The organism is uncultured Microbulbifer sp. (genome assembly GCF_947489355.1).
GTDB lineage: Bacteria > Pseudomonadota > Gammaproteobacteria > Pseudomonadales > Cellvibrionaceae > Microbulbifer.
Window position 1 is genome coordinate 1 of the sequence record NZ_CANLDD010000010.1, and the last position, 57671, is coordinate 57671.

At 55.3% G+C, this 57671-nt stretch carries 53 protein-coding genes and 1 tRNA gene (1 of these 54 running past the window's edge); 20 read left to right on the forward strand and 34 right to left on the reverse strand.

Annotation, left to right across the window (positions count from 1 at the left end; all coding sequences use genetic code 11):
* Window positions 1–53 precede the first annotated feature (53 nt).
* On the forward strand, window positions 54–824 hold the full coding sequence (locus Q1A48_RS06480) for a hypothetical protein (protein WP_299942601.1): 771 nt from the start codon (window positions 54–56) through the stop codon (window positions 822–824).
* Between the two features lie 530 nt (window positions 825–1354).
* Here the strand turns inward: Q1A48_RS06480 and Q1A48_RS06485 are convergent.
* From Q1A48_RS06485 to rpsU, 6 genes are all read right to left on the reverse strand, one after another.
* Window positions 1355–1431 (reverse strand) — tRNA-Ile (locus Q1A48_RS06485).
* A gap of 346 nt (window positions 1432–1777) precedes the next feature.
* Window positions 1778–2167 carry a diacylglycerol kinase gene (locus Q1A48_RS06490; protein ID WP_299942603.1) on the reverse strand — a complete coding sequence of 130 codons (390 nt, stop codon included), beginning with the start codon at window positions 2165–2167 and terminating at the stop codon, window positions 1778–1780.
* Between the two features lie 91 nt (window positions 2168–2258).
* Window positions 2259–4088 carry an RNA polymerase sigma factor RpoD gene (gene rpoD / locus Q1A48_RS06495; protein ID WP_299942604.1) on the reverse strand — a complete coding sequence of 610 codons (1830 nt, stop codon included), beginning with the start codon at window positions 4086–4088 and terminating at the stop codon, window positions 2259–2261.
* Window positions 4089–4287: 199 nt separating this feature from the next.
* Entirely contained in the window at window positions 4288–6249 is a 1962-nt protein-coding gene (dnaG, locus tag Q1A48_RS06500) for a DNA primase (RefSeq protein ID WP_299942606.1), read from the reverse strand.
* Window positions 6250–6268: 19 nt separating this feature from the next.
* Window positions 6269–6715 (reverse strand): GatB/YqeY domain-containing protein, encoded by a 447-nt coding sequence (locus Q1A48_RS06505; RefSeq protein WP_299942608.1) that lies wholly within the window; start codon window positions 6713–6715, stop codon window positions 6269–6271.
* 198 nt (window positions 6716–6913) lie between these two features.
* Window positions 6914–7129 (reverse strand): 30S ribosomal protein S21, encoded by a 216-nt coding sequence (gene rpsU / locus Q1A48_RS06510; RefSeq protein WP_183461320.1) that lies wholly within the window; start codon window positions 7127–7129, stop codon window positions 6914–6916.
* Window positions 7130–7301: 172 nt separating this feature from the next.
* On the opposite strand from rpsU, the gene tsaD reads away from it, so the two are divergent.
* Genes tsaD through folK form a run of 3 tightly spaced genes read left to right on the forward strand, consistent with a single transcriptional unit; the run spans window position 7302 to window position 9264 of the window.
* Window positions 7302–8336, forward strand: a complete 1035-nt coding sequence (gene tsaD / locus Q1A48_RS06515; protein WP_299942612.1) for a tRNA (adenosine(37)-N6)-threonylcarbamoyltransferase complex transferase subunit TsaD — start codon at window positions 7302–7304, stop codon at window positions 8334–8336.
* Between the two features lie 44 nt (window positions 8337–8380).
* The gene (gene folB, locus Q1A48_RS06520) at window positions 8381–8770 is read left to right on the forward strand and encodes a dihydroneopterin aldolase (protein ID WP_299942614.1); all 390 of its coding nucleotides are present in this window, start codon (window positions 8381–8383) and stop codon (window positions 8768–8770) included.
* Window positions 8771–8772: 2 nt separating this feature from the next.
* A complete protein-coding gene (gene folK, locus Q1A48_RS06525; protein WP_299942616.1) occupies window positions 8773–9264 on the forward strand; it encodes a 2-amino-4-hydroxy-6-hydroxymethyldihydropteridine diphosphokinase in 492 nt (163 codons plus the stop codon).
* 432 nt (window positions 9265–9696) lie between these two features.
* Here the strand turns inward: folK and Q1A48_RS06530 are convergent, their stop codons facing one another.
* From Q1A48_RS06530 to Q1A48_RS06550, 5 genes are all read right to left on the reverse strand, one after another.
* Window positions 9697–10755 (reverse strand): type 1 glutamine amidotransferase domain-containing protein, encoded by a 1059-nt coding sequence (locus Q1A48_RS06530; RefSeq protein ID WP_299942617.1) that lies wholly within the window; start codon window positions 10753–10755, stop codon window positions 9697–9699.
* Window positions 10756–10880: 125 nt separating this feature from the next.
* A complete protein-coding gene (locus Q1A48_RS06535) occupies window positions 10881–12134 on the reverse strand; it encodes a HAMP domain-containing sensor histidine kinase (protein WP_299942619.1) in 1254 nt (417 codons plus the stop codon).
* Window positions 12118–12813: a response regulator transcription factor gene (locus tag Q1A48_RS06540; RefSeq protein ID WP_299942621.1), complete on the reverse strand. Its 696-nt coding sequence runs from the start codon at window positions 12811–12813 to the stop codon at window positions 12118–12120. The genes Q1A48_RS06535 and Q1A48_RS06540 overlap by 17 nt, the downstream gene beginning before the upstream one ends.
* Window positions 12814–12930: 117 nt before the next feature.
* Window positions 12931–13659 (reverse strand): pteridine reductase, encoded by a 729-nt coding sequence (locus Q1A48_RS06545; RefSeq protein WP_299942623.1) that lies wholly within the window; start codon window positions 13657–13659, stop codon window positions 12931–12933.
* The gene (locus Q1A48_RS06550) at window positions 13652–14872 is read right to left on the reverse strand and encodes a multifunctional CCA addition/repair protein (protein WP_299942625.1); all 1221 of its coding nucleotides are present in this window, start codon (window positions 14870–14872) and stop codon (window positions 13652–13654) included. Before Q1A48_RS06550 ends, Q1A48_RS06545 begins: the two co-directional genes overlap by 8 nt.
* Before the next feature lie 508 nt (window positions 14873–15380).
* On the opposite strand from Q1A48_RS06550, the gene Q1A48_RS06555 reads away from it, so the two are divergent.
* Window positions 15381–15953, forward strand: a complete 573-nt coding sequence (locus Q1A48_RS06555; protein ID WP_299942626.1) for a helix-turn-helix domain-containing protein — start codon at window positions 15381–15383, stop codon at window positions 15951–15953.
* Window positions 15954–16036: 83 nt separating this feature from the next.
* Here the strand turns inward: Q1A48_RS06555 and Q1A48_RS06560 are convergent, their stop codons facing one another.
* From Q1A48_RS06560 to Q1A48_RS06570, 3 genes are all read right to left on the reverse strand, one after another.
* On the reverse strand, window positions 16037–17626 hold the full coding sequence (locus tag Q1A48_RS06560; RefSeq protein ID WP_299942627.1) for a SpoVR family protein: 1590 nt from the start codon (window positions 17624–17626) through the stop codon (window positions 16037–16039).
* Window positions 17620–18900, reverse strand: coding sequence for a YeaH/YhbH family protein (locus tag Q1A48_RS06565; RefSeq protein WP_299942628.1), 1281 nt, complete (start codon window positions 18898–18900; stop codon window positions 17620–17622). The genes Q1A48_RS06560 and Q1A48_RS06565 overlap by 7 nt, the downstream gene beginning before the upstream one ends.
* 269 nt (window positions 18901–19169) lie before the next feature.
* Window positions 19170–21092, reverse strand: a complete 1923-nt coding sequence (locus Q1A48_RS06570) for a PrkA family serine protein kinase (protein WP_299942630.1) — start codon at window positions 21090–21092, stop codon at window positions 19170–19172.
* A 448-nt stretch (window positions 21093–21540) separates the two neighbouring features.
* On the opposite strand from Q1A48_RS06570, the gene galE reads away from it, so the two are divergent.
* The 4 genes from galE to Q1A48_RS06590 all read left to right on the forward strand — a co-directional run bounded on the left by galE (window position 21541) and on the right by Q1A48_RS06590 (window position 27393).
* Window positions 21541–22569 carry a UDP-glucose 4-epimerase GalE gene (galE, locus tag Q1A48_RS06575; RefSeq protein WP_299942632.1) on the forward strand — a complete coding sequence of 343 codons (1029 nt, stop codon included), beginning with the start codon at window positions 21541–21543 and terminating at the stop codon, window positions 22567–22569.
* A 279-nt stretch (window positions 22570–22848) separates the two neighbouring features.
* Window positions 22849–24360 (forward strand): CoA-acylating methylmalonate-semialdehyde dehydrogenase, encoded by a 1512-nt coding sequence (locus Q1A48_RS06580; protein ID WP_299942634.1) that lies wholly within the window; start codon window positions 22849–22851, stop codon window positions 24358–24360.
* Window positions 24361–24405: 45 nt separating this feature from the next.
* Complete coding sequence (mmsB, locus tag Q1A48_RS06585) at window positions 24406–25296, forward strand: 3-hydroxyisobutyrate dehydrogenase (protein ID WP_299942636.1); 891 nt, start codon at window positions 24406–24408, stop codon at window positions 25294–25296.
* Between the two features lie 702 nt (window positions 25297–25998).
* Window positions 25999–27393 (forward strand): S8 family peptidase, encoded by a 1395-nt coding sequence (locus tag Q1A48_RS06590; RefSeq protein WP_299942638.1) that lies wholly within the window; start codon window positions 25999–26001, stop codon window positions 27391–27393.
* A gap of 180 nt (window positions 27394–27573) precedes the next feature.
* Here the strand turns inward: Q1A48_RS06590 and Q1A48_RS06595 are convergent, their stop codons facing one another.
* From Q1A48_RS06595 to Q1A48_RS06640, 10 genes are all read right to left on the reverse strand, one after another.
* Complete coding sequence (locus tag Q1A48_RS06595; RefSeq protein WP_299942640.1) at window positions 27574–28653, reverse strand: AI-2E family transporter; 1080 nt, start codon at window positions 28651–28653, stop codon at window positions 27574–27576.
* An 80-nt stretch (window positions 28654–28733) separates the two neighbouring features.
* Window positions 28734–29444, reverse strand: coding sequence for a D-Ala-D-Ala carboxypeptidase family metallohydrolase (locus tag Q1A48_RS06600; protein ID WP_299942642.1), 711 nt, complete (start codon window positions 29442–29444; stop codon window positions 28734–28736).
* A 16-nt stretch (window positions 29445–29460) separates the two neighbouring features.
* Entirely contained in the window at window positions 29461–30219 is a 759-nt protein-coding gene (locus Q1A48_RS06605) for a hypothetical protein (protein ID WP_299942644.1), read from the reverse strand.
* 133 nt (window positions 30220–30352) lie between these two features.
* Complete coding sequence (locus Q1A48_RS06610) at window positions 30353–31900, reverse strand: phosphoenolpyruvate carboxykinase (protein ID WP_299942646.1); 1548 nt, start codon at window positions 31898–31900, stop codon at window positions 30353–30355.
* A gap of 284 nt (window positions 31901–32184) precedes the next feature.
* Window positions 32185–33063, reverse strand: a complete 879-nt coding sequence (gene hslO, locus Q1A48_RS06615) for an Hsp33 family molecular chaperone HslO (protein ID WP_299942648.1) — start codon at window positions 33061–33063, stop codon at window positions 32185–32187.
* Window positions 33064–33187: 124 nt separating this feature from the next.
* Window positions 33188–33658, reverse strand: a complete 471-nt coding sequence (locus Q1A48_RS06620) for a DUF4124 domain-containing protein (protein ID WP_299942650.1) — start codon at window positions 33656–33658, stop codon at window positions 33188–33190.
* 30 nt (window positions 33659–33688) lie between these two features.
* Window positions 33689–35182, reverse strand: a complete 1494-nt coding sequence (locus Q1A48_RS06625; RefSeq protein WP_299942652.1) for a serine protease — start codon at window positions 35180–35182, stop codon at window positions 33689–33691.
* A gap of 85 nt (window positions 35183–35267) precedes the next feature.
* Window positions 35268–35645, reverse strand: a complete 378-nt coding sequence (locus tag Q1A48_RS06630; RefSeq protein ID WP_299942654.1) for a S4 domain-containing protein — start codon at window positions 35643–35645, stop codon at window positions 35268–35270.
* Between the two features lie 20 nt (window positions 35646–35665).
* Entirely contained in the window at window positions 35666–36361 is a 696-nt protein-coding gene (gene yrfG / locus Q1A48_RS06635; RefSeq protein WP_299942656.1) for a GMP/IMP nucleotidase, read from the reverse strand.
* Between the two features lie 82 nt (window positions 36362–36443).
* Window positions 36444–37148 carry a lysoplasmalogenase gene (locus Q1A48_RS06640; protein ID WP_299942658.1) on the reverse strand — a complete coding sequence of 235 codons (705 nt, stop codon included), beginning with the start codon at window positions 37146–37148 and terminating at the stop codon, window positions 36444–36446.
* 162 nt (window positions 37149–37310) lie between these two features.
* On the opposite strand from Q1A48_RS06640, the gene cysK reads away from it, so the two are divergent.
* From cysK to Q1A48_RS06660, 4 genes are all read left to right on the forward strand, one after another.
* Window positions 37311–38228 carry a cysteine synthase A gene (cysK, locus tag Q1A48_RS06645; RefSeq protein ID WP_299942660.1) on the forward strand — a complete coding sequence of 306 codons (918 nt, stop codon included), beginning with the start codon at window positions 37311–37313 and terminating at the stop codon, window positions 38226–38228.
* A gap of 37 nt (window positions 38229–38265) precedes the next feature.
* Window positions 38266–39105 (forward strand): 3'(2'),5'-bisphosphate nucleotidase CysQ, encoded by an 840-nt coding sequence (gene cysQ / locus Q1A48_RS06650; protein ID WP_299942662.1) that lies wholly within the window; start codon window positions 38266–38268, stop codon window positions 39103–39105.
* A gap of 576 nt (window positions 39106–39681) precedes the next feature.
* Complete coding sequence (locus Q1A48_RS06655; protein WP_299942664.1) at window positions 39682–39939, forward strand: type II toxin-antitoxin system HicB family antitoxin; 258 nt, start codon at window positions 39682–39684, stop codon at window positions 39937–39939.
* Between the two features lie 26 nt (window positions 39940–39965).
* The gene (locus Q1A48_RS06660; protein WP_299942666.1) at window positions 39966–40589 is read left to right on the forward strand and encodes an outer membrane beta-barrel protein; all 624 of its coding nucleotides are present in this window, start codon (window positions 39966–39968) and stop codon (window positions 40587–40589) included.
* Window positions 40590–40648: 59 nt separating this feature from the next.
* Here Q1A48_RS06660 and Q1A48_RS06665 read toward each other — a convergent pair whose 3' ends face one another.
* The gene (locus tag Q1A48_RS06665; RefSeq protein ID WP_299942668.1) at window positions 40649–42820 is read right to left on the reverse strand and encodes a TonB-dependent receptor; all 2172 of its coding nucleotides are present in this window, start codon (window positions 42818–42820) and stop codon (window positions 40649–40651) included.
* A 132-nt stretch (window positions 42821–42952) separates the two neighbouring features.
* Here Q1A48_RS06665 and Q1A48_RS06670 point away from each other — a divergent pair, with 132 nt between their 5' ends.
* Entirely contained in the window at window positions 42953–43081 is a 129-nt protein-coding gene (locus Q1A48_RS06670; RefSeq protein ID WP_299942670.1) for a hypothetical protein, read from the forward strand.
* Here Q1A48_RS06670 and Q1A48_RS06675 read toward each other — a convergent pair.
* From Q1A48_RS06675 to Q1A48_RS06715, 9 genes are all read right to left on the reverse strand, one after another.
* Window positions 43059–43481, reverse strand: a complete 423-nt coding sequence (locus Q1A48_RS06675; RefSeq protein ID WP_299942672.1) for a hypothetical protein — start codon at window positions 43479–43481, stop codon at window positions 43059–43061. The genes Q1A48_RS06670 and Q1A48_RS06675 overlap by 23 nt on opposite strands.
* A 208-nt stretch (window positions 43482–43689) precedes the next feature.
* Window positions 43690–44307 carry a 2OG-Fe(II) oxygenase gene (locus Q1A48_RS06680; protein WP_299942674.1) on the reverse strand — a complete coding sequence of 206 codons (618 nt, stop codon included), beginning with the start codon at window positions 44305–44307 and terminating at the stop codon, window positions 43690–43692.
* 112 nt (window positions 44308–44419) lie between these two features.
* On the reverse strand, window positions 44420–45817 hold the full coding sequence (locus tag Q1A48_RS06685) for a DUF58 domain-containing protein (RefSeq protein ID WP_299942676.1): 1398 nt from the start codon (window positions 45815–45817) through the stop codon (window positions 44420–44422).
* Window positions 45814–46818 (reverse strand): MoxR family ATPase, encoded by a 1005-nt coding sequence (locus Q1A48_RS06690; RefSeq protein WP_299942678.1) that lies wholly within the window; start codon window positions 46816–46818, stop codon window positions 45814–45816. The genes Q1A48_RS06685 and Q1A48_RS06690 overlap by 4 nt, the downstream gene beginning before the upstream one ends.
* The gene (locus Q1A48_RS06695) at window positions 46815–48131 is read right to left on the reverse strand and encodes a DUF4350 domain-containing protein (RefSeq protein ID WP_299942680.1); all 1317 of its coding nucleotides are present in this window, start codon (window positions 48129–48131) and stop codon (window positions 46815–46817) included. The genes Q1A48_RS06690 and Q1A48_RS06695 overlap by 4 nt, the downstream gene beginning before the upstream one ends.
* A complete protein-coding gene (locus Q1A48_RS06700; RefSeq protein ID WP_299942682.1) occupies window positions 48121–49704 on the reverse strand; it encodes a hypothetical protein in 1584 nt (527 codons plus the stop codon). Before Q1A48_RS06700 ends, Q1A48_RS06695 begins: the two co-directional genes overlap by 11 nt.
* On the reverse strand, window positions 49694–50665 hold the full coding sequence (locus tag Q1A48_RS06705) for a stage II sporulation protein M (RefSeq protein WP_299942684.1): 972 nt from the start codon (window positions 50663–50665) through the stop codon (window positions 49694–49696). The genes Q1A48_RS06700 and Q1A48_RS06705 overlap by 11 nt, the downstream gene beginning before the upstream one ends.
* 6 nt (window positions 50666–50671) lie before the next feature.
* Complete coding sequence (locus Q1A48_RS06710; RefSeq protein ID WP_299942686.1) at window positions 50672–51355, reverse strand: RDD family protein; 684 nt, start codon at window positions 51353–51355, stop codon at window positions 50672–50674.
* A 27-nt stretch (window positions 51356–51382) separates the two neighbouring features.
* Window positions 51383–52117, reverse strand: a complete 735-nt coding sequence (locus Q1A48_RS06715; protein WP_299942688.1) for a hypothetical protein — start codon at window positions 52115–52117, stop codon at window positions 51383–51385.
* A gap of 410 nt (window positions 52118–52527) precedes the next feature.
* On the opposite strand from Q1A48_RS06715, the gene Q1A48_RS06720 reads away from it, so the two are divergent.
* The 6 genes from Q1A48_RS06720 to Q1A48_RS06745 all read left to right on the forward strand — a co-directional run.
* The gene (locus Q1A48_RS06720; RefSeq protein WP_299942690.1) at window positions 52528–53829 is read left to right on the forward strand and encodes an amidohydrolase; all 1302 of its coding nucleotides are present in this window, start codon (window positions 52528–52530) and stop codon (window positions 53827–53829) included.
* A gap of 363 nt (window positions 53830–54192) precedes the next feature.
* Window positions 54193–54600, forward strand: coding sequence for a GFA family protein (locus Q1A48_RS06725; RefSeq protein ID WP_299942692.1), 408 nt, complete (start codon window positions 54193–54195; stop codon window positions 54598–54600).
* A gap of 36 nt (window positions 54601–54636) precedes the next feature.
* Window positions 54637–55086, forward strand: a complete 450-nt coding sequence (locus Q1A48_RS06730) for a hypothetical protein (RefSeq protein ID WP_299942693.1) — start codon at window positions 54637–54639, stop codon at window positions 55084–55086.
* A 797-nt stretch (window positions 55087–55883) separates the two neighbouring features.
* Window positions 55884–56129, forward strand: coding sequence for a hypothetical protein (locus Q1A48_RS06735; protein WP_299942695.1), 246 nt, complete (start codon window positions 55884–55886; stop codon window positions 56127–56129).
* Window positions 56130–56511: 382 nt separating this feature from the next.
* Window positions 56512–56982, forward strand: a complete 471-nt coding sequence (locus tag Q1A48_RS06740; RefSeq protein WP_299942697.1) for a hypothetical protein — start codon at window positions 56512–56514, stop codon at window positions 56980–56982.
* Window positions 56983–57099: 117 nt separating this feature from the next.
* Window positions 57100–57671, forward strand: the 5' portion of a protein-coding gene (locus Q1A48_RS06745) for a hypothetical protein (RefSeq protein ID WP_299942699.1). It continues 19 nt past the right edge of the window; the window shows 572 of its 591 coding nt (coding positions 1–572); it begins with the start codon at window positions 57100–57102; the stop codon falls past the right edge of the window.

A 57671-nucleotide genomic window follows, 5' to 3' on the forward strand; every position in this document is an offset into this window, starting at 1 on the left:
AAAAAGCGAGAAGTCTACGGGCAACTGGCCGCTTTTTCTAGCTCCATTGAGATATGCACTTACAAGTTGAATCTAGGGATGAAAGAAGTGGACTAAAATTTCTTTTAGTTCAGCGTGGAACATTCGAATTTGGATACGACGAAAAACAAAAAAAATTTGCTAAATATAATTTACCTGACATCTATCACTCGATTGAGACGATGAAGAGCGTTGAGTGTCTATGTGAAGAGTTTTTGGTTTCTGCCTCACCAATTTCCCTAAAGCAAGTTAAGAAATTCAATTTCCAATCGAAAAATAAGATTGCTGTTGAAAATGAAATGCTTGAAGATAATGATGCTTTCCATATGACATATGATGATCTTGAGAACTTTTCGAGTTTTTATAACTACCGAATAGCGAATGAATTCCAAATTGAGTATTTGATGAAATCGTATTCTGCTTTGTTTCCTTGGGGAGATTCTCTTGCAGATATCAAAGTTATTGATGATTGGATGTCATTAGATACTGAAAGCTCCCCTAAAACAGAGAATGGTTTAAGGTGTCTTTTTTTCTTTACCTGGACTTTATCAGAGTTTCAAGCCAGGGGTGAATGTGAAAAAAGAATGTACGATAATGTAAACATCGAAGGAAGCAAGGTTATTAAATCTGGCGGAGCCGAGTTTTGGCCCTGGCAGAATTATGGTCAAGAAAGCGCATTTTGCTTACCCAGCTCACGGGCTCCATCGTCGACCTTAGGGGATGGCCTGGCTGTTGGGCGAGTTACGGCTCACATTTCCGAGTTAAAAAATGATTATTTTCGGACTTTTCGGACTTTTGGGAATTAATATCTTAAATTTAGAATTTATCGCCAGAGGCCACGATATTTCGCTTTCAAACTCGATCAATTTCGGTGGAATTACCTAACCATTCAAAGGGTTGTTCAGAAGGGAACTCAACACATAAAAGGACTCGCATTCCTTGATAGTGGAGGTATTTGATGGTTAGAGAGTACGCGTAAGTCCGGCAAACCCGACTTAACTGTGATGGTTCTGTTGCAAACATGTCTTATAGGGCATTTTATGTGACTTTCAGTGCCATGGTTTTAGGCTTTCTCGTTCTGAAAATGCTCTTCGGGCATAGGTGAGCAGTTTTTGTTTGGTAGGAGGATACTGAGCTAAGAGAGGCGGGGACGTATAAGTTTTAAAGGAGCTGATAGGGGAAGTCTTGGGCCAGAGAAGAGTTAAGAGGTGGTGATATTTTCTACAAGTACAAGCGAGTAATGTGCGGCCAAGTTTGCTTGCCTATGTAAGCATAACCTGGCCAAAGCGGCCACATTATGGTTTCAATACTATATTGGATGCAATGCTAATGAAAATGGTGGGCCTTCCCAGACTTGAACTGGGGACCTACCGATTATGAGTCGGGTGCTCTAACCAACTGAGCTAAAGGCCCATTTTCACTATGATAACCGTTTCCGTATCCGGTCCATGCAGGGCGATGCGGATGCGCATACAACACCGCTTGCACAGATTGTAGCAAACGGCAGGCAAAGTACTCGATTTCCCTTTTTAAATCAATGTCTTTGTTGCAAGGATTTTCCTGTATGCGGGGTTGCTGATGGTATTGTCCGGGGTTTGGTTTTTTGCCTCGCTGAAGGGATGTGTATTTTGGGGTGTGTGCTTGCTAAGAACAGAAAATCTTCGCTTCCTCTTCTTGCTTCCCTGTCCCGACAAGCGTTATGCCGTCGGTACGCCGGTGTTTTCGGGAGGTGGGTGAATAGTGGTATGTGCGTTCTATTTCAGAGCGACAGCTTTGGCAGCAATATGCAGCACCACACCAAAAAGGCCAACAACAGGGTAATGGCGACGGCGGCGGAGCCGGTGTCTTTTGCCATCTTTGCCAGGGGGTGCCGCTCTGGGCCAATGCGATCCACGGTAGCCTCTATGGCGCTGTTGATCAGCTCCAGGGGAAGTACCAGCAGAGTAGCGGCGATCAGAATCGCGCGCTCAGCGGGTGTTTCTCCGGCCCATAGGGCGAAAGGAGCCAGTATGAGAGCTAGGATCACCTCCAGGCGAAAAGCTTCCTCGTTGCGCCAGGCGGCGACCAGGCCCTGCACCGAGTAGTCGGTGGCATCGATCAAGCGCGCAATACCTTTCTTGCCCGGTTTGTTGGCGAACTCTTCTTGCATGGTGCTCTCCAGGAATCCCTAGGCCCCTCGCGGGCAGTTGTGATTGTGCCATAGTAAAAAGCCCGGTCGAAACCGGGCCTTTGACTGGCGCTTACTCGTCGAGGAAGCTGCGAAGGTGTTCTGATCGCGACGGATGTCGTAGCTTGCGCAGTGCCTTGGCCTCGATCTGACGGATACGTTCGCGGGTTACATCAAACTGTTTGCCCACCTCTTCCAGGGTGTGGTCGGTGTTCATGTCGATACCGAAGCGCATACGCAGTACCTTGGCCTCCCGCGCGGTCAGGCCGGAAAGCACGCAGCGGGTGGCGTCGTGCAGACCGGTCTGGGTGGCAGTGTCCACCGGTGAGGACTCGTTCTGGTCTTCGATAAAATCACCCAGATGCGAATCTTCGTCGTCACCGATGGGCGTTTCCATGGAAATGGGTTCCTTGGCGATCTTGAGGACCTTGCGTACCTTGTCCTCCGGCATCTCCATGCGCTCACCCAGTTCTTCCGGTGTGGGTTCGCGGCCCATTTCCTGCAGCATCTGGCGGCTGATGCGATTGAGTTTGTTGATGGTCTCAATCATGTGTACCGGGATACGGATGGTACGCGCCTGGTCTGCGATGGAGCGGGTAATGGCCTGGCGAATCCACCAAGTGGCGTAGGTGGAGAACTTGTAGCCGCGGCGGTATTCGAACTTGTCCACCGCTTTCATCAGGCCGATATTGCCCTCCTGGATCAGGTCCAGAAACTGCAGGCCGCGATTGGTGTACTTCTTGGCGATAGAGATCACCAGGCGGAGATTGGCTTCCACCATTTCCTTCTTGGCGCGGCGCGAGCGGGCCTCGCCGATAGACATGCGGCGGTTGATTTCCTTGATCTGGCCGATTTCAAGGCCGGCGCGTTCCTGGCACTGGGCCAGCTTGCGCTGGGCGCGGGTAATGTCGTCCACTACGTGGCGCAGGGCGTCGGAGTAGTCGCGTTTTTTCTTGATGATTGCGGGAATCCAGCCTTCGTTGATCTCGTTGCCGGGGAATTCCTTCACAAACGTCTTGCGCGGCATACGGGCACGTTTGATGCACAGGTTCATGACGAGGCGTTCCTGCTCACGCACATTGTCGCGAATGTAGCGTACCTCGCCATAGAGGGGGTCGAACTGGCGTGGTGCCAGTTTGAAGTAGCGGAAAACCTCCCCGACAGCTTCGAGGGCCTTGCCGGCTTCCTTGGAGCTGCGACCGTGGGTTTCTATCGCGGCATCGGCGGCTTTTTTTGCCGCGATCAGGGCGTTCATGCGCTCGGCCAGCTCTTCGGGGTCGATGCCGCCAACGTTTTCCTCTTCCTCGTCGGTGCTTTCGCTGCTGTTGCTGGTGATGGCGTCTGCGGCTTGGCCGGCCTGTGCCCCTGGTGGTACTTCTTCGGCGGGATTCAGCCAGCCGGAGATCACGTCCGGGACACGGCGTTCCTCTTTCCCGATCAGGACATATTCGTTAATGATTCGCTCAACGGCGCCGGGCCAGTAGGCGAGGGCGGCCATCAGTTCTCGCAGGCCCTCTTCGATACGCTTGGCAATGGCGATCTCGCCCTCGCGCGTGAGCAGCTCAACAGTGCCCATTTCGCGCATATACATGCGTACCGGATCGGTGGTGCGGCCTACATCGGACTCCACCGCGGCCAGTGCGGCGGCCGCCTCCGCGGCCGCGATCTCATCTGCGGAGCTGTCGCCTTCGGCCATCAACAATTCTTCGGCATCGGGGGCCTTTTCGAAGACCTTGATGCCCATATCGTTGATCATGCCAATAATGTCTTCCACCTGATCGGGATCGGAAATATCTTCCGGCAGATGGTCATTTACCTCGGCATAGGTGAGATAGCCCTGTTCTTTACCGCGGGCGATCAGATCCTTAATGCGGGAGGTCTGCTGCTGGGTTTTGTCGGTCATGCACAACCCTGAATTCTGGGGATGAAAATACGGGACAAAGACGCGGGATTATAGCGTATTTGCATTAGCAATAACCACTCCGGCTGTCAAGTGACAGCGTTGGTGTGTGGCGTGGGTCGCTTGTGGTTCCCAATCCCGTCCGCTGGTGGGGGGTGTGAATATAGTGTTCAGCCTGTAGTTTTCAAGGGCATAGTGCCGATTAATTGTGTTTTCTTCGCCAATTGGCCAACAGTGCCAGTTGCTCTTCCGTGCTCAGCTGGGTGTCACTTTTCAATTGGGCCAGCAGGCCGCGGTTGTGCTGCCTGCTGGCGGACTCCTCCAGGCGCTTCAGGCAGTCGCTGAACTCAAGGTGTGGATCGTACTCCAGGTTGCTGTCGCCTTGGGCCAATTGGTGTATACCGGATACCAGCGGGGACATAGCGAGTTTGGCCAGGATGTCACAGGAGTCAGCTCCGTGGTGGGCGCGCCAGTAGCCGAGTAACTGGTTCAGGTTGTATTCGGGGCGGTCCCTGAGTAGCGTCACCAACTGGGCGAACAGCGCCAGGTCGGGATCGCTGCTCGCGCGAAAGTGCTCCAGATCCTCGATTTGGGCACACAGCCGTGGGTGGTGCAGGAGCAGGGCGATCAACATGCGTTCCGGCGGCAGGCGGTATTGGCCACTGCGGCGCGGGCTGTCCCCTTCCTGTGGGGCGATCTCCTCCAGATAGGGGTTGCTCTCCCGTGGCCAGGGCTCCGGTGCTGTCCGGTGTTGGGTATCCTGGCTGGACTCCTGCGGCGTCTTGGGCGCCTGCCCGGTGGCGGCGTGCTGGGATTGGGCGCTGTGTGCTTTTTCCGTGCGGATCACCTCCTGCAGGGTCTCCCTGTCAAGACCGGTGCGCGAGGCCAGCTGCTGGAACATTAGTTGGCGGTAGACCCCTTCCGGCAGCTGATCCAGCAGGGGTGCGGCCAGCTTGGACAGACGCGCGCGGCCGTCCATGGTCTGCAGGTTGATGTCCTCGCTGAGCAGGTCGAAGAGAAAGTCTTCCAGCGGCAGGGCCTGTGCTTGCATCAATTGCTGGAAGCGTTCCCCCCCCAGTTGGCGTACCAGGGTGTCCGGGTCTTCCCCTTCTGGCAGCAACAGGAAGCGCAGGCTGCGCCCGTCCTGCATCTGCGGCAGGGCGGATTCCAGCGCGCGACGGGCGGCGGCGCGGCCGGCGCGGTCGCCATCAAAGCAAAACAGCAGCTCGGCGGTGTGGCGGAAAGCCAGCTGGATATGCTCCTCGCCACAGGCGGTGCCCAGAGTGGCCACAGCACAGCGGATGTCGAACTGTGCCAGCGCCACCACATCCATATAACCCTCTACCACAATCAGGCGATCTAAATTGCGGTTGGCCTGGCGCGCCTCCCACAGGCCGTAGAGTTCACGGCCCTTGTGAAAGATCGGGGTTTCCGGCGAGTTCAGGTACTTGGGCTTTTCGTCCCCCAGTACCCGCCCGCCAAAGGCGATAGCGCGGCCGCGCTGGTCGCGGATCGGAAAGATAATGCGGTTGCGGAAACGGTCGTAGTGGTGTCGAGCGCCGGGTTTGGTGTTGCCATCGTTGTCCTGGCGGCGAATGGCCAGGCCCGCCAGCTCCAGCTGATCGGCTTTCTGCGGGGAGTCCGCCAGGGTGTTGAGCAAATTGTCCCAGCCCGGTGGCGCCAGGCCGATACCGAAATCGCGGGCAATCTCGCCAGATAAGCCGCGATTGCGCAGGTAGGCCACGGCGTTGCCGGCGGCGGGATGGCTGCGCAGCTGTGCGCAATAGTAGTCGGCGGCCTTTTCCGTGAGCTGGTAGAGGGATTGGCTCTCCCGCTGGCGTTTCTCCTGGCCCGGCGCCGGCTGCTCGCGGGGCACCTCGAGGCCGCGGGTTGCCGCCAGCTTTTCCACCGCCTCGGGGAAGGGGAGGCGGTCGTACTCCATCAAAAAACCAATGGCGTTGCCGTTGGCACCACAGCCAAAACAATAGTAGAACTGCTTGTCCGGGCTCACAGTAAAAGACGGAGTCTTTTCGTCGTGGAAGGGGCAGCAGGCGGCGTAGTTCTTACCGGTTTTGCGCAGTTTGACCCGGCTGTCCACCAGCTCGACGATATCTGCCCGGGCGAGTAGATCGTCGATAAAGGACTGGGGGATCTTGCTGGGCACAGCGCTCTCCGTTTCGGGATCAGCCCAACTGGGCTTTGACCTGTTTGCTTACCGCACCCATATCCGCGCGGCCCTGCACTTGCGGTTTTACCTGGGCGATGACCTTACCCATATCCGCCATGCTGCTGGCGCCAGTATCCTGAACGGCGGAAGTGACGATCTCGTTGATCTCGGCTTCGCTCAATTGTCTGGGCAGAAACTCCTGGATTACCTCGATCTCGGCCTGCTCCACCGCTGCCAGCTCGGTGCGACCGGCCTTCTCAAACTGGGTAATGGAGTCGCGGCGCTGCTTGATCATTTTGTCCAGCAGGGCGAGGATGCGGGCATCGTCCAGGTCGATGCGCTCATCCACTTCTACCCGCTTGATCTCGGCATTGATCAGGCGCAGGGTGGCCAGGCGCTTCTTGTCACGCGCTTTCATTGCGTCTTTGGTGGCCTGGGTCAGGGTGTCCTTGAGAGTGCTCATAGTGCGTGTTCCGGGATTGGAATTAGAGATGCTGGGTGCTAAGGATAGCGCGTCCGTGGCCTGGGGAGAATGCGATTGACAAAATGAAAAACGGCGCGCGAGTATCACTCGCACGCCGTTTGCTGGGGTACCGCTAAGGGGCTTGACCCATTCGGCTGCCCCGTGGCGACAGACTGAATGCTGTCTGCGACTCTTATCTTAGTAGAGGCGTTGGAATTTGCGGTTTTCGCGCTGAAGCTTCTTGGCGTGGCGCTTCACAGCGGCAGCGGCTTTGCGCTTGCGTACTGCCGTTGGTTTCTCGTAGAACTCGCGGCGACGTACTTCAGACAGTACGCCTGCTTTTTCACAGGAGCGCTTGAAGCGACGCAGGGCGATATCGAAAGGTTCGTTGTCTTTGAGTCGTACAGAGGGCATAGAATACCTGTTAAAATTCGTTTCTCTCGGCCATTCCGGCAATACTCCCGCAGTTGCATCCGGTGGCCGGTTCACAGCGAGGGCGCAAATTCTAAACACTCCCCCGCAGGATCGCAACCCCATTTTCCAGTATGATAACGACCCCTCGAAGTAGTCACGGGTATAAGATCAGGTGCGTGTTCTTGGTATAGAAACTTCCTGCGATGAAACTGGCGTCGCTATCTACGATTCAGCCTCCGGCCTGCTCGGCCACGCCCTGTTCAGCCAGGTGGACTTGCACGCTGATTATGGTGGCGTAGTCCCTGAACTGGCGAGTCGCGATCATGTGCGCAAGCTGCTGCCCCTGGTGCGCCAGGTTATGGCAAAGACGAACACCAAACCCTCGGACCTGGACGGCGTGGCCTATACCGCTGGCCCCGGTTTGGTCGGCGCCCTGATGGTGGGGGCCTGTGCCGGCCGTGCCCTGGCCTATGGCTGGGACATACCCGCGGTGGCGGTGCACCATATGGAGGGCCATCTATTGGCCCCGATGTTGGAAGAGAGTCCGCCCGCTTTTCCCTTTGTGGCTCTGCTGGTCTCCGGTGGCCACACCCAGTTGGTAGAAGTGCGCGGTCTCGGTGACTATGAGCTGATGGGGGAGTCTCTGGATGACGCTGCCGGTGAGGCTTTCGACAAGGCGGCCAAGATGCTGGACCTGGATTACCCCGGCGGCCCGCGTCTGGCGGCCCTGGCTGAGAAAGGCGATCCCAGGCGCTTTACTTTCCCCCGCCCTATGACTGATCGACCGGGCCTGGACTTCAGTTTCTCAGGTCTAAAGACTTTTACCCTGACCACCGTGCGCCGGCACGCCCTTGAAGATGGCCTGCCGGACGAGCAGACCTGCGCGGATATCGCCGCGGCCTTTCAGGAAGCGGTGGTGGATACATTGGTGATTAAATGCCACCGTGCGATTCAAGCGTCCGGGTACAAAACGCTGGTGATTGCCGGTGGGGTTTCCGCCAATCAGCGGTTGCGCGAGTGCCTGGAAACGAGCCTGCGCAAAGGCGGTGTCAGTGTTTACTATCCACGCCATGAATTCTGTACCGATAATGGCGCGATGATTGCCTATGCGGGCAGCCTGCGCCTGAAGGCCGGAGAGCAAGCCGGTCTGGCAGTGGATGTGCGCCCGCGCTGGCCCATGACCGAATTGCCCAAGACCGAACTTTAAACATGGGCAGGACATCCTGGCAGTAAAAAGAAAAGAGCCGATAGATGGATATTGTTTTTATACGGGATTTAAAGGTGGATACCATTATTGGTATTTACGACTGGGAGCGGGAAGTGCGTCAGACGGTCAGTGTTGATCTGGAGATGGCTTTCGATATCAGCGAAGCGGCGCGCACAGATAATATCGAGTACACGCTCAACTATAAAGCGGTGGCCAAGCGCCTGATCGCCTTTATTGAGAGTAGTGAGTTCCTGTTGGTGGAAACCATGGCGGAACAGGCCGCTGCCATTGTGCAAAAGGAGTTTTCCGTGATCTGGCTGCGTCTGCGTTTATCCAAGCCCGGTGCTGTGCGTGGTTCCCGGGATGTCGGTGTTATTATCGAGCGCGGCGAAAAGCCAATAAAAGGGGCAGCAGCGATGTCTGCGGGAGTGTAAACGTGGCTCAGGTGTATCTCAGCCTTGGCAGTAATGTCAATCGCGCGCAACATATTCACGCAGCGCTGGACGCGCTGGCCGGGCAGTTTGGCGAGTTGCAGGTATCCCGCGTTTTCGAGAGTGAGGCGGTGGGATTCCAGGGGGATAACTTTTATAATCTGGTGGTGGGCCTGCGTACAAACCTGCCGGTGGGGCAGCTGGCGCTCTGCCTGCGTGGAATCGAGGATGCCAATGGCCGCCTGCGCGCGGGTCCCAGGTTCAGCGCGCGCACCCTGGATATCGATATCCTCACCTACGATAACCTCACAGGCACGGTCGATGGGGTAAAACTGCCGCGGGGTGAGATCGTAAAAAATGCCTTTGTATTACAGCCTTTGGCAGAGATAGCCCCGCAAACCGTTCACCCGATCGAGGAGAAGACTTTCCGCCAGTTGTGGAGTGAATACGATCAGGCTTCGCAGAAGTTGTGGCCGGTGGCATTTACCTGGCCTTAATGGCGAACTTGTCAGGGAAACCTAAAAAGCAGCCACCGGGCTGCCTTTTTGTTTTTGTGGGCGTCATAAGACCTTTGGTTTACTGGAGCCACTCGGCAATCGTATCAATATATTCTGGTGGCGGTATATGGCCTCCGGGGAATACGTGGTGCCGCTTGTTGTTTGCATTAATAAGCTCAAATAGCACCCTGTTTTCCTCTTCTGTTGCAAATTCGTCGTTATTGGCTGTGATTAATACAGGGTCCCGAGCCTGGCTATGAGCGATCAGGTTTATCGGTGCCACTGCGGTGTTGTCAAGTTGAGGAGGGACCATGCCGATAACTTTTTGAGTGCGCGGCCAACGGTGATCAGGTCGAAATCCTGATTGTCCATGCGCCGAGTCAGCTAGCCTAGGTCGGTTGGGTTGGCCGGACCGCCCTTGGCTGAGTTTTACTATTCCTGACTTTTGGATAACAGCCGGATAATGTCCAGGGTCTTGCCGGGCTCCCAGCGCATGGCAGAGACCAGGCCGTGCATAGCCAGCAGGCGCCGGTCGAGATCCTTTCTGTCGCGAAGCTTTTGCAATTTTTCTCTGGCCTTTTCATAGCCCTGTTGTTCATAGGCCAGCAGCAATTCGACGGTGTGTTCCGCAGGGGTTATCTGGCGGGGACGCGGTGTGTAACCCATCGCCTCTACCATACGCTCGGCTGCCAGCCAGGTGGACCAGGGGTTCTGGCCGGTAATGAGTTGGCCATCCACACTGACCTGCTCCAGATAGGCGGGCCCACTCTGGAAAATTGCACCCTGCTCGCGCAGGCGATCTTCCAGCAGAAAGGGAAACCGTTGCGCGGCGTCGGGAATAAGAAACAGCTCTTCCTCATTGGTGAAAGCGCTGATTTGGCGGCCGGCGATAAGTGGCTCGCCATTGTCCAGAGTGACATTGGCGAGCGCTGCCGGTCCATGGCAAACGGCACCAATGACCTTGCCGTTTTTATGGAAGTCCCGCACCAGGGTTTGGATATCGGTATTATCGGGAAAATCAAACATGGTGCCCTTACCACCGACAAAAAATATGGCCTGGTAGTCCCCGGCGGATACCTGATCAATGGGAATACTGTTATCTACCTTTTGCTGTGCTTCCCGATCATTGAGAAAAGCATAATCGAAAGGTCCCATATCGCCTTTATCAATCAACGCAGGCGGTTTACCACCCTTGGGACTGGCAATATCCACGACAAACCCATTGGCTGTAAATACATAGTAGGGGCGGGCCAGTTCCGTCAACTCATAGCCGGTGGATTTAGTGGAGGTACCCATCACCTCTGTGCTGGTGACTACAGCCAGCACTTTGCCCCGTTTTACATCGGGCCCTTGTTGTAAATAGCGCAGTTCACTGGCTGTTGTATTGGAAAAGTCCTGTTCCTGTGGAGGGATTAAGCCCTTAATCCAGATGATAAAGGTAAAGCAAGCGCCACAGGTGACAGCGAGTGAAATAAGTATTTTCTTCAACATGTCGATTTCCAAAAATTGTAGTGAAAGGTGTAAATCTTTCGGGTTGTCCATCTAACACTTGGAAGAGTAAGGGGTGGCAGGTGAAATCCGGGTGAGATAGTTGCTAAAAGGATCAATTGTTTGGTTTATGGCGGTTTTCTTAACAGTAGCCCGCATTGATAAGTGTTTTGTTGGCACAGAACCGCAATTTCCCAGCCCAGAGCTGCACAGATTCTTTTTGCCAGAAATAAACCTTGACCGATACCTTTGCTGCCTTCTCTTTTTTGGCCGGACAGAAACGTCTTTTCCGTATCGAGTACAGTATCTATGGGGTTTTCAAACAATAGGGTATTTCCTTTGGTATAAATTCTCAGTTCGGGCCGGGATGCATGTTGTAGGGCATTGCCGATCAGGTTGTTGAATAGTAATGATACGAGATGGCGATTGGCCAGGATCTCCTGGTCGTTTTCTATTGTTATCTGTATCTGGAAATTTTCTTGAATAATGTTTTGATGCTGTGTCAGGAGGCGCTCTTCCAATAAGGGCCGCAATCTAAGGTACTCCGTTTGCAGGGATTCCGACCGAGCCAGGGCCAGCAGTGTCGATACCGTTGCCTCCATCCCGGTAACCGTTTGTAACAGTTCGGTCTTTTCACAAGCCGTCATCGCCCTGTTTTGGCTGAGCGTCAGGGTGCCTTTGAGAATGGTCAGGGCCGTGCGGAATTCGTGGCTGGTATCGCGGGTGAATTCAGCCTCCCTCTGTAGTGCCTGTTTGAGCTGATTGATGGTGCTTTCCAGGATAAATGCCAGATAGCCGATTTCATCCTTGTCATCACTGTGGAGCAGGGATATCTGCGTATCGCGGCTTCTTTGCTGTTTAACCGCTTCCGCCAGGGCAATAACCGGGGCGATGGTTTTGCGGGAAATACGGTAGGCACAGTGAAGTGCGAATAGTAATGTCAAGGCGCATGCGCTGCCAAAGAGCCAGAGTAACCGGGTCGATTGTCGCGTGACAGCGATCAGTTCACTGACTTCGGCGGCGAGAATTGCGGAGCTGTTATCAGGCAAATGTACCCTACGCAGGTGAAAGTGATGGTCTGAATCACTGAACCACTCGGCTTTCTCGGCGTTGTTTGGCAGTGCGCTGAGTAATTCAGTGGGGATTGCCTGGCCTTCGGTGTACAGCTTGAAGTAGGGTAGGCGTGGTTTCGGTGGAAAACCGGTGAATTGCGCCTGTTGTTCAATATAGCGGACCTCACCTTCAAGTAAATTGTCGAGAATATGGTCTTCAATCACATAGGCTGCCAACAGGCAGAGTGCAAAAAATACCACGCAGAGCAGTAGGGTAAAACTGCCAAAAATTGCAAAGACTCTTTTTTGCAGTTTACTGATTCTGTGCACTTGAGGTTTCCAATTGGTATCCCAGGTTGGTAATGGTTTTCAGCATGGGCGTCTTAAATGGTTTGTCCAATGCCTGACGCAGGCTGTAGATATGGGATTTTAGTGCGTCAGTTTCCGGTGGGTCGTCGCCCCAGATATGGTGAATGAGTGCCGAGCGGCTCACGGGGGCCGGTGAAGCCTGGGCGAGCAGGGTGAGAATACGGAATCCGATAGTGGTCAGCACCAATGGTTTCTTGTCTCTACATGCGGTCTGTTGGCGATGGCATATTTGCAGGTCGCCGATCTGAATTTTATCATTGGTATGCAACTGGTGCCTGCGGGCCAGGGCGCGGCAGCGCAGGATTAATTCCCGTGGGTCGAAGGGCTTGCACAGGTAGTCGTCAGCGCCCACACCAAAGCCATGCTCTTTATCAGAGATGGCGTCGCGAGCGGTGAGCATCAATACCGGTATATTCACCGGCGCCTCCGCTTTAATCTTCTTACACACCTCCAGGCCATCCATATCGGGCAGGCCCAGATCGAGAAGAACCAGGTCGAAGATCTGCTCTAGCGCCAGCTGCATCCCCTGGCGGCCGCAGTGGGAAAAATCCATTCGCCAGCCTTCAGCTTGTAAAAACTCGGCAACCTGTCGGGCAATGACAGGGTTGTCTTCTATCAGCAGTATTTTCAGTGGGTGCATGGGAGTGTCTCGTGTGGCAAAGAAAGTCACAAAAACAGTCTGACAGGATGGGCGTGAAATAGAAGTGAAGCCTCACCGCTGGTTGGCTTTGGGGCAGTATGGAGGGAGGCGAATAGCTCAGATAGTGAGGCTGCGACCGCCGTCGACTGCGATGACCTGGCCGCTGATATAAGGCGCGTCGCAAGCGAGGAAGCGCACGGTCTTGGCGATATCATCCGTGCAGCCGGTACGGGCGAGGGGAATGCGTCGGACAATGTGCATTTTCTTGGCCTCGCTAGTGGCCTCCTGCTCGGGCCACAGGATGGCGCCGGGAGCGACTGCATTGACGCGCACCTGGGGGGATAGCTCCAGGGCAAGACTTTTAGTCAGCATTACCAGCCCGGCCTTGGCGGCACAGTAAAGTGTGTGTTTGCGCATTGGGTGCTCGGCATGGATATCCGCCATATTGACAATGCAGCCTCCATTGCGGGCGAGGGTTTTGGCCAGCGCTTGACTGATGAAAAATGGTGCCTTGAGATTGCTGCCTACCAGTTGGTCCCAGTCCTCCTCGGTGGCTTTGCCGACTGGCGTTGGGTAGAAAGCCGAGGCGTTGTTGACCAGAACGTCAATGCCGCCCCATACCTCTTCTGCGCGCCGGGCGAGGTCGGCGCAGGCATCGGCGCTATCCAGCGCACTCTGCAGTGCTACGGCGGAATCCCGGCAGACTTTGTTGAGTGCTTTTGCGAGGGCATGTGCCGCATTGGCCGAGCTGCGATAGTGGATGACAATACGGTGATCCCCGTGCAGTTCTTCGGTGATGGCGCGACCGAGGCGAGCGGCGGCACCGGTGATCAGCACATTACGCACGATAGGCTTCCTTTACCTTGGCAATAGCCCTAATCCGCGCCCGATCCAGTGCCTGTCCCAGCTTCGCGCCCTCGCAACCCTGTGCAATCAGCGCGTCGGCAGTCACAGTGGCTGCCGCTTCGCGGGCGGCGCGCAGGAAGTTCACCTGGGGATAGTCTCGATGTTCGAGCCCCTGGCGTCCGCGGGCGTCTGCCTCACAGGCGCGCAGGAAGTTCTCGAACCGCTCGGGGCGTCGCAAAGCATCCAGACTGCGCATCATTTTCATAATGGTCTGCGGGCGCAGCTCGAATGCCCTATGGCAGTGCAAATGGTATTCGCAGACGCCAATAGCCAGTGTGGTCAATGCCTTGGGTGTGCGCCAGCGTTCGCAGACTGCGCGCACCAGGGGTATTCCGGCGGACTCGTGACCGTGATGACTGGGCAATATCTTTTCCGGGGTTAAGCCCTTGCCCAGGTCGTGCAGCAATACTGCGAAACGTACAGGCAGCTCCGCGGGGGCGGCGCGCAGTGCCATTAGTACATGCTCACCAGTATCTACCTCGGGGTGGTGGATGGGGGGCTGAGGTACCCCGAACAGTTGCTCCAATTCAGGCAGAAACACCGGCAGAGCGCCACACTCCCGCAACACTCGGATAAAGATATCGGGGTCCGGCTCAGTGAGAGCGCGGCTGACTTCCTTCCAGATTCTTTCTGCTACCAGATATTCAATTTCACCGGCTTCGACCATCTGGCGCATCAGCTCCACAGTCTCTGGTGCAATGGTAAAGTCCAAGTGGTGGTAGCGTGCCGCGAAGCGGGCTACGCGCAGGATGCGCAGGGGGTCTTCGGCAAAAGCTGGGGATACGTGGCGCAAGACACGCGCCTGCAAGTCTTTCTGGCCCCCGTAAGGGTCGATAAGCTTACCGTCGCTGGACTCGGCAATCGCATTGATCGTCAGGTCACGGCGCAGCAGGTCTTCTTCAAGGGTGATATTGGAGGCGGCATTGACAGAAAATCCGCCATACCCATGTCCGCTTTTGCGCTCTGTGCGGGCAAGGGCATACTCGTCGCCGGTGTCGGGGTGCAGAAACACGGGAAAATCTCGCCCAACAGGCTTGAAACCGTGCGTTAGCATCTGCTTCTCATCGGCACCTACAACCACCCAGTCGCGCTCATATACAGGGCGATGCAGCAGTTTGTCGCGCACTGCGCCGCCAACGAGATAGATCCTCAATGGGATAGCTCCAAAGCTGGGGATACCGGTTGCCCGGCAGGGAGTTGCACTACCATAAAGTCATTGGTTCCGACGCCGTCCAATCTCCAGAATGGGGGCTAGGGTTACAGCGGAGGAAAGCCTGGGATGTTGGCAAGATAAAAAAATGGCCCCGAAAAAACAAGGGGGCCCAGGGTCTTAGGGTATGCGTTTGGCAATTTTTTCTACTGCCGGTGGGTGTGTCGACGATCCAGTGCAGGGGTTGGGCAACACCAATTTGTGGCCATCTTAACAAAGCTGTCTTACCTGTCAACTGTACCTTATAGTATTTTTTGAGGGGGTTGTTGTGTTGTTCGTTAATAGGTTGCATGGACCGAATTTCGGGCTGGTTTTACAGCAATGAACAGCATAATTTATAGGGGTGATTTCATTGGGCAGGATAATTTCGCGCTAGACCCTGGAGATGGGGTTTTGTTGCGGGGAGTTGACCTGGCCGTCAGTGATCGCAGTTGTTGGGGAGACTAAAAATATGAGCGAAATACATGTACTTACCACCGGGGAAGCTGCCAGGTACTGCGGTGTCAATTTCCGAACCGTCATTCGCTGGATAGAGCGGGGACAGCTCAAGGCTTACAAGTTACCTGGTCGTGGCGACCACCGCATTTGTGTAGAGGATTTTGTGGGTTTTTTGCGCGATAACGCTATGCCGGTACCGAATACTCTGGCTGTACCCAGCCGCAAGGTGTTGCTGCTGACAACGGATTCAGAGCTGACTTCGGTGGGATGCCAGACATTGGAAAATATCGGCTGTGAAACAGAAGTGGCTGGCGACAGCTTCTCTGCGGGTATTTTGCTGGCTCATTTCAAGCCTGTTCTGTTGGTGATCGATGCAAATCTGGTGGGTGACGGTGGTTTTCAGATGCTTGATTACCTGAGATCCCGCAGTGAGTACGCCAACCTGCGCATTCTCGTTGCCCCCTCGGGAGACGACCGTGACACAACCCGCTGGCTCGATGCCGGTGCGGATGCTTTGTTGAGCCAGCGCGAGGAGCGTGGTGAACTGGCGGCAAAAGCCAAATTATTGCTTGAGGCCAACGGTTAATCCGACGGTATATATTGGGGAGCTATCCACAGGTGATACCTCCCCCCGTCGGTCAAGGCTCGCAGTGGTTTGCGCTTTGAAATTCAGATGGGCTTAGGGATTAACATGGGCTCCTCTTCACTCTCCTGGCGGTCGCGGCCCTGTTCAGGGCAGTGGTAGCTGGCCGTGATTTCTTTGCCATTGTGACTGTTGAGATGTACCTCAAAACCCCAGAGCCGGTGTAGATGCCTCAGTACCTCCGCAGTGTCTTTGCCCAGAGGGCGGCGCTGGTACTGGGTGTGATGCAGGGTGAGGGAGCGATCCCCTCGGGTATCCACCGCATACACCTGAATATTGGGCTCCCGGTTGCCGAGGTTGTATTGGCCTGCCAGGTTTTCTCTCAGCTGCCGGTAACCGCACTCGTCGTGAATGGCGCTGACAATAATGTCCTTCTCTTTGTCGTTGTCGCTGATACAGAAGAGTTTCATATCGCGCATCACTTTTGGCGAGAGGAACTGCAAGATAAAACTCTCGTCTTTGAAGTCGCGCATGGCAAACTGTAGTGTTTCCCGCCAACTGCTCCCAGCGATATCCGGAAACCAGCGTTGGTCTTCTTTTGTTGGATTCTCACAGATGCGCCTTAAATCACTAAAAATACTGAAACCTAACGTGTAGGGGTTAATGCCGCTGTAAAGGGGATTGTCAAAGCCTGGCTGGTAGATCACATTGGTGTGGCTTTGCAGAAATTCCATCATAAAGCCTTCGGTGACCCGTCCACGGCGGTAGAGTTCGGTCAGCAGGGTGTAGTGCCAGAAAGTGGCCCAGCCTTCGTTCATGACCTGGGTCTGGCGCTGGGGATAGAAATACTGCGCGAGTTTGCGCACGATACGCACCAGTTCCCGCTGCCAGTTTTCCAGTAGTGGGGCGTTCTTTTCAATAAAATAGAGGATATTTTCCTGGGGCTCTTCGGGAAAACGTTTCTTCTTGGTGCTCTCTGTACCTTCGCCCAGCTTGGGAATGGTTCGCCACAAATCATTGAGTTGCCGCTGGCGGTATTCCTCCCGCTCCTGCTGCTGGCGCTCTTCTTCAACAGCCGAGATGGGATAGGGTCTTTTGTAGCGATCGACCCCATAGTTCATCAGCGCATGGCACGAATCCAGGATTCCTTCTACCTTATCCAGGCCATAGCGCTCCTCACAGCGGGAGATGTAGTTCTTGGCGAAAATCAGATAGTCGATAATACTGCTGGCATCGGTCCAGGCGCGAAAAAGGTAGTTGCCCTTGAAGAAAGAATTATGCCCATAGGCGGCATGGGCGATGACCAACGCTTGCATCGTCATGGTGTTTTCTTCCATGAGATAGGCGATACAGGGGTTGGCATTGATCACTATTTCATAGGCCAGTCCCATCATGCCGCGCTGGTAGCTGTTTTCGACGCTGATGAACTGCTTGCCATAGGACCAGTGGTGATACCCCACCGGCATCCCAACCGAGGAGTAGGCGTCCATCATCTGCTCGGAGCTGATCACCTCAATCTGGTTGGGGTAGGTGTCCAGTCCAAACTCTCCCGCCAGTTCGCCAATAACACGATCATATTGCTGGATCAGTTCGAAAGTCCATTCGGAGGTGGTGGAGATGGGGCCTTGCGAATCGGATTTTGGTGAGTCGCTGCTGTTGGCATAGGTGTCTAGCATCGGGCTGTTCCCTTCTGGCTAAACAGTTGACGGAACACCGGGTAGATATCCTGGACACCCACAATCTGTTCCATGGCAAAGTGGCTCGGAAACAACGTGCGTACACTTTCGTATTCATCCCACAGGGCCTGGTGATCGCGCGGGGTGATTTCTACATAGGAGTAGTACTGCACGTGGGGCATGATGTCGTCGATCAGGATTTTGTGGCAGGTACTGGAATCATCATTCCAATTGTCGCCGTCTGATGCCTGGGCACCATAGATATTCCACTCACTGTCCGGGTAGCGCTCATGCATAATCCGACGCATCAATTTGAGTGCGCTGGAGACGATAGTGCCCCCGGTTTCACGGGAGTAGAAAAACTCTTCTTCATCTACCTCCTTGGCGCTGGTGTGATGGCGGATAAATACGACTTCGGTGTATTCATAGCTGCGCTGGAGAAACAGGTAGAGCAACAGGAAGAAGCGCTTGGCCATATCCTTGGTGGCCTGATTCATGGAGCCGGAAACATCCATCAAACAGAACATTACAGCGCGGGAGCGGGGTTTTGGCTGGCGAATCAGCAAATTGTATTTCAGATCAAAATCATCCAGGAAGGGCACGCGACCGATACGTTTGCGCAGCTCTGAAATGTCACTTTTTAACGCTTCAATTTGTCGTTGGTCGCGCAGTGCGAGGTCTTTTTTTTCTTCCTGTGCAAGGGCTGTTTCCAGCACGCGCAGCTTGCGCCGCTTGCTGCTGGTCAGGGCGATTCGGCGTGCGTGGGCCGCTCTGAGGGAGCGGATCACATTGAGGCGGCCGGGGGTACCCTCGTTACTGATACCGGCACGAATCACCCGAAAAGCTGTATTGCCGGCCAGTTGCTGCTTGACCATGTTGGGCAGTTGCAGCCCCTCGAACATAAAATTGAGAAACTCTTCCTGAGAGATCTGAAAGACAAACTCGTCGACGCCCTCGCCGCTGTCGCTGGCACCGCTGCCATTGTCTCCCCCGCTCTGGCCCTGGCGTGGAATCCTATCACCGGTCGTGAATTCCCTATTACCCGGCAAAATGTGCTCGATATGCCCACCGGTACCATGGGAGAGCAGGGGTTCATTGATATCCCGGGTGGGGATGCTGATTCGTTCACCCTTGTCCATATCCATGATTGAACGGTTGTTCATGGCATCACCAACCGCTTTTTTAATATGAGCCTTGTAACGTCTGAGAAAACGCTGGCGGTTTACCGTACTCTTTTTTTTCCCATTCAGTCGGCGGTCGATGATATAGCTCATATTGCTGTCCTGGCCCTGAACAAAATCAATCGGTACTACCGGTCATACAAGCACGTATTACCGGAAGGGAAGGGGAGAATGCAAACCCCCTAGCTATTAAACCGCTAATCAGGCAGGTTTGAACTGAACTGACTGATTGATCGTGAAAAACTGCCCAATCAGAGAGGCGCAGTTTGCATTTAAAGGGCTTGTGCCGGTGGGTGGCCGAAGAAAACCTATCTCCACATTTCGTTAAACCATAGACTGATCCTTCCCTGCAAGCGGAAAAATTACTGCGATTTGCGTACACGGAGATACCATTCAGACAGCAGACGAACCTGTTTCTCGGTGTAACCACGCTCTACCATACGTGCCACAAAGTCTGCATGCTTACGCTTATCGTCCGTGGATGCCTTGGTATTGAAGGAAATAACCGGCAGAAGATCCTCGGTATTTGAAAACATCTTCTTTTCAATAACGGCGCGAAGTTTTTCGTAGGACCTCCAGTCCGGATTTTTACCCTGGTTATTGGCTCTGGCTCGCAGCACGAAGTTTACAATCTCATTGCGAAAATCTTTTGGATTGGAAATTCCGGCAGGTTTTTCGGTTTTTTCCAGTTCTTCATTGAGCGCGCCCCGATCCAGTATCTCACCGGTTTCTGGATCGCGATACTCCTGGTCCTGAATCCAGAAGTCGGCATAAGTGACATAGCGGTCGAAGAGATTCTGGCCGTATTCTGCGTAGGATTCCAGATAAGCGGTTTGGATCTCCTTGCCGATAAACTCCACGTATCTCGGAGCCAGATATTCCTTGATAAAGCCCAGGTAGGTTTCCTGTTTTTCCGGTTGAAACTGCTCTTGCTCTATTTGTTGTTCCAGTACATATAATAGATGCACCGGGTTGGCTGCCACTTCAGTTGCATCAAAATTGAAAACCTTGGAGAGTATCTTAAATGCAAAGCGTGTAGACAGGCCGGTCATCCCTTCATCGACGCCGGCATTGTCTCGATACTCTTGTATTGTCTTCGCCTTGGGGTCGGTGTCTTTGAGATTTTCCCCATCATAAATGCGCATTTTTGAATAGAGGTTGGAATTTTCCGGACCCTTGATCCTTGATAATACGGAGAACTGCGCCAGCATGCGCAGAGTGTCCGGTGCACAGGGTGCCTCGGAGAGGGAACTGTTTTCCAGTAATTTTTGATAGATCCTGATTTCCTCCTGAACACGTACACAATAGGGGACCTTGACGATATAAATTCGGTCGAGGAATGCTTCGTTGTTGCGGTTGTTGCGGAAAGACTGCCATTCCGATTCGTTGGAGTGCGCCAACACCGTGCCGTTAAACGGTATTGAGCCAAGTCCCTCTGTACTGTTGTAATTGCCCTCCTGAGTGGCAGTCAGTAAAGGATGCAGCACCTTGATAGGTGCTTTAAACATTTCCACAAATTCCATCAAACCCTGATTGGCACGACACAGACTGCCGGAAAAACTGTAGGCATCGGGATCGTTTTGCGGAAATTCTTCCAGTTTTCGAATATCTATCTTGCCAACCAGGGAGGAAATATCCTGATTGTTTTCGTCGCCGGGCTCTGTCTTGGATATCGCTATTTGATCGAGGATAGAGGGATGCACCTTCACTACACGGAACTTACTGATGTCTCCATTGAACTCGTGCAGCCGCTTGACAGCCCAGGGCGACATGATGGTATTGACATAGCGACTGGCGATGCCATAGTCCTCCTCCAGAATGCGTCCATCCTCCCCTGGGGAGAAGAGGCTCAGCGGTGATTCGAAAACAGGCGATCCCTTAATTGCGTAAATCGGCACCTGTTCCATTAGCGCCTTGAGACGTTCGGCAAGGGAGGATTTGCCGCCACCCACCGGGCCCAGCAGGTACAGGATTTGCTTTTTCTCCTCCAATCCCTGGGCAGCATGTCGAAAGAAGGCGACAATTTGTTCAATCGCCTCTTCCATACCGTAGAAACCGCTAAAGGCTTTATAGCGCTTGATGACCTTGTTACAGAAAATTCTGGACAGGCGGGGGTCATGGGAGGTGTCGATCAGTTCTGCCTCGCCGATCGCCAGGAGGATTCTCTCGGCGGGGGAAGCATAGGCGCCACGATCCGTTTTACACAGCTCCAGGTATTCCTGAATACTGAGCTCTTCATTCTGGATAGACTCGTATCTCTCCAGATAGTGGTTGAAAATTGTCATGATATTTACCTCCCTGTAGTGTCCCGGGGAACACCGTATCCGTCTTATCATTCGGAATCAGTGCACCGGTTACTCCGTGGCAGCGGATCTGCCCATCCGGGGTGATCCGTATAGGTGGCTGTAGCACACTTTTTGCCTAGACGGAGGTGTATTTGTCGTGAAGCACGGAGACTATTACCGCCCTTCGCAACGACTATGTATTACCTGTTCAACAAGGGCCGGCGTCGGCCCGCAGCATCTCCCGCGCCGCGCTATCTACGCTGTGATCATTGACTTGGGGTAAACAGACTTCCTCCTGGGTACAGAATGTTAAACAACCTCTGCTTTTCCAGCATAGCTTTCCGTCTTATCGCGATACTGGAATGGTACCTTTATAGGTTGAATATAACGGCATTTTGCCCTTTACTTGCGGCCTTTTGTCAGGATAAACAAACTCGAGGGTGTCATTATGGCAATTCTGGTGACTGGCGGTGCGGGTTATATTGGTAGCCATACCTGTATTGAATTGCTGAATGCAGGTTTTCAGCCGGTTGTGGTGGACAATTTGTCCAACAGCAGCGAAGAGGCCCTGCGCAGAGTGGCGTCTATCACTGGCAGGACGGTGCCATTTTACCCCCTTGATATCGGCGATCGGCAAGGATTGCATCGGGTCTTTTGCGAGCATGAGATTGCCGCGGTAATGCATTTCGCCGGGCTTAAAGCTGTCGGTGAATCAGTAACCAGGCCCCTGCGTTACTATCAAACCAACCTGGCTGGCACTCTGGTCCTGATTGAGTTGATGGAAGAATTTGGCGTAAACCGCCTGGTCTTCAGCTCCTCGGCTACCGTGTACGGTGATCCGAAGACTGTGCCGATCCGGGAGGACTTTCCTACCGGGGCAACCAATCCCTATGGAGCCAGCAAGCTGATGGTAGAGGATATGCTTAGGGATATCTGCGCAGCTCCGGAAAGTCGCTGGCAGGTGAGCCTGCTACGCTACTTTAATCCGATTGGGGCCCATAAAAGTGGCATGATTGGTGAAGACCCGCGGGGTATTCCCAACAATTTATTGCCTTATGTCTCGCAGGTGGCAGTCGGTCGCCGTCCCTATCTGCGGGTATTTGGCAACGATTACGATACGGCTGATGGTACTGGCGTGAGAGACTATATCCATGTGGTCGATTTGGCCCGCGGCCATCTGGCCGCACTGGAACTGTTGCTGCAGAATACGGGTAATGCCAGCTGCTATACCCATAATCTTGGGACAGGCCGGGGATGTTCTGTGCTGGAAGTTGTACGTGCATTTGAAATCGCAAGTGGCAGGGAGGTTCCCTATAACATTGTACCTCGCAGGCCCGGTGATATCGCACAGTGCTATGCTGATCCGACGCTGGCCGAGAGGGATTTGGGTTGGAAAGCCGAGTATGACTTGGAGAGAATGGTCGAGGATACCTGGCGTTGGCAGTCCCGGAATCCGAAAGGCTATAGCACTTTGTGAGCCCGCTGAAAACCTGATAGGGATAGCGGAGTGTTGAGAGCCCGCTGATCCCTGTTTTTCTGACCACATTTTCCGCAAATGACATGCCTTCGGCAAGCAACAAAACTTTTGCCGATCGGGGAGCTGTTGTCATTAGTTCGCTGTGATAAAGCTACCCTGTGCAATTGTGCTAGTATTTTCTGGGCGACCATCCAATGAGTCCTGAAGCATCGGCTGGGTTGCCGAAGAAGTAACCTGAACGATTGGGGAGTTTCAGCCAGAACAAGCACAACAATGACTATGAAAACGTCCATTCCTCCCAGGCTTCCTCTCTATATTAACGGTGAATGGATACAATCCGACAGCGACGATTGGCTGGATGTAACCAATCCCGCCACTGGGGAAGTCCTGACCCAGGTTCCCTGTGCCTCCCTCGAAGACCTGCGATCTGCAGTCGCCTCCGCCCGCGATGCATTTCCAGAATGGCGGGATACACCAATATCTACGCGCGCGCGCGTCATGCTCAGATACCAGGTCTTGCTCAAAGAGCATCAGCAAAGCCTGGCGGAAATTCTCTGTGAGGAAACCGGCAAGACTATTGAGGATGCCAGAGGTGATATCTGGCGGGGTATTGAGGTTGTAGAGCATGCGGCGAACGTTGCCAGTTTGATGATGGGGGAAACGGTAGAAAACGTCGCCAATGCCGTCGACTGTTACTCCTTCCTGCAACCACTGGGTGTATGTGTCGGTATCACACCATTTAACTTTCCCGCAATGATTCCGTTATGGATGTTTCCCATGGCGATTGCCTGTGGTAATAGTTTTGTCCTCAAACCATCGGAACAGGACCCAATCACCCCCTGCAAGCTTGCGGAACTTTTCGAAGAGGCGGGGGCGCCCAAAGGGCTATTGCAGGTGGTGCATGGTGGCCGGGAACAGGTGGATTTTCTGCTCAAGGCACCGGATATCAAGGCAATCTCTTTTGTGGGGTCGGTCCCTGTAGCCCGGTATATTTATCAGACCGGTACCTCGCACCTAAAGCGGGTACAGGCATTTGCCGGCGCCAAGAACCATATGGTGGTTATGCCCGATGCCAACAAAAGTGCTGCAATTCATCATCTAATCGGCTCTTCGGTTGGAGCCGCGGGGCAGCGTTGTATGGCGATATCCGTAGCCGTTTTGGTTGGTGAAGCGCAGCAGTGGAAGAGCGAAATCCGCGATAGTATGGCCAAGGTGAAGCCCGGCCACTGGAGGAGGCCGGAATCTGACTACGGGCCAATGATTTCCGCAGTGGCGCGGGAGCGGGTACTGGAGTATATCGCCAGGGGCAGGGCGGAGGGCGCCGACTGTATGTTGGACGGCTCCGCTGTATCTGTTGATGGATATCCCGATGGCAACTGGGTGGGGCCGACCCTGTTCGCCAATGTCACCCCGGAGATGTCCATTTACACCGACGAGATCTTCGGTCCCGTCCTCTGTCTTGTCAACGCGGATACTCTGGAGGATGCGATTCACTTCGTGAATCAATGTCCCTATGGCAATGGCACATCCATATTTACCGCCAGTGGCGCCGCCGCGCGTAAATACCAGCATGAAACCTTGGTGGGCCAGGTGGGGATTAATGTACCTATTCCGGTACCCTTGCCATTTTTCAGCTTCACTGGCTGGCGCGGTTCCTTTTATGGGGACCTGCACGCCTACGGCAAGCAGGCAGTGCGCTTTTACACAGAAACCAAGACAATAACGGCACGCTGGTTTGATTCGGATATCGAACATGCACAGCACGCGAACATGACAATAAACCTCAAATAGTCACTTGCCGGGAAGCCAACCGGGTGCTGACATTCGGAGAGTGCAATGACAAAGACAGTCGCCTTCTTTGGACTTGGGCACATGGGAGCCCCCATGTCTTACAACCTGGTGAAAGCAGGATTTCAGGTCAAGGGATACGATCCGATCAGGGCATTGCTCGACAGCGCAGGCAGCCGGGGCGTCGAGGCATGTGCTACCCCACACCAGGCTGTGGTGGGTGCAGACTTTATTGTCAGTATGCTGCCTCACAGTGCCGCAGTGGAGTCCCTGTATATCGATGAGGAAAAATTACTGGACCTGGTTGCGCCAAATACCCTGGTGATCGATTGTTCCACCATTTCTGCCACCAGCGCCAAGCGCCTTCTGGCCACAGCCAGAGACAAGGGGGTCCACGCCATAGAGGCGCCCGTATCCGGTGGCGTAGCCGGGGCAGCGGCTGGTACATTGAGTTTTATGTGTGGTGGGGACGGCAATGATGTGGAGCGGGCGCGGGAAATTCTTCGGCATATGGGAATCAATATTTTCCACGCGGGGCCCGCCGGGTCTGGCCAGACGGCCAAGATCTGCAACAACATGCTCCTGGCCATCCATATGATTGGTACAGCCGAGGCCCTGCAGCTGGGTGTGGATAACGGACTGGACCCCAAAGTGCTTACAGAGATTATATCAAAAAGCTCCGGGGCCAACTGGTCTCTGCAAACCTATAACCCCTATCCGGGAGTTATGGAAAATGTGCCCGCCAGTAATCAGTATGCCGGAGGGTTTATGGTCAAGTTGATGTGCAAGGACCTGGGCCTGGCGCAGCATGCTGCAACCGATAGTAAAAGCTATACTCCACTGGGTTCACTGGCTCGCAACCTGTATGGGATACATAACCTGGCAGGGAGCGGGGAACTGGATTTCTCCAGCATTCAGCAACTATTCCAACTGAAATAGGCAGGCATTTTACTTCGTCCCAAGTCTCTTGCTGATACTAGTACCTCTGGTAAAAGCTAATACGGCAGATCAAACAGTTAGGTATATTCGATTACCTCGAAAAAGGGCGGCTGAGATCGGATCTTTTATTATGGTTAATCTGGGTATGGGATTTTCTTCTGCTGATAACACTTTGTGATATTGCTAGTAAAGCAAGAGGGAAGAATACTCCTCCCGCAGGATCGTATGAGGCATGGATGCCGATTACGAGCGTACCGGGAAGTATTCACAGTGTGTCCCGAGAGGAGAGTATTCTTTGCTTCGATCTGTTAGTGATAGGTTGAGTGCTTGATATTTTTGAAGATCCAGGAATTGATAATTGGTCAGGCCTGACCGGTTATTAACATGATGCTCAAAGATGCGGCCTGTATTTGAATTTTAAGATATTAACCATTCATTTTATGCAGAAATAACGGCCGTAAATTCATTCATTAAACGAGAACCACCTCTAATCAATTCCCCCTTGGAATGCATTAAACTTTTTTCGGGCAAAAAGTTTAATGCATTATTTTGCCTTTTTTGCACAAATGTCAAATTGTCATATTGCATAAGATATTTTAGTTAGTGCAAATATCCTCAATAGGTTGATCGCGTTCATTGCAGGTGAGCTCGATTCAACATATACCTTTTCATGTAAAATTAGGTTAATGGAGAAGAAAAATAATGCATATTCTCTCAAAGGTGTTTCTCAGGGCTGGTTTAACGATGGCTGCGGTGGTAACCGGCTTTCTCTCTTATAGTGCCTATGCGGTTGAACGCGATGAAGGCACCGATTTTTCCAATGTGCCGCAGCGTATCATTGTGCAATATAAAGACGTCAAGGCCCGCGATTGGGCCGACCAAGCGGCTGCGCTCGCACAGCGGGGCGGCCATGGAATGACTTACGTGCGCAGTTTGGCACTGGCAGATCGTCAGGTATACCGGCTGAATAAGCGCATGGCGCCGGGTCAGTTGAAAAAGCTGGCACTGATGCTGGAGGCCGATCCAAATGTCCTCGCTGTTGAAGAGGATGTATTGATGCAGCCACAATTTATACCGAATGACACTTTTTACAATGTGCAGTGGCATTACTTTGAGGCTGTCGGCGGTATCAACCTTCCCCTGGCGTGGGATAAACAGACGGGAGCCGGCGTCACCGTGGCTGTGCTGGATACCGGTTATGTATTCCACTCAGACCTCCACGCCAATATACTCCCCGGCTACGATTTTATCAGTGATGTTTCTGTGGCCAATGATGGCAACGGGCGCGACTCAGATGCCAGCGACCCGGGGGATTGGGTGAATGCCAACGAGTGCGGTCCTTTTAATCCACCGCAATTCCGGCCCAGTAGCTGGCACGGCACCCATGTTTCCGGCACCATCGCTGCTGTGACCAACAACAACCAGGGTGTGGCTGGCGTAGCCTTCGATGCAGAAGTGGTTCCGGTGCGGGTGCTGGGCAAGTGCGGTGGTTTTCTCTCTGATATTGCCGACGGTATTGTCTGGGCATCCGGTGGTACTGTGAGTGGTGTGCCGGCCAATGCCAACCCCGCCCAGGTGATTAACATGAGTCTTGGTGGTGTCGGCGCCTGTGGTTCCACCTATCAAAGTGCCATCAATACGGCCGTTGCCAACGGCACAACCGTGGTAGTCAGTGCAGGGAACAGCAATGCGGATGCATCCGGTTTTCGACCGGCAAACTGTTTCAATGTGATAGCCGTTGCAGCGACCGAGCGCTTTGGGGCCCGGGCTTATTACTCTAACTTTGGTGCCACCGTAGATGTCAGTGCGCCAGGAGGAGATGTGGTCTTCAACCCTACTCACGGAGTCGCTTCAACCCTGAACGACGGCCAGACAAGTCCAGGTAATGAGAACTATGTGTACTATCAGGGTACCTCTATGGCGGCACCGCATGTATCTGGTACCGCTGCGCTTATGTACGCCAAGAATGCTGGCCTCACACCGGTGCAGATCGAGAATATCCTGACGCTCACGGCCCGCCCTCTGCCCGGTGCTTGTTCCGGTGGCTGTGGTGCGGGCATTATTGATGCCAATGCGGCAATTGATGCTGTGCCTTAATCGGCTGTTGAAAAAGGCCTTCCATGGCCTTTTTCAACCTGGGTTTGCGGCGCATGTCCGCAAACCCTCCACGTGAGATAGACAATCGATGTACACGGGGTTTCCTGCCCAAGCGCAGGTTTTTATCCGCAAGGAGAGAGGCCGTTTCGCAAAGGTAAAGGTGGTTCGCCCCGAGAAACCCTAATCGGCTTTTGCCTTTGGCTGTTCCAACAACTCTTCCGGGTGGACAAACTCCCGCATAAAGATTTCCCAGAAGGCGAGAAACAGTGCCGCGAGTAGCGGGCCTATGGCAAACCCACTGATACCAAACATGAACAGACCACCCACTGTGGAGAACAGTACCAGATAGTCCGGGAGCTTGGTATCCCGCCCCACAAGAATGGGGCGCAAGAGATTGTCCACCAGGCTGATGACGGTGAGCCCATAGATTAGCAATATGGTGGCTTTTATCGGCTCGCCAATGGCATAAAGATAGATGGCCGCCGGAAACCAGATAAGGGCAGCGCCAATTGCCGGCAATAGTGACAACAGGGTCATCAGTACCCCCCACAACAAGGGTGCAGGGAGGCCGAGTACCCAGAAAATAATGCCGCCCAGTGTGCCCTGGGTTACGGCAACGACCAGATTCCCTTTGATCGTAGCACGGGTGACTTCGGCGAACTTGGCCAGCAGGAGATGTTCGCGTGCATCGCCCAGAGGCAGCGCGTGGATAATCAGGTTGACCAGTCTTTCACCATCGCGGATTAAGAAGAAGGTCAAGTAGAGCATTAAGCCCAGCATGACAAAAAAATTAACGGTGTTTTGTCCCACTTCAATCGCATTTTTGGCGACGATGCTGCCGGCATTCATAATGCCGCCAAGCAAACGCTGTTTGGCCACCTCGATATCTACACCGATGCTTTCGAGTGTGGTATTCAGTCTCGGGAAGGCGCTGCGGATTTCCTCTAGGGATTTGGAGATATCAATCTGCCCGTCCTGTACCTTTTGGTACAGGGTTACCGCCTCGTTGATAAATGAGGTGGCCACCACAAGCACCGGTATTACCAGCAGGACAACACACATCAACAGTGTCACCAATGCCATGGCATTGGGGGAATTGGGAAAACGCCTCATCAGGTAGCGGTACACCGGATAAAAAATCAGGGCAATGGCGCATGCCCAGAAAATCGCTGTGAAAAAGGGCTTCACGAGCAGCAGAAAGGCCACTGTCACCAAGAGCAAAGACAAGATAAATGAACGTTTTTCGAGCTTTTCCTGCACCGGAACTCCCTCAGCCTGCGTGATTGCCCTGTGGTTACGGGCCTTGAATTGTATTCTATATAATCAAAAGCGGGAGGGATTTACCAGCGTCTGTAACCACAGGTATCCACGTGAAAACGGATGCTCTTGTAGATGCCAAGGCCCATCTTCCACTGTCGGCCATTGCGCCGGTGGATATCCCTGAGTACCGGTATCAGCTGCTCCCGCGAGAAATTTTTCTGTGGGACTATATCCAGGCCGCAGAAGAGCAGGTGTTTACTGCCTTTTGAACCGCCTGCCTTGCGGTTGTAGCTGGTGGTGCGCCACCCGGAGAGGACAGTCACCGGGCCGATACGCGGTACTATTTCCTGTCGGATTACTTTCAGGGTATCCACTACAGCTTTCCAGTATTCCTCCGGGGGAATGGCGAAAGGGGGTTCGTTCAGGTCCCGCCAGTCACTGCCCTGGCGCAGCAGTTCAAACGGTGACACTACCATGTGTACCTGGTTTGCTCGCAGGAAAACTTTCAGCCTGGAAAACAGGTTCCGGTTGTTGGCCTGTTTGAGGAAGTGGATGAAAGCCCTTTCCGAGGCTGCAGGATAGCCCTGAATATCGTATACAACTGGGATTTCAAGTGGCGGAAGCAGGTCTATGGGGTTGATCACCCGGTCTCCCAGTTCGCGCACCCTGTCAAAAGTGGCAAACAACAGGATAACGATGGTGACGAGCAGAATGGCGCCGGCGAGGATGATCCGGCGGCGCCAGCTCTGGCGTGCAACAGGGGCGCGGTCTTTATTTTCCTGAAAATTCATGCAGAGCGTCCGCCATTTACCAGATGCGATAGCCACAGGTGTCGATATGAAAGCGCATACCTTCACCGAGGCCGAGACCGAAATGGCTTTCGGGCCCGAGACGCGCGTGCAGGGTACGCAACTCCTCCGCAAGCTCCCGCTGGCTGATATGGGAGTTCGGTATCAGGTCGAGGCCGCAAAAGTCCCGGTGTCGAGCTTTGTCGCTGTGTTCCAGCTTGCGATTGTAATCATCGGTGCGAAAGGCGGAGACCACGCCCACAGGACCGATCAGGGGTTCCACCTGGTCTCGCAGCAGTGTCAGGGTGCCCACTATCTTGTGCCATTGCTCCCGCGGGGGTATGGCATAGGGCGGCTCCTTGAGTTCGAGCCAGCCGCTGCCCTGGCGCAACAGGTTGTGTACCGGGGTGACATCGCCAACGCCCCGGCCCGCGAGGAAATGCGCCAGGGCATTCACCCGTTCCCGGTTATTGCCGCTGCGCAGAAAGTTGTTGAAGCTTTCCAAGGTGGCGATGCGGTAACCCTTTAACTGTTCATAGGGTTTTTCGTGGGATTTCAAATATAAAAACAGCCACAGGGCCAGCAGAATCGAGGTCAATACCATGCCCAGGCAGCCCACTACCGTGGGGTGTACCCGCCTTCCCGGCGACTGGTGAGGATAGGTTGTCCTTAAACGGGTCACGGAATTATCTGGAGACATGGGGCTGGTGTCTGCTCCGGTGCCAGGGGGCAGAGTCAGTGGCACAGGCGCCTGCTTCTTCGGCGTCTCTTTACTCACTATAGCCGTAAAATTCAACAAAATGGGGTATGGCGGCAGGGACAAAAAAGCCCCGGACCTTGCGGTGCAGGGGCTATGTTGCACTCTCGGTGGGCTGGAGGGGCACCGAGGGGCACTTTCAGGTAATAAGGTGTCAGGCTTTGGGGCCGGCGTTTTTAACTTCCTCACTCACACTGAATTTTTCAATGTTTTCGGCGAACAGCCGAGCCAGTTTACCGGCCTGGTCGTCATAGGCGGCTCTATCGTCCCAGGCGTTGCGTGGGTTCAGGTAGGATTTGTCCACACCGGGCACTTCCAGCGGAATATCCAGGTTCAGGATATCCAGGTGCTCAGTGGCGGCGTCTTCCAGCGCACCGCTCTGGATGGCGGCCACGACGGCACGTGTCACCGGGATCGGGAAGCGTTTGCCGTTGTCACCGGAACCGCCGGTCCAGCCGGTGTTCACCAGGTATACCCTGGAGCTGAAGTCCTCGATACGCTTCATCAGCAGGTCGGCATATTCACGTGGCGCGCGTGGCATAAAAGGGGCGCCGAAGCAGGTGGAGAATGTCGGGTGGATGCCGGCTTCCGCACCGAGTTCGGTGGAGCCGACGCGAGCGGTGTAACCGGACAGGAAGTGGTAGGCCGCCGCCTCTTTGGACAGAATGGCGACAGGGGGCAGCACGCCGGATACATCACAAGTGAGGAAGATTACATTCTCTGGTTCACCGGCGCGGTTTTCCAGTTGGCGCATTTCCACATGCTCCAATGGATAGGAACAGCGGCCGTTTTCGGTGAGGCTGGTGTCGCTGTAGTTAGCGGTGCCGGACACATTGGTGACCACGTTCTCAACAATGGCGCCGAAGCGGATGGCATTCCAGATTACCGGCTCGTTTTTGCGGCTCAGGTCGATGGTCTTGGCGTAGCAACCACCCTCCATATTGAATACGGCGCCCCTGGTCCAGCCGTGTTCATCGTCGCCGATCAGGTAGCGCTCCGGATCGGCAGAGAGTGTGGTTTTGCCGGTGCCGGACAGACCGAAGAACAGGCAGGTATCGCCGTCTTTACCCACATTGGCGGCACAGTGCATGGGCATGACGTCTTTTTCCGGCAACAGGAAGTTCTGTACGGAAAACATGGCCTTCTTCATTTCACCAGCGTAACGCATGCCTGCCAGCAGCACTTTGCGCTGGCCGAAGTTGATGATGACGCAGCCTTCTGAGTGGGTACCATCGCGCTCGGGATCGCAGGAAAAATGGGGGGCGTGCAGGATGAGCCATTCTTCCTTACCTTTGGGGTTGTACTTTTCGGCACGGATAAACATATTGCGACCGAACAGGTTGTGCCAGGCGGTCTGGGTGGTTACGACAACCGGCAGATAGTGGTCTTCGTCCTGACCCACGTGCAGCTGCTGTATAAAATTGTTGCCACCGGCGACAAATGCCTCTACGCGGTCCCAGAGGGCGTCGAACTTGTCCTGCGGGAAGGGGCGGTTGATATTGCCCCAGTCGATACTGTCCGCAGTGGAGGGCTCTTCCACAACAAAGCGGTCGGCCGGGGAGCGGCCGGTGCGGGCGCCGGTTTCGGTGACCAGTGCGCCTGTGTCGGATAGCTTGCCCTCGCCGCGCGTCAGAGCCTGCTCTACCAATTGTGCTGGTGATAGGTTCTTGAAAACCAGCGCGGTGTCGTCGATCTGTGCCATGCGTCGATTACCCATGAAAGTTGGAGACTAAAATACAAGGGCCGCCAGGAGTTTGGACAGCCAGGCAAAATTTGGGGGGCGCATTATGGCAAAATTCAAAATAAGCGGGTAGCAAATGCCGTTATTTTCTGCAGATTAACGGCGCTGTTGTTTGAAAAATCAACAACTTTTATTCTCATGATTTATGCTTTTGTTGCCTAGTATTTGTCTCTTGAATTTTACCGGCACTCCAGCAGGGAATGGGCGCCCACGGGTGGGTGACTTCCCTACACCGGTCCGCCCGCTCAGTGCAGGGTGTGGGGTGGCGCATTGAGCAGCACTTCGATTTGGTTCCGGTCAAAGTAGTAGCGGGCATTGCAAAACTGGCAATCGGTGACAATTTCGCCATTCTGCTCATCCAGCAGCTTATACAGGTCCTCAGCGCCCAGAGAGACCAGTGCCCGAGCGCTGCGTTCCCGCGAGCAGCTGCATTTGAAGCGGATCGAGTCCGTGCCCAGACTCGCTGGCCTTAGTTGGTGGAACAGGCGGTGGATCAGTTCGCGGTGAGAGAGCGTGTACAGTTCACGGGCAGTCACGGAATCGGCCAGATGTAGGGCGGTCTCCCAAGCGTCGTGGTTCTCCCCGGCAGAGGCGGCATTATTGCCTGGCAGCACCTGTAGCATAATGCCCCCCGCTTGGTTTCCGTCACATTCCAGCCAGAAGCGTGTGTCCAGTTGTTCCGATCGAGTGAAGTAGTCTTCCAGGCATCCGGCCAGACTCCCCTTCTCCATGGGCACCACGCCCTGGTAGCGCTCGCCGCGCTTGGGTTCCAGAGTGATGGTCAGGGCACTGTGCGTACCTATCAGTTCCTGCAGGCCGGTGTGGGCGCCGGTCTGTGCACCCTCAGCGATGCGCGCTATGCCGCGCAGATCGCTGTGATGGGTGCACTCCGCCATCATCAGTGGAACATGCCCTTTGCCGCGGGCCTGCAGGCTCAGTAAGCCGTCAAATTTCAGGGTAGTGGAGAGCAGGCAGGCGGCCGCGAGAAACTCCCCCAACAGACGCGCTACCGGCGCCGGCAAGGGGTTGTTTTCCAGCACCGATCGATAGGCGTCAGAAAGGGTCACCACCTGCCCGCGAATATCGTGTTGGGAGAAGATAAAGCGCTCCAGTTGGTCGGACATAGATCGAGGCCTCGGTATCAAACCGGGGGATTTTAGCGGCGGGCCTGCTTGAATGGTAGACCTCGGTAAGGGCGGGGGGATACTGCCCCGTTGGCGTGCCGGCGGGAGCTATACCTCCTGGGCTCTAACCGCAGCGTCGCGCGATCGCATTTCTGAGTTTTTCTGCCATTTGCTGGCGTTCGCGCTCGCTGTAGCGCACCTCCCTGCCGTTTGCATCGATAAAGGCCACACGCCCGTTGAGGGCATTGAGGCGCTGGCGCGCCTGCTGGCAGATACGTTCTACCTCACGCTGCCGCGCTTGCTGTTGCTGCTGTCGACGCTGTGCGTACTCGCGCTCAGTATCACGGGGTCGGCGGCTCTCGCCAGGTCTCTGAGTTCCGGTGCCATGAATAGAGTTGATGGGCTCCAGTTTGTCGGAGATATCCTGAGCCTGGGTCTTTGCTGGTGGTCGGTCGCTAAAATGCACACGGCCATCTTCGTCGATCCAGCGATACAATTCATCGGCATTGGCATTGGCATTGGCATTGGCATTGGCATTGGCACCGATGGCCAGGAGCAGGCCGGCGAAGGCGATTGCCCATTTCGCAGTGTTCATGGTGCCTTTCGGATTCACAGGCCTGGAGCCTTATTCTACCTTGTTGGCCAACTGGCTGAACAACCCCCGCGAGTGGCGCTGGGGGATATGGTAGGTCTGCAGTATCAGGGGCTCCTGCTCGCGGGCTTCGGCGGCATCCAACACCATTCGGTAGCCTGAGCGGTCGCGCAGCTCTATAAAATCGCTTTTGTTGGTCTCCATCAGTTGGGCGAATCCATCGAAGTCCGCGACGCTGTGGCCATTCACCGAATCGATAATCCAGTTCTTCCAGTCGTGATAGCCGAGGTTGACGTTGGCCGGCAGCACTTTCAGGGCCACGACCAATTCGCGGCGGCCCTCCTCACTCCATTGGTTGCGTGCATACAGGTAGTCTATGGGGGCCTTGGAGTGCCAGTTGTTGCCCCAGCGCTTGATCAGGTTCATGTTGAGCGGCACGAATACCACGCCACCGTAGATGTAATAGCGCGGCTGCTGGTCAAACTGTTCCCCCAGCACCAGTGCCCGTGAGGGTGGCACTGCGGCCAGGGTGACTTGAGCGGTTTTCTCCTCACCGTCGCGGGAGAAACGCACCGGCAACTTGTCCCCCACATGGTGGCGGTCCACGGCGTAATGGTAGTTAGTGCGTTGGTTTTCACGCCACTCCACGGTGCGATCCGCGGCTACCTTGAAGCCGTCCACTTCCAGCAATACGTCGCCGGGCTGGAAAACCCTGGCCGCGGGGGAGTCGCTGAAAACCTTTACAATCATGGCCCCATCCTGGGCCTCACTGAGGCCGGCGGCCTTTTTCATGGAAGGGCTTTCCAGGCTCTGTGTCACCGCGCCCAGTTCAGGGAAACCCTGGTGTACGCCGTCTTCGGCATCTTCGAGGACATGGGTGATCACACTGGGCGGTACGAAGTAGCCGAGGTTCTCCGCACTCTGGTTGGTTTGCATGGCCACACCGACGATGCGTCCGCTGGAAATCACCGGGCCGCCACTGTTACCGGGATTGATCGCGGCGTCAATTTGCCCGGCCATCAGGTAGCTCTCTGCATGGGCGTAGTACTGGTGCTCCACCCGGGACAGGACACCGCGGGTGATGGACAGGGATTTGCCGCCGATGGGGTAGCCATAGACGGTCACTTCCTCCTGCAGGTCGGGGAGCCTGCCCAGGGCCAAGGGGCGGGTATCTCCAAAGAAATCGTCATCGTCCACGGTGAGCAGGGCCAGGTCCGCATCGTGGGAGACAAATTTCACGCGGGCGCGGTATTTCTTCGCGTCACCATGGCGCTGTACTTGTATAAAGCTGCCGTTAGCTACGACGTGGGCATTGGTAAGGATCTGCTGGTTGCGGATCACTGCACCGGACCCTGACAGTTGCTTGGGGTTCAGCAGGGCCCAGGGGTTGAAGTAATCCGGTGCGGCGGCCGTGGTGTAGATTTTGATGATTGAGCGTTTGAGCTGCTCGTGTTCGCGGCTGTCGGCTGCCGCAGGCTGCATGCCGGACAGAATCAGCAGAGAAATGGCGATCAGTTGTTTCATCATGGCTGTTTTCTAACGGGTTGAGTGGGGCGAGTGTAGCAACAATCGGGAGTGTTGGCGGAATTTTCACCAATTTGGTTGTCCGGACCTAGTCCTGCTCGCGCAGGAAACGGTGGATCTGGCGACGCTGTTTTTTATTGGGGCGCTGGCGCTGGATACCCGCGTTGGCAACCTGGCGTTCGGCGCGCTCCCGCTCGCGCCGAGCGGCGCTGTGCTCGGCTTCCCGGTACAGGGTGCGGGCAAATTCGGCGTCGCGACGCCGGTCAGAGAGGGCAATCACGGCGATTTCCACCAGGTCCCAACCCTGGCGAATACTCAGGCTGGCGCCGACGGTGATTTCCTTGCTGGCCTTGACCCGCTGGCCACCAACATGGATCTTACCGCCTTCAATGGCCTGTTTGGCCAGGCTGCGGGTCTTGAAAAAGCGCGCGGCCCATAGCCACTTGTCGATACGGATTTTTTCCATCGCATTATATTGTTGAATATTCAGTATCCGGTGGGCTTTGGCTGCCGGGGCTGTGCGCTGTGCCTCACCGCCATAATCTCGTCAAAGTGGTGAATGGCTTCAAAATCAGTGATTTCCCGACTGGGTCTGCGGCTGTCTGGCTGGCGGATACACAACAGGTGGGTGATGCCGTAAGCCTGTGCGGCAGCCAGCACACTCTGGTTATCATCCACAAGCAGGGTACGCAGCGGGTCGAAGTCCAAAGTCCCGTGCAGTGTGCGCCAGAAGTGGCTGCTCTCCTTGGCATATCCGTAGTCATGGGAGGAGATGATACCGTCAAACCAGCCGCCAATGCCGGTGATTTCGAGCTTGTGACTGAGACCCTGGCGGTGCGCGTTGGTGACCAGGAAGGTGGGCTTGTGCAATTGCCGCAGGCATTGCAGAAAAGCTTCCGTATGGGGGCGCAGAGCGATGCGCTCCTCAATCTCGCGCAGAATGGCCAGAATGTCCAGTTCCAGGGTCTTGGCCCAGAAATCCAGGCAGTACCACTCCAGGGTGCCGCGGCGCGCGTCGATTTCCCGCTGCAGTTGGCCCCTGGCATGCTGTAGATCCAGGCCGTGCACCTGGGCATAGCGTTTGGGCAGGTGGTCGAACCAGAAGTGGTTGTCGTAGTGCAGGTCCAGCAGGGTGCCGTCCATATCCAGCAATACGGTATCGATACTTCGCCAGTCGAGCATGGAACCTATCTATTGATCAGTGGTGGGTATGGGAAGCCAAAGTGTCGTTGTCCTCCCGGGCCCGCTCCTGTAAAGGGGTACATTATGCCTGGGTGCGGCGGATGCCGTACAGGATGAAAAATTGCGCGCTGTAATAGGTGAGCATAATCGCCGTATCGGCAAACGGAATGGGGGCAATAAACTTGTTCAGGGCGATCAGGGTATCGGACACCATAAAGGTCACGGCTCCGCCAAAAAGCAAGGCGGAATCCCCGCGGTTTGCGGCGGCCGCCAGCGCCATGACTACGATGGCCAATAGATAAAACAGCACTGCCGGTGCCAATTCCGCACTTGCGGGTAGGATTAAGCGTGCCAACAGCAGTGCGGCGATCAATACAGGGGCTGCGCGCAGCAGACTGCGCCGGTTGCGAAAGTCGGCGCGGCGTAGGAAATTGCCAGCGTAAATCAGCTGGGCGAGCAAAAAGGCACCGAGCCCAGCAATAAACTGGTTGGGAAAATCCATCTCCAGCAGTACATCACCGAGTGCCGAGAACGCCAGTGCCGCCAGGGTCAGGGCGCGGGTAAGCCCCCCCAGTTGGCGCAGGGCGATGGCGCCCAGAATGGCAATGGGTAGGGCTTTGAGTGAGGCCATCCACAGTCCCTTGATACCAAGGCCCTCCAGCAACATAAACAGTGCGGCAGCGCAGATGAAAGCGACGGGCAAAAAGTGCTGCGGTTGCGCCGCAGGATTGGCAGGGAGAACTTTGGATGGCATGGCGATACCCTGGTTGTGATTGTTATTTCGCATTTGTGCTGTTGCTCGGTACCTTGGCCCGCAGTGCAGTCAGGTTTGAATTCTGGCCCGCGTGCTCGGGTAAATTACCCACCTGGGTTACTATTCACCAACAGGAATCCATTGTCCAGGCAGGCCGCTTGTCTGCCGCAACACGATTGACGGAGCACTTTATCGATGAAGGCAGCCAATATTCTCGAAACCATCGGCAATACCCCGCATGTAAGAATCAACCATCTGTTCCGCCCCGATATCGAGGTGTGGATGAAAGTGGAGCGTTTTAATCCGGGCAGTAGTATCAAGGACCGGATTGCCCTCGCCATGATCGAGGATGCGGAGCGTCGCGGTGCTCTACGCCCCGGAGGCATTATTATTGAGCCGACCTCCGGCAACACCGGCATCGGCCTGGCGATGGTGGCGGCGGTAAAGGGCTACCGCCTGATTCTCACCATGCCGGAGTCCATGTCCCAGGAGCGTCGCCAAGTGATGAAGGCGATGGGTGCGGAGCTGGTGCTCACACCCAAGGAGCGGGGCATGGGTGGCGCCATTGAGCAGGCCGAAGCACTTAAAGCGCAGTACGACAACAGCTGGATGCCCCAGCAGTTTTGTAACCGCGCCAATGCCCAGGTGCACCGGGAAACCACCGCCAAGGAAATTCTGGCGGATTTTCCCGAAGGGCTCGACTATCTGATCACCGGTGTCGGCACCGGTGGGCATATTACCGGCTGTGGTGAAGTGCTGAAGATGGCCTTTCCCAAGCTGCAGGTTTATGCGGTGGAGCCGGAAAAATCCCCGGTGATCAGTGGGGGTGAAAAAGGGCTGCATCGCTTGCAGGGGATTGGTGCCGGCTTTATTCCGGAAGTACTCAACACCGAAGTCCTCGACGGTACCATTCTGGTGAGTGAAGAGGACAGCTTCGAACTCACGCGCCAGTGTGCAACCAAGGAGGGCATTTTCGTGGGTATATCCTCCGGCGCCAGCCTGGCCGCGCTGAAACAGCGCGAAGGGGCGTTTGCCCCCGGCAGCCGCGTACTGGTGTTCAGTTACGATAGCGGCGAGCGCTACCTGTCCGTTAAAGATCTTTTCTCTGCCTGAGACCTATAATAGCGCGCACTCAGAGTAAGGAGCTTGAATGGACAAGACAGTATTGGAACAGGTGATTGCTATATGCACAGACGCGGGTGCGGCAATCCTGGATATCTACCACAGCAGTGCCGAGCTGCAAGTGGACATCAAGCCGGATGATTCACCGGTAACGGCGGCAGACCTGGCCGCACACAAGATCCTGGCCCCGGCCCTGGCCCAGATCATCGAAGGTGTGCCGGTACTGTCGGAGGAACAGGCAATCCCCCCATTTGCAGAGCGCAGCCAGTGGCATCGCTATTGGATCGTCGACCCCCTCGACGGTACCAAGGAGTTTATTCGCCGCACCGGAGAATTTACCGTGAATGTGGCGCTCATTGAAAATGGCAAGCCGGTACTGGGTGTGGTCCATGTGCCGGTTCTGGGCATTACCTATGCCGGTTGCAGGAACATTGGCGCCTTTAAGCGCGCGGCGTCCGGCGATGTGGCAATCCATGTGCGCCCACTCAAGCCTCGCCTGGAGGCAGGCGATGCCGTGGCGCTGGTGGCCAGCCGCAGTCATGGCGCCGGTATTGTGGGTCAGCTGGTGGAGCGTATCGAGTCCAGGCTGGGCACTGTCGAGTGTAAGAATATGGGCAGCTCACTGAAACTGTGTCTGGTGGCGGAAGGTGCCGCGGACCTCTACCCGCGTTTGGCGCCCACCTGCGAGTGGGATACCGCTGCGGCCCAGGCGGTGGTCGAGGCCGCCGGTGGCGTTGTGGTCGACGACCAGTTTCGACTGCTGCGCTACAACCGCAAGGACTCTCTGCTCAACCCGTTTTTCTTTGTGATCGGCGATACCTCTTTCGATTGGCGGGATTTACTCGTAACCAAACCCCCGGTGAATTAAGTTTGTCCAGCCCCGTCCGTTGGTGGCGGGGTGCACACCGCTGAATCCATTCGCGCCTGCAGAAACCGAAAAAATTGTCTGCTTTTTTTGCAAACCCTGGCGATGCCAAAACCCGTGAAACCCCTGACCTGCCCTGATCGCTGGAGCAGGGCGGTACCCACGCGCGTGCGCCGGTGATCCAAGACGCAAGATGAAGAAAATGCAACTACAAGGTAGGCGTGTGGGATTGCTGCACCTTGCTCTGCCGGGAGCATGCGGTGGTGATTACCGCCATTTATAGCTGGAAAATTTCGGGAAACCAAGCTTACCAACCGTGTGGCTATTGCTTTACCAGAATGTGTGTGATGAGCCATGACCGCCCGAGGTTTTTAAGTGTATTTGTAGACACTGTGCGCGGGGACATTTTCTATCGGGGATCTGTGCAGCCAATTAACCGGTGAATGTCGCCGGATACTTGACAGCACTCGATGGAAGTGCGATTGCTGCGGCGAACCTGTTGATTTTCTTACCAGATTTTGTTCCCGCAATTGAAAGCCGTCTACGCTTTGGAAAGTGAATACACAAGGGTATTTTCCAATGCGCTATGCGGTCGTGCTCCACAATATTAAACAAGCCGGCTTTGGTGCCATAGCACCGGACCTGCCACATTGTCACTGCCATGCTGAAACGCTGGATGACACCCTGCAAAAAATGGCGGAAACCATGTTTCAGCGCCTGGAGGACCTGCGCCTGGCCGGGGAGCCAATGCCCAAACCACAGGCGGTAGATGCCCTGCGGGAAAACCCGGCATTTGCCGGTGGTATCTGGGCCATTATCGATGTGGCGAGTGCCTAGGGCTTGTGGGTCAGTGGGCAATTGTGATGAAGATAACTTTATATGCCCTGGTTCTGGTGCTGCCCGCCACTGTCAACGCCCTGGAGTGGAATAGTCCTTTCGAGGGAATACGCAACGGTGAGTACCGGGTTATTGCTACCCTCGGTCTGGGCAATGGGGAACAACAGATCAATAAAAATCGGGATTTTTTTGCTTACGCCAGTGTGGGTATTACCCCGGCAGTGGGTGTCTGGCAGGTGGAGTTGCGCGGTTCGCGCTTTGATGACAACCAGGTAAGGGTCAACCAGGTAGGACTGAACTTCAAGGTGGATTTTACTCTGAATTGCTATGTACAGTGTCTCTACTGGATGGTGGGCTGGAACTATGCCGATATCGACCTCAACGATGTCCGCAAGCACGGCTACTGGTACCACAGGAAGAAGGACTGGCATTTTCCCGTGGATAACTGGTATTACGATGGCCACTATATCCATCTGGTCAATACCAGTGGCAGTGACAATTTCTGGAATTTGGGCATCGGTTACCGCTTTATGTGGACGCGGGATTTCGATACCTCTATTGAATACAACTATAACGATATCGGCTCCGTTCACCGGGTGGATTTGGGCCACCTGCGTACACTCACGGTCAACTTTTCCTACCGGTTCTAGGTGCGTTTGCAAAGGTGCCTGCCAGTGATTGCACTGGCAGGCACGCGGGTTTACGGGGCCTAAAGGCGGTAAATGCCTTTGAGCCAGAGTGTGCGACCGGGTTCATTGACCCGGGTCAACTGTGGAAAGTTTGGAATTCTCGCGCCGGCGCGACTGACATGCTCAGCGTAGGTTTCATCCAGCAGGTTGTCGATGCCGGTGGTAATCAGCAGATTGGTGCTGGGTCGCCACCCGGCGTTTATCGACATCACATGGGCAGAATCGGTTGGTCCAAAATCCTGGCCGATAATACTGCCTTTGCCGATATCCACGCGATCCTGGCTGGTGACGGCCCGCCACAGAAAACCTGCGGACCATTGGGGTAGCTCGAAGTAGAGGCCCAGGCGCGCCTCCAGGGGAGGCAGTTGAGCCAGGGCGGTGTCGTCGGTGTCGTTGGCCCCGCGCACCGATGTGAGGGTGAATGTGGTGCGCCAGCTGTTCGCCAGTTGATAGCCGGCATCCAGCTCCAGTCCCCAGGAACGCGCCTGGATATTGCGCACCACCAGGGTGCTGCGGGTGTCTATGGCTACCCCCACAGGTGCTGGCCCGTGCATGGATGGCATGGGGTCCCTATCGACCGTGACCGCAGGCTTTTGGTAACCGGTCTGGATCATCAGGTAGTCGCGGATATCGTTGGCAAAAAAGGAGAGACTGGCGGAGGATTTTTCGCCGCGATAGAGAAAGCCGAAATCCAACTGGGTGGTTTTTTCCGCGCCTATATCCAGGGCACTGAAGGAGTCTTCGGCTTCATGTGTAAAGATCTCCCAGTAATCCGGCGAGCGCTCGCTGTAGCCCAATCCTGCAAACACGGTGGCCGATGTTGCGGGAGCGCTTTGCAGCGCGCGCTCGTAGCGCAGGAAGCCACTGTGCAGCAGTTCCGTGCGGGTGACACCCGCGGTGGGATTGCTTACCGAGGACATCATGGACAGCGAAATCGCCTTGCGCAGGTCGCGCACTTTCCAATCGTCCAGCCTGGCGCCGGCGATCCAGCGTTGGTCGGGGGACAATTGCCAGCTGGCTTCAGAAAAAACCCCCACTTGTGAGAACTCCGCATCGGCTTCCCTGTGCAACTGGCGGTAGTCCACCTTATTCTGATCCATGCTCATGCGGCTGGTGTGGCGGTTTTGGCGGGTGTCCAGGCCGGCCGTCAGTTCCACCGTGTTCAGGGGCGTGAACAGCAGGCTCAGTTTTGCGCCGGTGGATTCATTGTCCAGGTTCATGGCGATTGGCCTACCGGGCATAGCGGAAAGTACACGCAGGCTGTAGTTGTCCATAAGGTGGTCGATGTAAGTGAAGTAGCCCTGCACCTCGATGGTATTGAGCAAATCGCCGATACCGCTGCGGACATAGTTTGCCCTGTAGCTCTCCCGTGCAAATTGAGTACCGTCGAGCCCGCGATCGGCAAAAGCGGTCTCGCCATCGCTGAAAGTGCTGCCCAATTCCAGGCGGGTATCGTTATCCGGTGTCCAGGCCAGGCTGACCTTACCGTTCCAGCGCGTGTAATGGGAGTGGACACGATTGCCATCGCCGTCTTCATAATCGTTTGCTGAAGCGGTGGCTGCCGAGCTGCGCAGGGAAAATACGGGCGATTTATAAGCGATATCGAACAGGCCGTCACTGCGTTCGGCGCTGCCACCGAGCAGGCTCACGTGCATATCCCAGGCACTCTCGGCGGGGCGTTCCTGCAGTTGTTTGAACAACACCACACCCGTGGAATTGCCCGGTCCGTGCAGTACGGTCTGGGGACCCTTGATCACCTCGATCTCATCCAGGCTCTCGGGAAATAGATAGGCCGTGGGCGGGTCCATACGGCCGGAACCGCTGCCCACGATGGACTCGCCGTCCAGCAACAGCCCCAGGCGCGAACCGCCCATACCGCGCAACAGCGGATCGCCGCTGGTGCCGCCTTTGCGCACCACTGAAAATCCGGGGATGGTTTTCAAATAGTCAGCGCCATCGTTGGCGGGCAGCGGCTGGCGCGGCAGTTTGGGATCGGTGATCAGGTTGAGGGGCAGTTCGGTCCTGACACCTGTGACTACCATCTCCTCCATTTCATCCGCGTTGGCGAGGAGGCTGGTGGGGCAGGACCAGCCGGCAAGGAGGATGAGGCTGAGGGGAATCTGCAGGCGGGTTTTACCGTTCAGTGTATTGGCAGTTACTTTTTGGGTGATGTCTTTAGTCGATCTTGGCATGTTGACTTATCCGTTTTGGGGCGGCGCTTTCGGGCGCAGCCATACGCGCGTCGCCAGTCAATCAATGGCGCGCCGAGGTTCCCGGTCGGGCTAAAGAGCCAGCCGGGGCTTGTGCCTGGGAGGCGCTGGCGCATGGGTACAAAGTACCTGCTGCTGGGATATGCAGCGGTACAGCGCTCGGCGGCTCGGGGAATCACTACAACAGTACGGGTGCAGCGCATTGTGGAAAAGAAAAGGCTCAGTGGGGTGGGGCGCGGATAAGGGGGCGGTCAAACAGGTTGGACAGCACAACCTTGACATTGGGGACTGTGGGAGGGGTTGAGACCCCGCTGGGTACGACATCCAACACTGTGGCCGGGGCGCTGGCAACCCCGGCAACGGCGGAATAAATACAGTGATTGTCGGCAAAGGAGTGGGCGGTCAGCGCATCGTGATCATGTCCGCTGTGGTGGTGTTCGCGCGCAGGGTTTGCCAACGTATTGAGTAGCAGGGCACTGCGGCTGTCACCGTGACAGAGACCGTAAGGTGTCCCCGCGGCAAGGGCCGCAGGCATAAATCCCGTGGGTACCAGACCGCGAACGCTGAGAAAGACCCATAAAAGCAGCAGTGCCTGCCACCGGGGAAGGTGCGCACCGCTTTGAATGGTGTGTCTGGGACGCATAAATTACGCAGCTGTTTGGTGGGTGTCTATTTTTATTCCTCAACCCAAAGTGGCCACAGGGTGCTGGCCGGCGGGGGAACAATGCCACTGTCACCGCCGGGTTTTATCCCTGCCCGTGCAGGCATTGTTGTCTCATTCATTGCCCTGCGCCTGTTTGGCTTTGGGGTGAATCGCACCATGCGCTGCGGAAATAGTGTAGCCGAAAAATTTACTGGAAAAGCGATTTTATGCGGGCACTGATACCGTGGAAAAACTGGTGTTTGCTTTTCGCCCGGTCACCTGTGAGAAAGTTGATCTGGATCGATTGCCGCTTGCCCGTGAAACTGCGGTAGCCGTGCCAGCAATTATCGGTCACCTTAAAGGCGACCAGTGCGCCGGGGCCGGGCAGTAATTCATCGGCATAGTCTTCCATGTCATCACCGTTGCGCAGGATACGCAGCCGCCCTGTGGGTGACGGCCACGTCTCATTGAGATAGACCAGCACCGTGATCAGTTTGCTTTTGGAGTCGGTGTGGATGCGCCCATCCTTGGCCCGGGAATAACCGCGCAGGGTGGCCATCATCGGTTTGTCGGTGAGGTCCAGTTCAAATTTCTCCCCGAGAATTCGTCGCACCTCCGCGCTGTCGAACTGCTCCACAAAGCGGCGCAGTCGCGCGCTGATCTTTACATCTTCGATATTGAAGCTGCCGCCCTTGTGCAGTGCTGGAAAACTTCGGATCAGGGCGGAGGCTTCGTCCGGGGGCAGGGACTGTGCCAGATAAAAGTGCGGGAATGGGGCGGCTTTCACCTCGGCGGCATTTAGCCGGTCAATAGCGAGTTGGGACATGGTCGGGTGACTCTTCCTGTACTGTGGGACACTTCTTTTATACCGTCTCTATTATCTCCGAGATGGTACAGATTGCATTAATTTGTGTCACCTTCCGACGAGAGCCGCCCCATTAGAGCCTACCGCTGCGTTTTAAGCGCCAGTAGGCCTCGACCAGGGCCTGGTGCAGGCTTTCCGGGCGGGAGTCGACCACCAGGACGTTGTGTGCCTGCAGTTGTTGTAGCAGGCGCGCGCGTCTGTGCAAAAAATCCCTTGCCGCGGCGTAATCCACCGCACTGGCAAAATCGCCGATGCGTTGCTGTACCAGGCGGTCCACGGCGGTTTCCCGCAGGCTCGCCACCATCACCAGGTGGCTGCGGGTAAGCAGGCGGACCGCTGCGAGCAGTTCCACGCTGTCCTCGTCGCGCAGATTGGTAATCAGGATCACCAGGCTGCGGCGCTTGTGTTGGCCCAGCAATTGCTGGGCCGCACCACTGTAGTCCGCGCTGCCGGTTCCGGAGTGCAGGTCGTAGACATTATTCAACAGCAGGTTGATGGCGCTTTCACCTTTGACTGGCGGCAGCTGCCCTCCAGAGCTGTCCTGACCGGCAGCAAAGGCATGCAGGCCGACCGCATCTCCCTGTTTAATCGCCACATAGGCGGACAATAACAAACCGTTGAGGGCGTGGTCGAAATGGCTCAGTTCCCCGTCCTTGGCGCGCATGCGTCGACCGCAGTCGAGCATATAGATAATGTCCTGGTCGCGTTCGTCCTGGTATTCACGGCTGATTAATTTGCGCAGACGTGAACTGGCACGCCAGTCCACCTGGCGTTGGCTGTCACCCTGGCGGTACTCGCGCAGCTGGCGAAAGTCCATGCCCTCTCCGCGACGCTGCTGCTGGTGCAAGCCCAGCATGCGCAGGGTCTGCTCGGTGGAGAGCGCCTGCAGGGAAGAGATACCGAGAAAATTGGGGTAGACCTTTACCGATTGCGCCTGCCCCAGCCATACGCGGGTTTGCCACAGGCCCCAGGGGGAGTCGGCGAGGATCTCGATTCGACCGAAACTGGCACTGCCGCGGCGGTGTGGCACCAGGGTGTATTCAATAGACACTTCCTGTTCCGGCTGTAACTGTGCCCGGCGGGGCAATCCCGTGCTGGCCAGTTGCTGCGGCACACTGTCACAGACCGAGAGTTGCAGTATACGCGGACCACTGTTGCGGAGTTTCAGGCGGGCACTGTTGCGCACACCAAGCGCCAGGTTGCCCGGCAGCCGGCGTGTGCCCTCAAGGCCCGCAATCCGGCGACCGGTCAGGAAATCCAACAGTGCAGCGCCGATCAGCAAAGCCCCGCCGGTCCACCAGGCGGTCTCGATAAGTGCCGCGGCTGCGGGCAGCCAGATGCGCGCGCTACTGATTGCCAGGGCCGCCAGGCACCAGTAGCCGAGGAGTTTCACCAGGCGTCGACTGGGGCCAGGGCGGCCGTTTTGGATTGGAGTGATTTGCGCCTCAGTGGCCGCAGCGCTTTGGCTCACAGTCGCGGCGCCTCGACACCGTCGAGAATCTGTGCCAGGGCGCTGTCTGCGGTTTCACCGTCGATCTCCATATCCGGGGACAGGCTCACGCGGTGGCGCATTACCGGAATGGCCATGGCCTTGATATCGTCGGGCAGAACGAACTCGCGGCCCTGTAACAGGGCGCTGGCACGGGCCGCCTGCAGTAGGCCGATACTGGCGCGCGGGCCCGCAGGACTGCGCAGCTGGGTGGCTTCACGGGTGGCACGCACCAGCCGCACGGCGTAGTCCAACACCTGCTGGTCCAGGGCTACCCGGGGTACCAGGTCCTGCAACTGTTGCAGTTGCTCGATGCTTATTTCACCGGCTGATTTTTCCTGCAGATGCTGTTCGATGCGACCGCTGCTGGCGGCGGCAGCCAGTTGCAGCTCCGCCTCCAGGCTGGGGTAGTCGATCAGGACCTTGAGCAGGAAGCGGTCGAGTTCTGCCTCTGGTAGCGGGTAGGTGCCCTCCTGCTCGATGGGGTTCTGGGTGGCAAGTACCATGAAGGGACTGGGGACCGAGAGTGGATTGCCGTCGATAGTGACCTGCTTTTCCTGCATCACTTCCAGCAGGGCCGCCTGGGTTTTGGCCGGGGCACGGTTGATCTCGTCCGCCAGCAGCAGGTTGGTGAAGACCGGGCCGCGGCGTACCTCGAAACGGCTCTCGCCCATGTTGTACATGGCGTGACCGGTAACGTCCGCCGGCATCAGGTCCGGGGTAAACTGGATGCGGCGGAAGCTGCCGCCGAAACAATTGGCCAGGGTGCGCACCAACAGGGTTTTGCCGAGACCGGGCACACCCTCTAACAGTACATGGCCCGAGGCCAGCAGGGCCACCAGAACCTGGTCAACGACTGGCTCCTGGCCAATCAGCAGGCGGTTGATATTGTTGCGCAACAACTGCAATTGGGCGGAGGCGGCCTGCCAGTCCGGCGTGTCGCGGTGGGTTTGCTGTTCTGGTTGAAGGATGGTATCGCTCATAAGACTGCCTCGATTCGCTGCAGATTGCGCATGTGTTCAGTAAAGGTTTCTTCGCTGGCCGCCGGTGTTCCCCACAGGCTGGCGATGATGTCGTGTTCTCTGAGATCCGTTGCGGCACTGAGTCTCTCTGCCAGCTTTTGCCGGGCTGTGGCGTCGGCGTCAGTGGCGCGCAGGCGACGCAACAGCTCAGTGCGGTGACCGCGCAATAGCTGCTCGCACTGGTCATCGCGCCAGTAGTAGTGACCACAGGCGGAGATATGTTCCAGCAGGGATCGGCGCGCGGCTTCCGGTGCCGGTTGCAGCGGTCCGAATCGACGTGCGCGCAACAACAACCAGCCGAGCAAAGCCAGGGCGCCGGCGAGCAAGCACTCCGCGGCATATTTGCGCACCAGATAACTGAGCGACTCGAAACGCGGGCGGGTCAGGAAAACAAAGCCGCCGCTACCGGCCAGCAGTTGCAGGAAGTAGGCGTGATCGAAGTGGCCGATGCGATGTGATTGCCAGATCTCGCTATCGGTCAGCAGGGTAATGACGCCACTGCCACGTTCAAACTGCATAAAGGGCACGGCTTCGTCGTCGCGCCATACCCTGGCCCAGAATACCGGTGCATCGTCGACAGTATCGTCGTCGAGTCCAGGGTGGTAGAGCAGGTGGCTGGCATCGAAATGCAACTGGACCTCCACACCACTGTCCGTGGGTAGGTCGACCAGATCCTCCGGATCTACATCCGGGTTGCGGGGTTTCTCGTGAGCAGTTTCCCCTTCCTCTTCTGTGGAGGTGCCTTTATCTATTCTGCGGTTGTACTCGCGCAAAGCTTCACCGGGGCTCTGTTGCGGGGTCAGCTCGGCATCTTCACCGAGCAGTTGCTGCAAAGGGTGCTCGAAGAGGTACTCCCCGTGCCCTTCCATAATGGAGACATCCAGTGTTTCCAGCAGCCAGTCGCGCGCCTCGCTGCGCTGCTCCTCAACATCAAAGCGCTCAGTGTGTGCCACCACAATGGCATGGCCGCCACCCTGCACCCAGTCCAGCAGTTCCTCCACCCGCTGTGGGTTGTAGACCAGGGAAGAACTGGCGATATACAGGGTGGCGTCCGGGGAGAGCCCGTTTAATACGGAAATATTTTCTGCCTGGCGAGGTTCCAGCCCCACAGCAGCCAGGTATTGTTCCGCCGCCAGGAACAGATTGCGTCGCGCCTCCGGGCCCCAGCCGTGATCCCGCTCTTCGGTGTAGCGCTCGAAAAAGGTAAGAAAACCCCACACCATCAGTGCACAGAACAGCAGTGAGACGCCAATTAGCAGGCGTTTAACAGTCATTGCGGAATACCTCCTGCCACTCCTGGCACAGTGCGTTAATCCGCGCGTCGACCGGATTGCGATGGGCGTAGGCCAGTTGCTGCCAATCGGCGGTGAGCTGCTGCACAAACCGGCTTAACGGGGCCGTGACCGGGGGCAAACCCTCCCTGGGTTCCCGCTGGCGCCTGTGCACCAACCGGGCACACTCACTTTCGGTCAGGTGATCGCCGAAGTGAAACTGGAAGTCCTCAATCAAATGGGACAGGGTGGCGCGGTACAGCAGGCCGAGGCTGGCGCGCTTTTCGCCGGCCTGCCACAGGCGCTGTACTTCTGCGCACACATCGTCGGGCAGGCTCGACTGGCGGATATCGAGTCCAAACAGGGTTTCCGGGGCGGCAATTTTCGGCTTGGGTTTATACCGCCAGCGCAGACGTTCGAGGATTTTGTCGTGGTGACGCCAGCCCAAGTAGATCAGCCCTGCGATAACCCCAACCCATAACAGGATCTCGATTAACCGGGCAATGGCGGCTCCCCAGTTGGAATCGGAAGCATCATCGGTGTCCAAGGAGCGGTTAAACAGCCACTCGATAAATTTGATCAGCCATTCGGGAATTTTCTGTTCTTTGCTTTCCCACTCCTTCAGGCGCCAGCCGTTGATCTGCTCCATCCGGTGAAAGTCCTCGGCTGCGAGAATTTCATCGATGTGCTGCTGTGCCTGTTGTGGTGTTTCCAGCGAATCCGCCTTGACTTCCGGTGCCGGGGTGAGGGAGCCGAAGGCGAGGGCAAAAAACAGGAGTATTGAAACTGTGCCCGAGCCACCGGCGATGCCGTGCTGGCGCGGTTGCTGCTTGCGCTGGTGGCGTTCAGCCAGGTCGCGGAACTGGATTTCAATATCCCAGCCCTCCAACTCGATGCGCCGGCCGATATACAAACAGAAACCGCAGACGATATAAAACGGGGCCACTGCTGCCATGATAAACAGGTAGAGCACGTTGGAGGCCCACTCCAGCGCCAGGGTATCGCCCCTGAGGGTCGGCAGCCAATCGATATTGGCGGCCACCTGCTCGGGAATAAACAGGTAGATCAGGATAAATGCAGCGATCAGGAAGAATCCCTCCAGGTGAATCCCGGTCAGGGTCAGCCAGGTGGCGGCGCTGGCATGCTTGCGGTGCAGTAGGCCAATACGGGCGCTGCGCGCGGCGCCACTGGATTGCTCCAGCACGGTGACCGGCATATCAAAAGAACGGGTGGGGTTCAGGCGGCGCAGGGTAATCCAGGCCAGCCAGTCGCGGCGGTTTTGTTTGAAAAACTGCTTGAGCGCCGTGGGGGCGGATACTGGCATCCCGAACAGGACGCGGCTGATCATAAACAGTGGCAGTCGGTCAAACACCGGTTTGAACCACCAGACGGCAAACAGTGACCAACCGGGATGTTCGGGCAGCAGCCAGGCGAGGGGGGCCAGCACCAGGGCAGCCGGCAGCAGCCACACCAAAAACAGTGGCAGCCAGTATTGTCGTGCCAGGGCCGTGCCAAGGTCGATGGATTCCCAGGGCGAGCGCAGACGCGCACGCACGGTCAGGTTTTCAATTTTCACCGGTTACCTCCCCGCGCCCGGCCAGGGAGAAGTAAGCGAAAACCAGTAACCACAGCAGGCCGCCGACACCGAGTTTGATACTGATCGGAGTAGCAGCGCTGGATGACCAGAAGGCCTCAAGGAAGGCGGCAATCACCAGCATCAGGAAAGTGCCATACAAGATTTTCATCGCCTCGATACTGGCCAGGCGCAGGGCTACCGAACGGCGGTGTTGCCCCGGGTCCACCAGCGAGCGCCCAAGTAACAGGCCGGCAGCACCGGCTAAAACGATGGCGGTTAGCTCAAAGGCGCCGTGGCCAATCACAAACGGATATAACGTGAAAACAAAACCCACCCGCGTAATATGGCCAAAAACCGCCCCGAGATAGACGCCATTGAAAACCAGGAAAAAAATCGAGCCAAGGCCAAACAGGATGCCACCGGCAAAAGTGCGGAAAGCGATACCGATATTGTTCTTGATATAGAAGCCAAACATGGCCAGGTCGGTGTCCGAGCCGCGCTCGCGGCCCAGGACGCGGTTGCCGGGGTCGTACATGGACTCCAGTGAGAGCACGTCCTTCGGCGACATCACAGCATAAACCAGTGCGTCGTTATTGTAGGTGCCGATCCCCATCACCAGAGCCGGCAGCAGGAACAGGGCGCTGGCCAGTGCCACAGTGCGGCCGTTGGCCCGCACCGCCTGGGGAAAGCCTGCCAGCAGGTAGTGCAACCAGCCCCTGCGCCGCAGGGTCTGCTGGCGGTAGACCCGGTGGTGGGCCGCCATCACCAGTTGGTTGAGGTGGTCGATCAGGCGGCTGGTGTATTGCCGCTCCTTGGCCACCGCCAGTTGTTGGCACAGGTTGCGATAGGCTGCGGGCAGGTCCAGTGTGGCCGCGTCCACGTTTTTTCCAGCCCCCTTTAGCCAGGCATCTAACTGTGCCCAGCTATCGCGGTAGCGGTTTTCGAAATCTCTCTGTCGCATAAATCGTTAGTCTCGGCCACCCAATAGCCAACTGGCCACCGAGCGCAGATAACCCAGCGCGGCGCTGTCTCTCTTTTGGGTAATGGGCTCGAGTAAATTGGCCAGTTCCTGTTGGCGCGCTTCACTGAGGTCGTTGTGGCGCTCAAACAGGCTGATCAGGGCCTGCTGGTCCTGTTGTTTCAGGTTGCGCGGCGGCGGCAGTGGGGTGCTGTCCGGCAGGGTGACCGGCGCTTTGTCTGCCTCCCGGTAGACCACCAGGGTGCCTGCGGCCAGGTCGCCGAGGCGCTGGAAGTGCCGCCCGAGGGTCATGGCGATCACGCCGGTGGCATAGGCGAAGGGCAGGAAGTCGGCAAAGCGCAGTAGGTTGCGCACTAGGGAGGCCCCCCAGGCAATGGGGGTCAGGTTGTCATTCACCACCATCAGGCCGAAGGCTTTTTTCCCCGGTGTCTGGCCACCGCGCAACACTTCAAAGAACACCGGGTAGAACCACTCCAGCAGGAAGGAGCAGACCAGCCAGATGCCGATGCCGGCGGTATCGGCAAAAGCCAGGCCAATGCCGAGCGCTGCGAGTATCAGGGTGCGATACAGCACATCCACCGCGTAGGCGAGGATGCGCGGAACAGGCCCCGCAGCCCGCGCATGCAGATCGATTCCCTCGGGGGTTTCGACGTTATAGGTGGTATCCAGCAAGCCACCGCTCCTGTCAGGTCGAATGGATTATGCCCCGTGGGGGCCGCCAAAAACTTTACGGTAGGCGACGCCAATCGCGATAAAGATGAGCGGCAGGGCCCAGATCGTACCTATGAACACTGCTAAGAAGCCGGCGAGTACAATCAAAAGGGCTAAGATCAAAAAGCCAAGGAAGCTAAACCAGTTCTTTGTAACGGCCTTGCGCGAGGCTTCCAAGGCCTGCCAGGGCCCCAGGTTTTGATCGACTACCAGGGGGATGGCAAATATATAGGCAACCATCAGGTAGATCCCTGGGATGACAAGCAGGATAAATCCGATAAGAATAAAGAGGCCCATCAAGAAATTGACAATAACCAGAGGGATAATCTTGTCGAAATAGGCCAGTACCTCTGTGCCGGAAGTTTCTTCCCCTCGGGCAATCTTTATTCCGATCATCGTCAATCCGGCGGCGAGGGGAAGCCCTATAATCGTTGTGATAAGGTTGTATATGAGCCCTTGGGTGATAGAGGCATCACCTTCCGCTGTGAAAACCCCAGTGATGAAGCCTGCAACTGCAGTGATGACAAGGAGTGCAACCATATATAACAGCATGCCCAGCCAGATTGTACGCTTTTTACCCTTTGAAAGACGCCAGCCCTCACTGATGGTCTCGCCGATGGAAAATGAATAATCCCCGGCAATCCCCTTTTCAATAGAGCCGAAATCGCCGCGCTCTTCCCCCGTGGTCAGTTCCGCTTGGGGGGCTTTATACATATCGCTCATGCTGATGAATATCCTCGTTATGTCTTTAATGATGGAGCTTGTAGAGATCCCAGTACGAATATCTCACAGCCGGGAACGTGGAACAATGTCGCGCCAGCACATCGGCGGGTTGTAGCAGTTCTCAATCCGTTCATGGGAGTGAACAATCACCAGCATGGGGTCCTTCACTTGGATAGCCCCAACAATGACCAAAGGTCATGATGAAGCGCGGTTAAATAATAACCAGTCAGGGCATTTGAAGAGCTTACCCTAAAGAGAAATTCTACGATAAATCAGCGCAGAACGCTGTGAAAAGGCTGCTATAAACCGAACAACCCATTGGCCGGCCCGGTGAATAGAGATGGAGGCTTTGGGCGCAGGGGGGGTAGAATGAGCGGCGATAACGCTAACGAGAATAAAGGAAAGACGCCGTGAAAAAACTGTTTCTGCCCCTGGCCACGGGCGTTTCGCTGCTGGCCGCCCATTCGGTCGCTTTTGGTAGTGATCCCCAACAGCTATTGCGAGCTACCGAGCCCAGGGTGATCGAATGGCGCCGTCACCTGCACCGGAATCCGGAGTTGGGCAACCGCGAGTTTGAAACGGCAAAATACATCGAAAGGCACCTCCAATCCCTGGGCATGGAAACAGAGAGCGGGGTGGCCCACACCGGTGTTATCGGCCTGTTAAAGGGGGGCAAGCCCGGCCCTACCGTGGCGCTGCGCGCGGATATGGATGCGCTGCCGGTCACCGAGAGAACGGATGTTCCCTTCGCTTCCAATGCGCGTAGCACCTATCAGGGCAGGGACGTGGGCGTGATGCACGCCTGTGGTCACGACACCCATGTGGCGATGCTGATGGGTGCCGCCGAAGTCCTGGCCAATCTTCGCGATCAGCTTGCCGGTAATGTATTGTTTATTTTCCAGCCCGCCGAAGAGGGTGCGCCGGATGGCGAGGAAGGCGGGGCCGAGCTGATGTTGAAAGAGGGCCTGTTCAAAAAATACAAACCGGATGTGGCTTTCGGCCAGCACGTGACCTCTTCTCTGCCCGCGGGTGTTTTTGGGTACCGCTCGGGCCCGCTAATGGCCGCCGCTGACGAATTCCGCATTACCATTACCGGCCGTCAGACCCATGGTTCGCGCCCCTGGGGCGGGGTTGACCCCATTGTTGCCGCCGCGCAGGTGGTGATGGGTACCCAGGCTATTGTCAGCCGCCAGATCGACATCACCAAGGAACCGGCGGTGATTTCCTACGGCCGGATCGACGGTGGCGTGCGCAACAATATTATTCCCGACAGCGTGTACTTAAACGGCACCATCCGTAATTTCGACATGGATAGCCGCGCGGAAATTTTCAAGCGCCTGAAAACCACCGCTGAACTGATTGCGGAGAGTTCCGGAGCCGTGGCCAAAGTGGACATCCTTGAAGGGTATCCGGTGACGATAAACAATGCAGAACTCACGCAAATGGCTCTGCCGGTGCTCAGGTCCGTGGCTGGTGAAAAAAAGGTGATTGAGGTTCCCAAAATTACCGGTGCGGAAGACTTTTCCTACTTTGCCAATGCAGTGCCCGGCTTTTTCTATTTTCTCGGCATAACCCCGCAAGGTGAAGACCCGAGCAAGGCCCCCAGCAATCATTCACCCTTGTTTTATGTGGAGGAAAGCGCACTGCGCCAGGGCACTGAAGCGCTGACCCTGCTGACCCTGGATTATATGGCGAACTATCGCAAGCAGTAATAAAAGGGTCTTTTGAATGGTAGGTTGGAAAAACAGGTTAAACCCCCTAGACCACTACGGAGAGGTCGATTCCAACTTGCCGAGCTGCTGGATCACTGCCTCCCTGATGGGGCCTCTTGCGCTCATGACTCTCGCATCGTAATTAATGGGATAGGGTTTGAAGCCGTAATTTTTGTCCTGGCAGTGTTTATCAAAAAAGTGCGAAGCCTAGGGGCAGCTGACCACTTTTTTAGCCCTATTCAGAAATGTAATGACAAGTAATTCTGGCGGTTTATTTAAGCGGGTCGATGGGGATTTGGCTCGCGGTTTCAGGGACACAAACTCCTAATAAGTGTTAGAGCATCACATCATGGAGACAACAATATGGTACAAGGTGAATGCAACTGCGGAGCGGTAAGCTTTACAGTTGATGCCGGGATCTCTGACGTTTTTGTCTGCCACTGTTCTATTTGCAGACGCTCTACAGGTAGCGGTGGTATAGCGGTGGCAGTGGTAGCGAATAAAACCTTCGCCTGGATCAAAGGACAAGACCAAATAAGCTACTGGTCAAAGCCGGGGCACGAATGGCACACGTATTTTTGTCAAGTTTGTGGCACTGCTGTTCCAGGAGAAAACGATACAGAAAGTATGTATTTACCCGTTGGAACATTGACTTCGGGTTGTGAGAATCTGCGGGTTGCCCATCACTTGTATGTGCATTCAAAAGCTTCGTGGGAGGAAATTGGTGACTCAGGAAAGCAACATATCGAGAATTATGAGGCCGAAGTGTAGAAGAAATAATGAATGCGTATGGGTAGGCATATAACAGTGGATGGCGCAATCACAGCCATTGGCTGGGCTGGATGCCCGACGCTGCGTTTCCAGCCAGTTGTCAATACAGGCGTTATAATTTGTGGGGTGATTTTGAACAGCAAGTTTAATAAGAGAGCTTTTATCAGATGGAAGGTCTATATTGACCGCTCTAAGATGTACATTGGATATGTGCAATTCTTAATGATTATATTTGTGTTTATCAAATCATTGGGTGACAACCCGTTGAGTCATTTTGTTTTTAAAAATCCTATCTTATCAGTGCCAATAATACTGATTGTTTTTGTGTGTTTTTCACTGGTGCTGGGATATTTGGATTCAAAATTTGGGTTTAGGGAAGAAGAGATTAGAAACCATTCTAAATCCAACCCGGTATTGATGGATATTCAAAAGTCTATTGATGAGCTAAGTGCAAAAGTTGGTGATGGATACACCAGCAACAAGTGATAGTCGGGCAAAGGTGGGATATCAGTCCGCCTTCCTTTTACCACCGTACTTGCGGGCCCACTCATGGCGGTGGATTGTCACACGCCCTTTGGGTGGTGAAGTGTCATTCAGTTATCCCCTCTAAAACAAGCCTTGAATGCCCGCGAAATGGCTTGCTGATGCCCGGGTATGCCGCAAATGGCTACGCAGTTGGTGGGACATTCACTTGGTGTCGTCTAAAACTGCAGATTGATTGCAGTCTTTGCAAAAAGCGCATACCGTAGGTCTGGCGCCCAGCCGCTTCACCGGCGCAGTCAAAGCATAATAAACAGATAAACCATACCGCAACGATCATTATTTATCCCGCGAGCGCCCTGTAACCGCAGCGCTCGCGGGTAATCGATCAACAAAACACCCAAACAAAGAAGGACCACACCATGACCGCGTAAATGAGAGAAAACGCCACCCCCCGATGTTAGCAGCACCGAGAGATGGCTAACCCCAATAGATAAATTGGTATCTAGCGAGGCTGTCTTGAATGATACGTCATACACTCGTTCGTCTTCAATCAACGTCTCCCTGAAGGCGAGCTTTTCGAGTCACTTTCGCCCCAGGCGGCGGAGCGTGCTGTGGCGTTGCGTGATGATTGGTGTGATTTTTTACTTCAGCCGCGCACCGCCTCCCTGGCTGCGCGCCCTTCCTGCAAGTTTCCCTTTTCTTTTCCTCACAAGGATCGCACCTGCGGCGAGAGAAACCGCGCAAAGCGATGTGCTTTTTCTGCACCTTTCCGCCACAGGTGACTCAAGGAGCCTATAAAGATGCCTATATTACCCTGTCGATTATTTCAGCCGCTGCACCTGGGTGGGTATTTTATTATCACCCCGGTCGCGATCAAAGATAAGGTTGTGGATCTGCACATTGCGCCCGGCAAGGGTAACCGGGTGATACGGGCCGTGCGTTTACTGCAACTGTTGGAAGAAGCCTGGGCGCTGGAGGAGGACTCATCCGATAAGCCTCCAGCCATCCTCAGGCCATTCAAGCACCGCCCCAATAAAAAGACGTAGCGCTGAGCGGGCTCCTCGAAAGCCTGTGCAGCCCGGAACAGTACCGCAAACGCTTACCTTCCTGTGCTGTCACTGTGGGGAGGTAAGCGCAAGCCTGTGAGCTTCCGTTCCGCTCTGGTGCCGCTGTAGGTGCGCAAGGCTCGATCGCCGAACGCGGCGCTGCCATCGCTGTACTGGGAAGGTGTGTCAACGGGCGAGAGGGAGGAGGCCCTGATGATACGCCTCTCTGAATAGCGGTGCAGTTTCACAGGTGATATAACCAGATACGAACCGGAATTTCGGACACCGTGACCGCTATTTTTGAGAAGCGAGTGGCTTCTCCTAAAATGTGAATAATTCCAATGGGTTACATTCATTGTTCATTTTTGGGATACTGGTCGTAGTGACCATTATCCCAGGTGGTTCGATAGTGCTAAATTGTCGTATCAAATTGATTCACAGTAATTTTTTAATAGTTTGGCGTGAAAAGAATCCAGAAATATTGGCCATGGTGATCAGTATACAAATGTTAAAAGCCATGAAAACTATCGCAGTATTTATCCTGCTTGCTCTATCTTCTAGCGCCTTATCAGACCAGGCACTTTCAACGGCCGTCAGATCTCTATTAGAATCAGGCAGTACAGATAGCTTCGTTCACGTCGGCAACAGCACACAGTCAGAATTCAACAAACGGCGAAGTATTGGCTCGTCATGCACCCTCAGCATTCTAGAAGGTGATGCCAAACAACCAATAGGTGATGGCAGCGCTAGCAATCATGCTCTCATTACCTGCCCTGGCTTTAGAGCTCTTGGCATTCGCATAAAGCCTGAACAATCAGGCAAATACCATATATTGGGTTACTGGTCCCAGTAAGCTTTTAACAAGTTGCTACATCCGACCGCCTATACTCCACTCGCTTTGTGCTGTACGCTACGCTAGCACAAAGCGGCTCCATTCCGGCTGCGGCTGAGCAAGGCATTATGAGTAAAAATGAAAAAATACGCATCAATTTTCTTGCTATTAATCATCTTTGAGGCTTCAGCAGATTCAGGTCCTGTATTGAATTTCTCTAGGATGGTTAGAGGCGGAGAGGAAATATACAAAAGCCAAGATTACGAAGAGTGCATGATAATAAAAATAGAAGGTGATTTCGATAATGATGGCGACCACGACTTTCTTTTGTCTACTAGGTGCCCCTACGGTGACTATGGTAGGTGGGGGAATGCGGGTGGTACATGGCAAGTATATTTTAACCGTGTTGGTGGCTATAAAAATACGCAATCTATTTTCTTTCATCCATTAGCTTTCCGAATATCTGCAACAGGAAAAGGCGAGGAGTTTAAGCTTGAATATTATCATCGAATGAATTGCTGTGAGGGTAATTTTATATCAGAAATAATAGGTTTTGATCGCAGAGAAAGAATATCGAATCAAATCTATAAAGATGTCAATGTGAAAGGTAGTGATGGGTATAATAGATATGAAATATTATTTGGAGTTGAGTATTTTCTAAAACCCAAATTTTGTTCAATTAAAAATATAGAGAGTCGTCAATGCAAATG

Coding starts and splice junctions, on each gene's coding strand:
- Q1A48_RS06480 (WP_299942601.1), top strand. CDS start 54: ATGCACTTACAAGTTGAATCTAGGGATGAAAGAAGTGGACTAAAATTT.
- Q1A48_RS06490 (WP_299942603.1), bottom strand. CDS start 2,167: ATGCAAGAAGAGTTCGCCAACAAACCGGGCAAGAAAGGTATTGCGCGC.
- rpoD (WP_299942604.1), bottom strand. CDS start 4,088: ATGACCGACAAAACCCAGCAGCAGACCTCCCGCATTAAGGATCTGATC.
- Q1A48_RS06505 (WP_299942608.1), bottom strand. CDS start 6,715: ATGAGCACTCTCAAGGACACCCTGACCCAGGCCACCAAAGACGCAATG.
- rpsU (WP_183461320.1), bottom strand. CDS start 7,129: ATGCCCTCTGTACGACTCAAAGACAACGAACCTTTCGATATCGCCCTG.
- folB (WP_299942614.1), top strand. CDS start 8,381: ATGGATATTGTTTTTATACGGGATTTAAAGGTGGATACCATTATTGGT.
- Q1A48_RS06530 (WP_299942617.1), bottom strand. CDS start 10,755: ATGTTGAAGAAAATACTTATTTCACTCGCTGTCACCTGTGGCGCTTGC.
- Q1A48_RS06540 (WP_299942621.1), bottom strand. CDS start 12,813: ATGCACCCACTGAAAATACTGCTGATAGAAGACAACCCTGTCATTGCC.
- Q1A48_RS06555 (WP_299942626.1), top strand. CDS start 15,381: ATGAGCGAAATACATGTACTTACCACCGGGGAAGCTGCCAGGTACTGC.
- Q1A48_RS06560 (WP_299942627.1), bottom strand. CDS start 17,626: ATGCTAGACACCTATGCCAACAGCAGCGACTCACCAAAATCCGATTCG.
- Q1A48_RS06565 (WP_299942628.1), bottom strand. CDS start 18,900: ATGAGCTATATCATCGACCGCCGACTGAATGGGAAAAAAAAGAGTACG.
- Q1A48_RS06570 (WP_299942630.1), bottom strand. CDS start 21,092: ATGACAATTTTCAACCACTATCTGGAGAGATACGAGTCTATCCAGAAT.
- galE (WP_299942632.1), top strand. CDS start 21,541: ATGGCAATTCTGGTGACTGGCGGTGCGGGTTATATTGGTAGCCATACC.
- Q1A48_RS06580 (WP_299942634.1), top strand. CDS start 22,849: ATGAAAACGTCCATTCCTCCCAGGCTTCCTCTCTATATTAACGGTGAA.
- mmsB (WP_299942636.1), top strand. CDS start 24,406: ATGACAAAGACAGTCGCCTTCTTTGGACTTGGGCACATGGGAGCCCCC.
- Q1A48_RS06590 (WP_299942638.1), top strand. CDS start 25,999: ATGCATATTCTCTCAAAGGTGTTTCTCAGGGCTGGTTTAACGATGGCT.
- Q1A48_RS06600 (WP_299942642.1), bottom strand. CDS start 29,444: ATGAATTTTCAGGAAAATAAAGACCGCGCCCCTGTTGCACGCCAGAGC.
- Q1A48_RS06610 (WP_299942646.1), bottom strand. CDS start 31,900: ATGGCACAGATCGACGACACCGCGCTGGTTTTCAAGAACCTATCACCA.
- hslO (WP_299942648.1), bottom strand. CDS start 33,063: ATGTCCGACCAACTGGAGCGCTTTATCTTCTCCCAACACGATATTCGC.
- Q1A48_RS06620 (WP_299942650.1), bottom strand. CDS start 33,658: ATGAACACTGCGAAATGGGCAATCGCCTTCGCCGGCCTGCTCCTGGCC.
- Q1A48_RS06625 (WP_299942652.1), bottom strand. CDS start 35,182: ATGATGAAACAACTGATCGCCATTTCTCTGCTGATTCTGTCCGGCATG.
- Q1A48_RS06630 (WP_299942654.1), bottom strand. CDS start 35,645: ATGGAAAAAATCCGTATCGACAAGTGGCTATGGGCCGCGCGCTTTTTC.
- yrfG (WP_299942656.1), bottom strand. CDS start 36,361: ATGCTCGACTGGCGAAGTATCGATACCGTATTGCTGGATATGGACGGC.
- Q1A48_RS06640 (WP_299942658.1), bottom strand. CDS start 37,148: ATGCGAAATAACAATCACAACCAGGGTATCGCCATGCCATCCAAAGTT.
- cysK (WP_299942660.1), top strand. CDS start 37,311: ATGAAGGCAGCCAATATTCTCGAAACCATCGGCAATACCCCGCATGTA.
- cysQ (WP_299942662.1), top strand. CDS start 38,266: ATGGACAAGACAGTATTGGAACAGGTGATTGCTATATGCACAGACGCG.
- Q1A48_RS06655 (WP_299942664.1), top strand. CDS start 39,682: ATGCGCTATGCGGTCGTGCTCCACAATATTAAACAAGCCGGCTTTGGT.
- Q1A48_RS06660 (WP_299942666.1), top strand. CDS start 39,966: ATGAAGATAACTTTATATGCCCTGGTTCTGGTGCTGCCCGCCACTGTC.
- Q1A48_RS06665 (WP_299942668.1), bottom strand. CDS start 42,820: ATGCCAAGATCGACTAAAGACATCACCCAAAAAGTAACTGCCAATACA.
- Q1A48_RS06670 (WP_299942670.1), top strand. CDS start 42,953: ATGGGTACAAAGTACCTGCTGCTGGGATATGCAGCGGTACAGCGCTCG.
- Q1A48_RS06675 (WP_299942672.1), bottom strand. CDS start 43,481: ATGCGTCCCAGACACACCATTCAAAGCGGTGCGCACCTTCCCCGGTGG.
- Q1A48_RS06680 (WP_299942674.1), bottom strand. CDS start 44,307: ATGTCCCAACTCGCTATTGACCGGCTAAATGCCGCCGAGGTGAAAGCC.
- Q1A48_RS06690 (WP_299942678.1), bottom strand. CDS start 46,818: ATGAGCGATACCATCCTTCAACCAGAACAGCAAACCCACCGCGACACG.
- Q1A48_RS06695 (WP_299942680.1), bottom strand. CDS start 48,131: ATGACTGTTAAACGCCTGCTAATTGGCGTCTCACTGCTGTTCTGTGCA.
- Q1A48_RS06705 (WP_299942684.1), bottom strand. CDS start 50,665: ATGCGACAGAGAGATTTCGAAAACCGCTACCGCGATAGCTGGGCACAG.
- Q1A48_RS06715 (WP_299942688.1), bottom strand. CDS start 52,117: ATGAGCGATATGTATAAAGCCCCCCAAGCGGAACTGACCACGGGGGAA.
- Q1A48_RS06725 (WP_299942692.1), top strand. CDS start 54,193: ATGGTACAAGGTGAATGCAACTGCGGAGCGGTAAGCTTTACAGTTGAT.
- Q1A48_RS06735 (WP_299942695.1), top strand. CDS start 55,884: ATGCCTATATTACCCTGTCGATTATTTCAGCCGCTGCACCTGGGTGGG.